The following is a 57,671-nucleotide window of genomic DNA, read 5'->3' as shown; positions in this document are numbered from 1 at the left end:
TCCAGTTCCATCAGTCTCTGATACAAGGGCCATTCTTCCAACCCATGAGCAACTTCTTCCGTTAAGGCATGGACGATCAAAAGGTTATCTTCAAGCTCAACGGTGATTGTTCCCGGAGTCAGGGTGATAGAATTAACATATAAAACTCTGACCAGGCTTCTTTCAAGATCACAACGCATGATCACGATGCCCGGTGATATTGGGAGTCGGGGGTTCAACACGATCATGGCCACGTTGATGTTTGCCAGCACAATATCAATGCCGAGTTTAATGAAGTAAACTATCAGCAGATAGAACTGTTTGATTGTAAAACTTGTTTTATATTCTCCCGGTATGTGGAGATTGCTCCAGAAAACAGCCAGGGCACCGCTGAATATGACTCCGACCAGGATATGCTGCCAGCTTACGCTTGCTGAGATGAGAAGCCAGAAAACCATCAGCAGTGAGAATATGAAGAGAGATCCCAATAGATCACTTTTTATCCGTTCAATCACTGCGTTCACCTCCCGACGATATTTATCTAAATTTAGAGCAGACGCGTAATAGTCTGGTTAATAAAATCAAGTGTACCACCCGGGAAAATTCCGAGATAAATGATACCCAGGGCTACAAGAACAATCGGCACCAACATACTCAATGGAACCTGGTCTCGCTTAAATACTTTTGCTGTGTCATGATCATCATGCCCGTCCATTGAAAAATATGCCTGACCGATGATCGGGAAATAGTATGTTGCATTTAACAAACCGCTTAAAATTATTACAACAATTACCAGCGGTAAATCTGCTTCGAGACTGCCCAGGGCAAGTCCGTATTTGCTGATAAAACCGCCGAAAAGCGGAATACCGACCATTGAGAAGGCAGCGACAGTGAAAGCTCCCATCGTGATCGGCATACTGTAACCCAGCCCTGAAAACTGGTTAACCTGCTTGCGGCCGGTCTGGTAATACACTGCACCTGTACAAAGGAAGAGACAGGTCTTCATAAAGGCGTGGACAACAATATGAAGCATTCCGGCAGCCATACCCCAGGGAGTTCCCAGGCCTATACCGAGGAAAACATAACCAATCTGGGCCACGGTAGAATAGGCAAGCCGTCTTTTAGTTTCGATCTGCACAAAGGCAAAAAATGAACCGGCAAGCATGGCAATAATCGCTAAAACCAGGATTAGATGCCGGATAAAAGTTTCGTGGAATATTTCCAGGCCGAAAGCGATAAATAAAATCTTCAGGAAAGCAATTATATAGACCTTCACAACCAGGCTGGATAAAACTGCACTTGAAGGAGAGGCAGCGGAAGAATGCGCATCAGGCAGCCAGAGGTGGAGGGGAAAGAGCGCCGATTTAACTCCGAAGCCAACGACAAAGAAGCTGAGTGCAGTCCAGATCAGGAATGGGTATGAATCCTTCACCAGAGCAAGTTCCTGTGCGATAAAAGTCAGGTTCAGGTTACCGGTTATCATATAAATAAAACCTATTCCGAAGAGGATAAAGCCCGAACCGATTGTTGCCAGAAGCAGGTACTTCAGTGCAGCTTCTGTAGAAAGTCTGGTGCCTTTACTGGCAACCAGGGCACAGGCGCTCAAGCCTGTAACCTCTATAAAGACATACATATTAAAGATATCATTTGTAATAACCAGGCCCATCATCCCTGCCAGGCAGAGCATATAAGCCGTATAGTACCATCCTGTTACCATACTTTCCAATTCATGCTTGATAGCAGCGAAACTGTAGATAAGTATTGCGAATGCCAATCCCGAGAGCAGCATAAGCATCATACTGGAGAGAGAATCAACAACTATTTCGATGCCCCATGGGGGCTGCCAGCCGGATACGGCATAATGTATAACGTTACCCTGCCTGATATGGTAGCCGATTACCAGAGTGGTAGAAAAAACAGCGCCGGTTACAACTGTTGCCAGAGGAGCACAGAATTCTCTTTTCCATCTCGCCAGAACGGGCATACAAAAAGAGGCGATCAAAGTACCGATGACGCAGAGAAAGGGTAGTTTCGAAAAGGGGTCCATAAGTGTGTTCACCTCTATTTCATTTTCATGAAGTTTGGAGCGCTGATTGTACCGTAATAAATATAGAGCTTGACAATTAATGCCAGGGCAAAAGCGGTAACGCTGAAACTAACGACAATACCTGTCAGCATCAAACATGAAGGAAGCGGGTTAATATAGATAACATCTGTAAGCTGGGGATCATAGATGGGGGGGACTCCGCCATGTATATTACCGACAACTATAAAAAATAAGAAGATTGCAGTTTGAATTATATTAATTCCAATTACTTTCTTTATCAGGTTATGCTGAGTTAAAACAATCAAGGTGCCCATTGAAAAGAGAATGATGGTAACAAAGTAAGGGAAGTTAACGATAAGCAGTTCGAAATTCACCGGTTAGGCCTCCTCGCTGATCATGTAATAAATGGCTAAGATAGTGCTGGTAACGAGGATACCGATACCGAAATTTGCAACAGAAATTATTCCAACGCTGAATAAAGTTCCCGGAACACCGATCGGTCCATGTTCATGTGGAATCAGGAATTTTGAAATTTCAAGAATGCCGCCGAAACCGACAAAAATTATTGCCAGGTCGATAATCATCTGGCGGAAGCTTTTATCCCAGAGTTGGCCAAAGATCAGGATGTAAAGGAGAAATCCCAAACCGACTATCATCCCACCGGAAAAACCGCCTCCGGGTGAAAGATGACCATGCATGATAACATAAAGACCATACAGAAGAACGAAAAGAAGCATGTAGCGAAAAACAACTCTAGTCACATAATCGTGCATCTTTTCTCTCCCCCTTCCTGAACCTTATTATAAACCAACCTGTTATTTAAATTCAAAGAAAAGACAATTAGAAAATTCAGTAAGTTAAAAAATTCACAAAAAATTGCAAAAAAAATTCCCCTCTCTGCTGAACTCACTACTTTATTCTTTATCATTTTCGCTTTTCTGTCAAGTTGTTTTTATTTAATTGTATACCCTCAATTATTATATTAATTGTCCTTTCTAAAGAAGGATATTGCAATATTAAAGAGAATAAATTGCGTGATTGTGTTACTTACCGGAAGGGATTAATTAATGGCAGATATCTTCGTAATAGAGATCAGAGAAATGATAATTGTCAGCACACTGCCCCTGATGATTTTACTTATACCGATCCTTGGTTCATTTCTAATTGGTTTCACCGGACTGAAACTGTATCGTGCCCGTAATATTTTGGCAGTACTTGTTACCGGATTAACTTTGTATTTAACCGTTGAGCTCTTTTTGTTGAGCCTTCAGGGGTACAGTATCTTATACCGGCTACCTTCACTGGCCGGTATCAGTATGAATTTGAGGGTTGATCTAACCGGAAGTGTATTCGCTCTTTTTACCGCACTTATCTGGTTTTTAGCCACACTTTCTTCTGTTCCCTATATGAAACAGGAAATTCGCCAGACACGCTATTACACGTTTTTAATCTTGTCGCTCGGCGGATGCCTGGGAGTGTTTCTTAGCGGAGATTATCTGAGTTTATTTCTTTTCTTCGAACTAATGACCCTTGCAGCTTATGCACTTGTTGTCCATAACCAGGATAGCGAAGCAATGGCAGCGGGGAAAAATTATCTTTACCTGGGAGTAATCGGCGGACTTTCTTTATTATCCGGTATCATCCTGCTCAACACTTATGCCGGTTCGGTAACCATATCACCATTGATGGAGCAGTTGGCGCCGGCTGCTGAAGTTCTCCCCTTGATTGCCCTGTTAATGATTATCGGCTTTGGAGTAAAAGCAGGTATGGTGCCCCTACATATATGGCTTCCCCAGGCTCATCCGGTAGCTCCTTCTCCGGCAAGCGCCCTGCTGTCAGGAATCATGATCAAAACAGGTGCTTATGGAATCATCAGGGTTGTAACGATGTTATTTACACCGACCAGAGAACTGGCCGAGAGCGGATTATGGCATTTCTCCGAGAATCTGGGGCATGTGATCGTCTGGATGGGCATTTTGACCATGCTTCTGGCCGCCCTGATGGCTGTGCTTCAGAACAATGCAAAAACCCTTCTGGCTTACAGCAGTATCAGTCAGATGGGTTATATACTGATGGGGATCGGTGCAGCAGGTTATCTCGGGTATGACGGGCCTATGGGCTTTGGAGGTTTTTCTTACCATATTATTAACCATGCCTTCTTCAAGTCAGGCATGTTTATACTTTTTGGCATTATCTATACCCGGTTGCATGAGAAAAGGCTTGATCACCTGGGAGGTCTATGGAAACACTTTCCTGTAACCTTTGCCGCTTTTGCTGTTTGTGCGGCCGGAATAATGGGTATACCCGGTTTTAACGGGTACGTGAGTAAGACACTGCTGCATCATGCAATTGTCGAGGCATTTGAGCACCATCATCTTTGGGATCTATGGCTGGCTGAAAAGCTCTTTATGCTTACCAGTGGTTTGACAGTATGTTATATCGGTAAACTTTTTATTTCAATTTTTCTCGGTAAAGAATCCGATCAACTAAAAGGTAAGTTGTCAGGAATTAAGTTGAAGGAAAATATAGTTGAAAGATTCGTCGGTTTGGCCTATATTGCTGCAATAGTCTTTTTAGGCTTATTTTCACCGCTAATCATAAAAAAAGTTATTGTTCCCATGGCCGGCGGTTTTACCTATTCGGACTATTACCTGAATTACCTGGCTAAAACCGGTGTCTGGACCTGGCCGGATCTGTTTGGTATAGTCATAGGGTTGGGATTGGGAGCTGCTTTTTATCTGGCCTTCAAGAAGAAGGAACTATTTAGCCTTAAACTGCCGGAATATCTAAGTGTGGAAAGATCTTTATACCAGCCGGCAACTAAATTATTGGGCGAAGCGTTTACAAGAGCCGGTAAATATATTGATGATAATGTTAACTTTGGTTTTCACGGGGCACCGGGAGTATTGGTGAGAGTTTCAACCGGAGCAGATTATCTTGACGATAAAATAGCTCGTAAGGTTGGGCTGCAAGCAGTCCGTTACAGCGCATTTCTGTGGAATAAAATTTATGATTTATGGGCCGGCAATATCAGAAGAATATTTGCTGTAATTGGAAAGAACCTGAAAAGAGTCTTTATGCTGCTATTTAAATTTGATTACAGCACACGTGGTGATAAGCGGTTCCAGACTGTAAACATTTCGAATATTGACTTTGATCTTTACATTATATTGGTTGTTGTCGGCGCTATACTTGCCACCAGTTTGTTGTTTATTCTGTAAGGAACGGATATTAACCATTGCGGAGGCGATAATTTTGAACCTGGGTTTTCCTCAGCCGATCATTGCCATCATAGTACCCATTATCGGGGCAATTATTATCCGTATCCTCGATGAAGAAAAAGCAAATGCCCGTCACCTGGTTGCATTGATTTCGGTCGGCATGGTTTTTATTGCTGTTGCATCTATGCTGCCTGCCGTTTTATCGGGACAGCTAATTGAATACAGGATGATCGATTTTCTTGACGGATTGGGCATCCTGTTCAGGATAGACCTTTTGGGCATGGTTTTTGCAGTAGTATCCTCCACCCTCTGGGTTTTCGCCACTGTTTACTCTATTGGTTATATGGCTCATGAACATGAACAACGAAATTACTTTGTATTTTTTATTCTTTCCTGCAGTGCCGCCATGGGTGTGGCTTTTGCCGGCAATCTATTTACCCTCTATATCTTTTATGAATACCTGGCCATATGTACATACCCCCTGGTTGTCCATGCCGGAACAAAGGAATCGGTAAGCGCCGGTATCAAATATATCAGTTACAGCCTTGGCGGTGGAGCGCTGGTCTTTCTATCTATATTTATGATTCACGATCTGGTGGGGACCCTGGATTTCATGCCCGGGGGAATTTTAGGCGGTGTAGCTGATGAAAAAACTACACTGCTCAAAATTATTTTTGTATTACTTATTGCCGGTTTTGGCACGAAGGCTGCATTAATGCCTCTGCATTCATGGTTGCCGGGAGCAATGGTGGCACCTACACCGGTAAGCGCCCTGCTTCATGCTGTAGCTATCGTGAAAGCCGGGGTATTTGGGATTGCACGGGTTTTTCTCTCCCTTTATGGCCGTGACCTGTTGATTGAACTGAATGTAACTCACCTGCTGGCTATCGTAGTATGCTTTACTATTATTGTCGGTTCTTTTATGGCGATAAAACAAACTGTATTAAAATTGAGATTAGCTTATTCAACAATCGGGCAGTTGGGTTATATTACCCTGGGTGTTTTAATTCTTCATCCTGTAAGTATTATTGGTGGATTGATCCACATCATCAACCACGCAGTCCTAAAAATCACTCTCTTCTTCTGCGCCGGGATGATTATTACCGTAACCGGAAAGAAAAATTTAAATGAATTAAACGGGGTTGGAAGACAGATGCCCCTGACCATGCTTGCCTTTGCTGTCGGTGCTCTCGGGCTAATGGGTGTGATGCCTATCTGCGGTTATATCAGCAAGTATTATATATTAACGGGTAGCCTTGAGGCAGGAGTTCCGGTTTATGCCTATGTAATTCTGGGCAGTACATTGTTGAATGCAATATATTATCTGCCAATTATCGTTAATGCTTTCTTTAAGGAAGGAAATTTTGAAAAACAGCCGGGTTATGAAGCGCCTCTGACCATGTTGGTACCCACATTGACGCTTGCCGTTTTTGCCATTATTTTCGGCTTATTTGCGAATTATACAACAATACCTTTTATTGAAGCAGTAATCGAAGCTATTTTATAGTTTCAAGAAGGAGGGAAAGTAGTTGTCGCAAACTGAGTTGGTAAGTTCAATTGTCCCGATCCTGATAGTCTTATCTCCGATCCTTGGCAGTCTGGGAGCAATGCTGGCTGATCGCTACCGGCCGGACTGGCGAAATTTATCTATTATCGGTGGGACTCTGGTTCCTTTCCTGCTCTTAGCATATATTTACCCCTCAATTGCGGCCGGTAACTATTATTACCTGCATCTTAATATACTTCCCCCGCAGGGTATGGAATTCCGGGTTGATCTGCTGTCTGTCTACATCGGTCTGATTTTCGGTCTGTTCAGCATAATTCTTACTGTCTATACTCTTGGTTATTATCGCAATAAGGAAGAAGGAAAGAAATTTTTCTACTTTTTCCTGCTGGCAATTGGTGGCTGTTTCGGAGTGGCCTTGAGCGGCAATATGTTCACTTTCTTTATCTTTTTTGAATTTATGTCACTCATGTTTTTCCCCATGGTTTCTTACAAGTCAACTCCCGAAGCCCAGGCGGCAGGCCTGAAATTTTTCTTTATGACCATCATTGCCGGTGTAGCTTTATTCTGGGCGGTTGTCATTGTATATAATTCAACTGGGACCCTGGCTTTCGGTTCCGGGGGGCTGGTTTCTTCAGCGACTCCCTTGTTACTTGTCGCATTTATCGGATTCATGATCAGCTTCGGGATAAAAGCGGCAATGGTTCCCTTCCATTTCTGGATACCGGATGCTTATGCCAATGCCCCGACTCCGGCGGCGGCTATTTCTTCTGCCATGATGCTGAAAACCGGGGTGTTGGGTTTAATACGGGTATTCCATGATATTTACGGGATTTCATTTATTCAGGATGTCGGTTGGAATAAAATCATCCTGGTTCTTGCCCTGGTCAGTATGCTTTACGGTTCCATCTGCGCTTTTGCCCAGGATGATTTTAACCGTCGGTTAGCCTATTCCGGTGTTGCCCAGGTCGGCTATATATTATTGGGGTTGTCCCTGTTGACCGAGTTTGCCTTCGTCGGGGCGCTTTATCACATTATGGCTCATGCATTTATGAAAGGATGTATGTTTTTGTGTGCCGGGGTTATCTATGTGAATACGGGTAAAACGAAGATCAGCGAGCTCAGGGGTGTGGGCCTGCAGATGCCGGTTACCATGTTTGCCTTTACCATCGCGTCAGTTAGTGCTGTTGGTATCCCGCCCTTTAACGTATTTGTCAGCAAATGGCATATAGGTTATGGGGCACTGCAGGCAGGCCTACCATTCGTAATTATATTGCTGCTGATCAGCAGTTTTTTAAATGCAGCGTATTACTTTCCAATTTCGATTAATGCTTTTCTGGGCTGCCGGGAGCTAAAGAATATTGAAAGGCAGAGACTCCGTCTGCAGCCACTGCGTATTATACCGGTTATAGTTTTAGCTTTGGGAGCGGCTGTTTTTACCCTGGCTCCATACAACTGGCCGCTGGAACTGGCCAGGTCAATTGCCCAAATCTATTTTTAAGTTTAAGATAGAAAACATTGGATTTGTTTATGTTTCAGGCAGTTTATGATTTACGGGGGTGAGTTAAATTGGAATATGAAGTTGTCCATACATTTTTACCGGCAATCATCATCTTTGTTCCAATTATAGCGGGGATAGCCTTGTTTTTATTTCCAAACAAGCTTTATCCCTATAAAGAATATATTTGTATTGGTGTTACCGGCTTATTTTTTGTTCTCGTTCTCAGTATGTATCCGGCAATAAAAAATGGTAACATATTGCTCGGCATATTCCAGTACTTCTCATTTCCACTTTCAATCTCATTTAAAGTCGATCCGGTGACAATATTTCTGGGGATCTTTTTCTCCTTCGTCTGGTTTATGGCTGCCTGCTTTTCTCCCGGCTACATGTCACATGAGCATAAAAAAGAACGCTACTATGCATTTTTCCTGATGGCAGAAGGTGGGTGCATGGGTACAATCTTTGCCGGAGACTTATTAGGTTTGTTTTTATTCTTTGAATTCATGGCTTTAACAACATATGTTTTGATCGCCCATGAAGAAACACCGGTTACCATGTTTGCCGGCGCCAAATATTTGTATATGACGGTTGGCGGCGGGCTTTCAGTCTTTTTCGGTCTTTTAATAACTTTTTATTTAACCGGCACGGTAACTTTTACGAGACCGGGTTTAATTACTGAAGCTTCACCTCTTGCCACTGCTGCATTTGTCGGGTTTATGATTGGTTTCGGCTTAAAAGCAGGTATGTTTCCTGTTCATGTCTGGTTGCCGGATGCTCATCCGGCAGCGCCTTCCCCGGTTAGTGCAGCTCTCTCCGGAATCATGCTTAAAACCGGTATTTACGGAATGATCCGGGTAGTATTTAACATCTATAATCCTGAATTCATTGCCAGTGTTAACTGGGATACGGTTATGCTTGTCTTTGCAGGGATCACGATCCTGTTGGGTTCTGCTATGGCCTTGCTACAGGATGATTTAAAAAGGCGGCTGGCCTATTCGAGTATTGCCCAGATCGGTTACATAGCCATGGGTATTTTCCTGTTAAATGAATCAGGAATGGCCGGAGGTCTATATCACCTATTCACCCATGCTTTCATGAAAGGCCTGCTCTTCCTGTGTGCCGGAGCAATTATTGTCCAGACCGGAATAAGGAATATCAGCCAGATGAAAGGAATCGGTTTGAAGATGCCGCTGACCATGACCTTCTTTACCATTGCTTCCGTAACCATGGTCGGGATTCCGCCATTTAATGGTTTTATCAGTAAATGGCAGCTTTCAATAGCATCACTTGAAGCCGGACAGCCAATATTTGTAGCGATATTAATTATCAGCAGCCTGCTTAACGCGGCATATTACTTTCCGATCGTCATAACCGCTTTCTTCCCGGGTGAAAAGAGCGGTCATCATGGCGACAGTCATGGAGAGGAAGATGATTCCGGGCACCTTAAATCTGATAGCGGTTCTCTTATTAAAAACGGGATACGCTGGCAGGAAGCTCCCTGGCATATGCTTGTACCGATGGGATTACTGGCTGTTGGCTGTGTAGCTTTTGCCCTGATGCCTTTCAACTGGCCATGGGATCTGGCGCTTGCTGCTGCGAAATCTTTGTTTAGCATGTAATAGGTCTTCTATCAAATAATATATTCTTCACAGCTGGTTAGACGATCCGCCTGATCCCAAAGGAGTATAAATCAGATGAGCGGAGTTGTAAATGAAAACACAATAACCAGCAGTCTCCCACTGGCAATTGTATTAATTCCGATTCTTGGAGCGGCAGCAACAACGTACGTGAGTCGCTACTCCGAGAAATATCGGGATTATCTCATGCTGGCGATAACTGCGCTGGTTTTTCTTCTTTCTGCGGCACTTTTTTATTACAGCTGGCAGGAAGTGGTTACATTCAGGGTTCCGATTGGCCTGGGTGATTTTTCTCTGCAGTTCAGGGTTGATCGGTTAGGGTCTGTATTCAATTTATTATCTGCCCTTATCTGGTTTTTGGCATCTGTATTTTCGATTTCTTACATGACTCACGAGGGTAGAAGAACCCGTTATTATGCATTTTATCTGCTAACCCTGGGTGGCTGCCTGGGAGTTTTTCTAACAGCGGATCTCTTCAGCCTTTTTTTATTCTTCGAATTAATGTCCATCGCTTCTTACCTGCTGGTTATACATAACCAGAGTGAAGAAGCTCTCAAAGCCGGACGCCTATACTTGTTTCTCGGGGTTGCAGGTGGCCTCTCTATCCTGACTGCGGCCATAATGATCTACTGGTTTACCGGCACAATGATGCTTAATCCCATGCTCGATTCACTGATTGTTTTACCTGCAAGAACTTTGATTGCCGTATTGTTAATCATTGGATTCGGCATAAAGGCCGGGATGGTCCCCCTGCACATCTGGCTGCCAAAAGCTCACCCGGTAGCGCCTTCTCCGGCGAGCGCCCTGCTCTCAGGGATCATGATCAAAACCGGAGCGTACGGGATAATCAGGGTAGTAACAGTCCTTTATACACCCGTTGATGGACATGGTTCCAGCCTGTGGTATTATACTGAAAGCTTTGGGTTTATTCTAATCTGGTTCGGCATCTTGACCATGTTTTCTGCGGCCTTCATGGCGCTTTTTCAGAGCAATGCGAAGCGAATTCTCGCCTACAGCAGCGTTAGCCAGATGGGTTATATCCTGATGGGTATCGGGGCATGTGCTTATTTGGCCTACGAAGGACCGATGGCTTTTGGAGGATTTACTCTCCATATTGTTAATCATGCCTTCTTCAAGGCCGGTATGTTTATGATGGTCGGGGCAGTCTATTTCCGGACAGGAGAAATTGAAATTAACCGTCTTGGGGGATTGTGGAAGGATTTCCCGGTAACCTCTGTTGTATTCTTGCTGGCAGCGATGGGTATTGCCGGTATACCAGGGTTAAATGGCTATACAAGTAAAGTCCTTCTGCATCATGCAATAGTGGAAGCCTTTGAACATCACCATAATTATTCTCTCTACTGGGCAGAAAAAATATTTATGCTTACCGGAGCAATGACGACCTGCTATATCGCCCGACTCTTCAGTTCTATTTTTCTGGGCCGGAAACCTGAAAATCTTGTTGCCCGGGGTAAGGAACCCTGGAATGAAAGAGCTGTTTTTATTATAATCGGTGCAGTGATTCTTTTTATTGGTTTAAATCCCTTTTATGTTCTGAAAAAACTGGTTGGACCTCTAGTAGGGGCTTTTCCATTCGATGAATATTCATTCAACTACCTGCTTAAAGTTAATTTCTGGGATATCCATGATCTGCAGGGTATGGCTGTTGTAATCGCTATGGCTGCCGTAATATTTATCTTGGGTAACAAGTTTAAACTTTTTACATTTCGCTTTCCGGACTGGCTAAGTATCGAGCAGTCGATATACAGACCTATAGTTAGTGGATTGATGTTAATTTATACCGGGTGTGGCCGTATACTGGAAACCGGAGTTGACAGTTTTTATGTTAACAGTCCAAGGTTGTTGACATATTACTGTATTGGTGGAAGATTACTGGAAGATGCGGCAGAAGGTTTAATTGTAGGAAGTCTCGGCCCGCTTAAAAAGTGGAGCTATGCAATAGGATCCCTGGAGAAGAATGGACCATTTTTCAGGTCACTCTTATCTCAGGTAACAATGGTATTATTGTTTATTTATGATACATGGCTTCATCTGATAAGGGCCTTTTTCCATAAATCGAAAGAGATAGTTCTATCGATCTTTTTCTTTACATTCAAAATGGATTACAAACCAAAGGGTAAATTATTTATGCTTGTCAACACTGCAAATTTTGAGTACTACCTGGTTATCTTTTTTATGGTATTAATTATTATTATGTCGTTGCAGCTATTCAGGTAGCAGTGTAATATTAGGAAGGAAAGGCTATTTAAAATAAAGGATACTTTTGTCGGCTACAGTCGGCTTCAGAAAAGAAAAGAGGTAGATTCAAATGATCGAAAAAGTATTGGCAAAATTTGCCAAGGAAGCAACTTATGACACTCTGCCCAAGGAAGTCCTGCACCAGGCCAGAATATGCCTGCTGGACCTGGTAGGTGTAGCCTGTGCAGGCGCTACAGCACTTCCCGGGCATGTAGTGACAGAAATAATAGAAGAGGCCGGGGGATCTCCGCAGGCTGTTTTAATTGGCAGAAAAGAGAAAGTGCCGGCCTTGAACGCCGCCCTGGGTAACGGTTTATATGCACACGGTCTGGAACTGGATGATCTGCATCGGACATCAATCTTACGACCCGGGTCTCCGATCATACCGGCTGCCCTTGCTGCGGCTGAAAAATATGGGGCATCGGGAAAGGATCTGCTAACAGCGATTGTTGTTGGCTATGAAGTAGGTATCCGCATTGCTGAAGCGATGACACCGACTCACTATAACTTCTGGCATACCACCGGAACATGCGGCACATTTGCCGCGGCTATAGCGGCCGGCAAGGTAATGGGTTTGGACGAGGAACAGCTAATCAATGCACTGGGGCATGCCGGTACCCAGGCGGCCGGTTTGATGGAGCTGCATTACAGCCCGGAAGGGATGATGAGCAAACCCTTGCATGCCAGTAAGGCTGCCCAGAATGGCCTCTTTTCGGCCATGCTAGCAGCCGGAGGATATACATCAACCAAGACAATCCTATCCGGAGAAAAAGGTTTCCTTCGTGTTTTTGCTCCAACAGCCAAAATCGAGAAGATCATTGAAGGATTGAATGAAGAATTTAAAATTATGGATATCAGTTTCCGTTTATATGCCTCGACCCGCCATACCCATGCCGGAATTGACCTTGGTCTGAGGCTGCGTGAAAAAGGCATAAAACCGGAAGATATTGAAATTTTAAGAATCCAAACTTATTCTGTGGCCAGGGACCTCGTTGGTGAACCATTCCCGGAAACTATTTATGAGGCAAAATTCAGCCTCCCGTTCTGCGTTTCCACTGCATTGGTTTATGGCCATGTCGGTATAGAAGATTTCACAGACGAGCGGATAAATGATCCTGTTCTTGAAGAACTGATGAGCCACTGCACAGTTGAAATCGATCCCCTGCTTGATGCTCATTATCCTGATAAGTGGGCGGCCAAGTTGAATGTCATACTGTGTAACGGAACAGTGATACATGAACAGACCGACTTTCCGAAGGGTGATCCGGAAAACAAGCTTTCCCTTGATGATCTGCATACAAAATTTCGCAGACTCTGCTCCCTTCTGCTGCCTCCCAGTAAAATTGAAGCCTGGCTGGAGCAGATAATGAAAGTTGACACATTTGATAATATCGCTGACATGTGGCATATCTAAATCATAAATAATGTCAGGGGGACGGGGTTGTTGACAACAATAATTAAAAAAAGTTGTCAACAACCCCGTCCCCCTGACAATAAAGAAATAAACCGGGAATATATTCCCGGTTTATTTATGGTGCGCCTGAATGGATTTGAACCAGTGGCCTCCTGCGTGTCAAGCAGGCGCTCTCCCCCTGAGCTACAGGCGCAGGTAAATGATGCTAAGTGCAAAATTATTTTAGCATCTCCTCTGCACCGGTGTCAAGAAAACAGGGCATCCAAACCTGTAAATATATTGATTTATATGCTATTATTGATTTGAAGTTCTGACGAGGAGTGTCTCTATTGCCTGCCAATCTTACTCCCCAGTATTATGCTGCTGAAGATAAGTTTCGTAGAGCCACATCTTCTGAGGCAAAGGTTGAAGCTCTACAGGAGATGCTCGCTGTAATTCCCAAGCATAAAGGCACCGAGAGGCTGCAGGGTGATATAAAAAAGAAAATCGCCCGTCTGAAAGAAGAAGGCAAAAAGAAGAAGCAGACAAAGAGCGGTTTTAATCCATTCGGTGTTGAGAAACAGGGAGCCGGGCAGGTTGTACTTGCCGGATACCCGAATAGCGGTAAATCATCTATTGTGGGACTCCTTTCCCGGGCAAAAGTAAAGATTGCCGAATACCCCTTTTCAACCTCCCTGCCGGTTACAGGAATGATGCCTTACAAAGATACATTTATTCAACTAGTTGATACACCACCGCTTTCTGTAGACAATATTCCTTCAGGTTTGATCGGGACCTTCAAAGAAGCAGATGCCCTGATGATTGTTATTGATCTTTCCACTGCAGAATGCCTGGAACAAATGGAAGGGCTGATGCAGATATTGCAGGACAGAGAAGTGATCGACCTTTCAGAAGAAGGAGTAATTATCGCACCGGTGCCTTTTATAGTAGTGGCCAATAAGTTTGATCATCCCGATGCAGCTGAAAACCTGGAAGTGCTGCAGGAACTAATGCCCGGAATCGATTATTTTAGAATCTCGAATAACGGATTGGGCCTGGAAGATTTAAAGGAAAAGCTTTATGAAATATTAAATATCATTCGTGTTTACGGAAAACCTGTTGGCAAGCCGGCAGATATGGACAGACCATTCATTTTAAGAAAAGGCAGCAACGTTATTGATTTTGCCGAACAGGTTCATAAGGATTTTCCGAAAAAACTTAAGAGCGCTTTGGTATGGGGTTCATCCAAATTTGACGGTCAGGCAGTTGCCCGTGATTATATTCTGGAAGACGGTGATGTCGTCGAACTTCAGCTATAGCCGGGATCTTTATATTTGATGGACAGTCCTTTAAAGTGCAGGATAATTAAGGGTATGATGCGAATTAGCATTCTCATATCAGTATTTAGCAAAAAAATAAATTAATTTATAAAGGGAGTGACGAATATGGGTTGGGCTATACTGGCAATAATTGTTCTACTTGTACTGTTTTTCGTTGGAACTTATAACAGGCTGGTTACCCTGCGCCAGAGAATTAAAAATGCCTGGGCGCAAATTGAGGTTCAGCTGAAGAGGCGCTATGACCTGATACCAAACCTGGTTAATACCGTAAAGGGATATGCCACTCATGAAAGAGAGACATTTGAGAAAGTCACCGAAGCCCGAAATATGGCTATACAGGCAAAAAATGTTAATGAACAGGCCGGTGCAGAGAATATGCTGTCAGGAGCTTTGAAAACACTCTTTGCCGTGGCAGAAAATTATCCCGAATTAAAGGCAGATGCCAACTTCCGCCAGTTGCAGGAAGAGTTGGCCAATACAGAAGGTAAGATTGCCTTTTCCAGGCAGTTTTACAATGATACTGTAATGAGCTATAACACAACAATCCAGAAATTCCCGACAGTGTTGATTGCCGGTATGTTTGGGTTCCATAAAGAAGAGTACTTCAACCTGGATGAAGAAGCCGCAGCCCGTGAAGCTGTAAAAGTTGAATTCTAGAGGCGTTAACAGATGAAAAAGGATCAATCTAGTTCATTAGTTATGATTTATCGTCTGATTGCCATTGTATTGATCATCGCAGCGGTTATTATACTTGTTCCGGCTTCAGCAGGTGCACAGGATGGCCGCTCTTTTTATTTCCCATCGGTAATTATCGAAGCTGAAATAAACCCTGACGGAACGATGCGGGTTGTCGAAGAGAGAACCTTCCGGTTCAGTGGTACTTACCGCGGCGCCTGGTCATATATATACCTGAAGCACAATGCGATAATCAGGGACGTTCTGGTCAGTGAGAATGGTGAACCATACCAGGAAATGCCGGTAGGAACAATTGATATTCCGGGAATTTTCTATGTGGAATATAAGCCGGACCAAGTATATATAGACTGGAGTTATTCAGCTTCAAACGAGGACCGTACTTTCACGATCAGTTATATGGTCGATAATGCAGTTCAGATCCACCAGGATGTTGCCGAACTGTACTGGCAGTTTATCGGCAGTGAATGGGGAGAGCGCACCGATTATGCTCGTGTAACCCTAAATCTGCCCGATGGTGCGGATCAAGATGATATAAGAGCCTGGGGACACGGTCCCCTGCAGGGAAATGTAACTATAGTCAGCCCGACTACCATTATATGGGATGTGGCCAGTTTACCGGCTAACACTTTTTTGGAGGCCAGGGTTGCTTTTCCCATCGATCTTGTTGCAAATTCGTCAAACTTCACAGGTAGAAACGGTCTGCCCGGAATGTTGGCCGATGAGGAGAGATGGGCTCGTGAAGCCAACCTTAAAAGAACAGTTTCACGGCTTGATTTTTTAGCCGGCCCCTTGATATTCATCGGGCTTCTCATTTCCTATATCATAACTGCAGTAAAATCGAAAAGGGATCCGGAAATGTACAGGGGAGATTACTACCGCGAACTCCCTGATGAATACAGCCCCGCTGAAGCGGGATACCTGGTACGTATGGGTCGAACGGCTCCTGAAGATTTTACGGCAACCGTTATGGATCTGGCCCGCAGAGGTCACCTCAAACTGGAAGAATATCAGGGAGAAAGTGGACTGATTCTTAAACGCAAGTTTACAGATTACAGGATTATACCTACCGAAGGAAAAGATAAGCTCAGCGGCCACGAACAGCATTTGCACAGCTTCATTTTCGGACAGGTCAGTAGTTACAATAACGCCGGGACTACTTTAAAAGAGATTGAAAGCTACGGCCGAAAGCAGCGTGTGAGTACGGCTGCGTTCTATAAGAAGTGGATAGAAATAATCAAGAAGGAAGCCGAAGAGCATAAATTTTTCAGAGGTGTATCATGGAAAGGTATACTTGCCGGTGTCATTTTCACTCTGATTGGAATCCCCATGCTTTTTTTGGGTATGTATGTGACCGGTGGGATTGCTGTTTTTACCGGGCCGTTTATTGCTGTTGCTTTCGGTCTGACTAAACGGCTTACGCCGTATGGTGCCGATCAGAATGCAAAGTGGAAAGCTTTCAAGAGATTTTTACTGCACTTCTCTCAGCTTGACCGTTCAACCATACCATCTCTTATTATTTGGGAGCATTATCTTGTTTACGCCATCGTTTTGGGTGTAGCCAAGCAGGTCATGGAACAGCTCCATCTTGTTTATCCGGAGTTGAAAACTGACACACCTATGATCTGGCCCGCTTACGGGATGCTGGCCTCAAATCCTACCCGTTTCAACAGCCTGACAACATCAATGGAACAGTCTTTTAAGACTGCTTTTCAGTCTTCCACTTCGTCAGGTTCCGGTGGTGGCGGAGGTTTTTCCGGAGGCGGCGGCGGAGGCGGCGGTGGTGGCGGGGGCGGCGCCCGCTGAACCAATAATGTGGAATAATAAAGAATTATATTGAAGCGCAAAGCATCTGCTTTACGCTTCTTTGTTTTTTAATTAATATTCTAAACGGGCCTGACCTAAACAATGGATAAACGTAAATGCTTGTTATTTTGGAGAGTAACTGTTACTATATGTATATATAGACATATAAGAAATAAGAAGCTTATTTTTAATATTTATTGATGCCCGGGGGGATAAATATGCCGAAGAATCAATATGAAATTCAGACTGAATTTTTTAAAGCGCTTGCCCACCCTACAAGACTGCAAATACTTGAACTGCTGCGGCCAGGAGAGAAATGCGTATGCGAAATATTTCCTGCGTTAAGCCTCGAACAATCTGTGGTTTCGCGTCATCTATCAATTTTAAAACGAGAAGGTTTGGTCCATTCGCGTAAAGAAGGTCTAAAAGTTATTTACGCGCTTTCTGATACACGGATATATGAAGTAATTGATCTTCTATCCGAAGTGATCAGGCAGATTTGGCATGAAAAAGCGGAACTTGTTCGATAAGAAAAAGATTTTTGGGGGTAAGTTCAGATGCCGGTATATTTTGATAATGCTGCTACATCTTATCCGAAACCGGAATCTGTATATCAGGCTATAGCTGATTATATGCGTGATATCGGGTCCAGTCCGGGAAGAGGCACATACAGCATGGCCAGAAGGGCGGAAGAGGTTCTTTTCAGCACCAGAACTGCTCTTGGCAGGCTCTTTAGTATTAGCGATGTTACCCGTATTATCTTTACCTCCAATGTAACAGAATCGATTAATCTTGTGCTTAAAGGATTCCTGAAACCTTGCGACCATGTCATAACCACCCATATGGAACATAATGCACTCTGGCGGCCGCTGAAAGTTCTGGAGCATGAAAGAGGCGTTGAAATATCAGTTCTGGATTGTCCTGATGGCCGTGCATTTGATCCCGGATTGGTTGAGAATTTAATTCGAGACAACACCCGGTTGATTGCTGTCAACCACGCATCCAATGTGACCGGAACCCTGATGCCGGTTAAAGAAGTAGGCAGAATTTGTGCGAACCATAATATTCCGCTATTGGTGGATGCTGCTCAGACAGCCGGTTCATTTCCGATTGATGTTGAGGAACTTAAAATAAGCCTGCTCGCTTTTACCGGTCATAAATGTTTACTTGGCCCGACCGGAACAGGCGGTCTTTATATTGCACCTGGGATTGATCTCAAACCTCTCAAAGAGGGAGGGACCGGTGGTGATTCTTTGCTCGAGCATCAACCTGATCATTTGCCCGACCGTTTTGAAGCGGGAACATTGAATGCAGCCGGTATAGCCGGTTTGGGAGCCGGCGTAAAATATATCCTTGATCACGATCTAGAAAAGATCAGATCCCATGATCTTGAATTAACCAGGTATGCCCTGAAGCAGTTGAATGATTTACCGGGTTTAATTATTTACGGACCGGATGCAGCAGATGATCGAACAGCTGTTATTTCTTTTAATTTCAGTGATATTGCGCCGGAAGAGGTGACCTATGTCCTGGATGAAGTGTATGACATAATGGCCCGCTCCGGCCTGCATTGTGCCCCGCAGGCCCACCGCTCGATCGGGACTGTTGATGGAGGAACTGTCAGGATCAGTTTCGGTATATTTAATAGTTTTGAAGAAATTGATCATCTGATAGTAGCTCTGAAAGAAATATCATTAGCTTGAGTAATGAGGAGGGAGTTAAAGGTGGATAAAAAGGTGTTTGTTGTGCTTGATGATCAAGATCAGGTTATGCTGCAGAGCATCTGTATGGATAAAGATCCCGAAGAAGCCCTCTACTTTGTATTGAAAAGAATAGCTCCCAAATTACATAAGCAGGTTCCCTGTATAGCCAGGGAAATCATGAAAACATGGAAGTTATAAATATGTTTCTGAATCATATTGATATATATCATATTTCACCCTGTTTTGCCGAAGCCGGAAAGATTCGGGTTAAAGCAAGGTTGTCTGATGACATAACCGAGGTAATGCCGTACCTGCACAGGGTGGTAAAAAACGCCAATTACAATGCTTATGCCCCAAATTTAACTATGTTCCTTGAGTTTCGGATGATCACTCTTGAGCCAAATAATCTTATACTGATTAAAGCTTTTAACGATACTGATGCCCGGCAGGTGTTGGCCTGGCTTAAGGATCTGATTAACAATACAGCTGAGCGAAGGGATGAAATTGAGCCGCTTTATGAAACCAGGCAGAGGCCACATCCGCTGCAGCTTTTCACATGGTTACCGCGTACAAACTGTAAAGAGTGTGGTGAAAAATCATGCCTTGCCTTTGCAGCTCTACTATTTGTTGGTCAGCAGAGTCTTGAGCGATGCAGACCATTGTTTACTGATGATAATCAGGAACAGCGCGAAGTTTTGCTGAAGCTTGTGGAAGCTTTAGGGCACGATATTTCTCATATGCGAACATAAATAGGGAGATGAGATTATTGAATTGTTTACACTGCGGCCTGCTTAAAATGGAAGACAGAGAAGGTTTTTGCTTTCGGTTTAAAAAGAATATCAACTTAAATAAACCTGAAACTGACTGCATGTATTTTATCAAGAAAATGTATGAGGATGGAGATGCATTAAGTCCACAGCAGCATTTAATATTGCAGGATCAGGATTTCAGAAGTAAGAAAATGCAGGGTCCAATGAGATAAGTAATAATGGTTAAATAATGAAGGGAGCGATTGATAATGATTATTAAAATATTGGGGACAGGATGCAGTAAATGTCAGGCTCTGGAAAGAGAAACAATAAATGCTCTGGCAGAATTAAATGTTGCAGCTGATGTGCAGAAGGTAACAAAAATGAATGAGATCATGGAGTATGATGTGATGATGACTCCTGCACTGGTCATCAACGACAAAGTTAAATCAGCAGGGAAAGTTCTGAAGCTGGATGAGATGAAAGAATTCATTATGCAGGAACTCTAATAACACTATTTGATAATGAATTTGCAGCTGTAATTTTTGCGGAGATGAAATAGTAATGAAAGAGTACCAAAAACTTTTGTTGGTTATTGCCGTTTTCCTTGCGGCATATTTCATACCATTTGAAAGTCCCCTTGTCGGCGGCGCGATCATTGAAGCATTTCACCTGCTGCAGGAATATGCTCGTGAGCATGTATTATTCTGCCTGATTCCTGCCTTCTTCATTGCCGGGGCGATAGCAAATTTTATTTCCCAGGGTGCGGTGATCAAGTATTTTGGCAGTGAAGCCAGCCGGATTGTTGCTTACTCGGTTGCCTCTGTTTCCGGTGTTATTCTTGCTGTTTGCTCCTGTACCGTGCTTCCCCTTTTCAGCGGGATTTATCGTCGGGGCGCCGGTCTCGGTCCAGCAGTGGCCTTCCTCTATTCCGGACCGGCTATCAATGTCCTGGCCATTGTTTTGACAGCCCGGGTTCTCGGATGGGAGCTTGGTTTAGCCAGGGCGATCGGAGCTGTAGTTTTTGCGGTAATTATCGGGTTGATTATGGCTATTCTTTATAGAAAAGAAGATAAGGAAAGGTTGGCATCAAGTATGGCCGGCATGGATGAGGATATGAGTGAAACACGCAGACCGTTCCAGAATATCCTGTTTTTCTTAACTTTGGTTTTGATTCTCATCTTTGCCACCTGGGGACAGCCATCGGAACCAGTAGGTCTGTATAATGCTATATTCACCATAAAATGGCCGGCTGTTATAGTTCTATTGATTGCTCTCGGTTTTATACTAGTTAAATGGTTTAAGCAGGAAGAACGAAAAGACTGGGTTAACACAACCTGGGATTTTGCCAAACAGATTTTGCCGCTGCTTTTTGCCGGTGTTTTGGTTGCCGGCCTGTTGATGGGGCGTCCGGGGACCGATGCAGGTTTGATTCCCGTCCTCTATATTGAAGTACTGGTCGGCGGTAACAGCCTGAGAGCAAATTTGGTTGCTTCCGTGGTAGGTGCTTTTATGTATTTTGCCACCCTGACAGAAATCCCTATTCTACAGGGCTTGCTCGGCGCAGGGATGGGCAAGGGCCCGGCGCTTGCTTTGCTGTTGGCTGGACCGGCTTTGAGTTTGCCTAACATGTTGGTTATCCGTTCTGTTCTGGGAACGCAAAAAACTGTTGCCTTCGTAACCCTGGTAGTAATCATGGCAACGATATCGGGCATGATCTTCGGCAGCATTTAATTCAAGTTTGGAGATGAAAAGATTGTTTGAAGTCATCCTTTACATCCTGGCCGTAACATTTTTGATCTACTCGTTTGTCCGGGACAGGAAAAAGACAAAAATAGCCCTGATGAAAGCCTGGAAAGCTTTTATAAATATATTCCCTGCCCTGGCCGGAGTACTGACATTGATCGGATTGGTGCTGACTGTGCTGTCACCAAACGTAATAACCGCTGTATTGGGTCAAAATACCGGTATCTGGGGTATGATGGTCACTTCTGTAATCGGAGCGATTACCCTGATACCGGCTTTTGTAGCCTTTCCAATGGCGGCCTCTCTGCTCTCAGGCGGTGCCGGAATCATGCAGATAGCAGTGTTTGTTTCAACCCTGATGATGGTAGGGACAGTTACTGCTCCTCTTGAAGTAAAATATTTTGGTTGGAAAGAGACATTGTTGCGAAACGGTTTTGCATATGTGTTTTCATTTGTAGCAGCAGTGATAATGGCTTACTGGACGTATGGGTGCCGCGGGAACAATTCATGCGCTTTATGGGTGAGGAGTCGGGAATTACCGGTGTGGTTTTAAGTGTTTTGCTGGGAGCAGCTGCAGCCGGACCGCTTTATGCAGCTTTTCCATTGGCTGCAATCATGATCCAAAAGGGTGTCAGGTTCAGCAATATATTAGTCTTTCTGGGAGCCTGGTCAACAATGAAAATCCCCATGTTTTTATTTGAAATCACTTCATCCGGCTGAATTATTTTCTTGAAATAGAGTAAAATATTTTATATAATAACTACGTATTTAAATATTTAGATGCGTAGTTATTAATTATTTTAGCATAATAGAGGGTTGAGATGCGATGAAAAAGCTTATTGATTATTTCAGGGCAATGGGTGAGGAGACCAGGGTAAAAATCATTTTGATGCTTTTTCGGGAGGAGATGTGTATCTGTGAGCTTATGGATCAGCTGAACCTTTCCCAGTCTGCAGTATCCCACCATGTAAAAATTCTTAAACAGGCCGGGCTGGTCAATGACAGGCGTGATGGCAAGTGGACTTTTTACTCGATCAACAAGGAAGGGTTTAATAAGCAATTTGAATCTCTAAAAGAGTTGATTATGAAGCCCGTTGAGCAATATGAATATGAAGTAAAGGAAGAGCCGAAAGTTGAATGTCCGAAGTAGCTAAAGGCAATTATTATATTAATTATTGAGGAGTGATTACCTGCATGACTGCACAAAAAGAGTATGAACTTGGATTTTTTCACAAATACCTGACGGTCTGGGTTGCTTTATGCATACTTACCGGAATTGGTCTTGGAGCGGCTTTCCCCGGGGTAGCGCAGTTCTTAAATTCTCTTTCCATCGCCCAGGTGAATATTCCGGTCGCAATATTTCTCTTTGCCATGATGTATCCGATCATGGTCCAGATTGATTTCAGTGAGGTTGTCAATGCGGTTAAAGCGCCCAAAGCTGTATTGCTCACCCTGATCATTAACTGGGGTATTAAACCATTTACGATGTTTTTTTTCGCCTGGCTCTTTATGAGGGTTATCTGGGCGCCCTTTATCGGTTATGAGATAGCCGGGGAATATATTGCCGGAATGATCTTGCTGGGTATTGCACCCTGCACGGCTATGGTGTTGGTCTGGAGTTACCTCGCCCGCGGTTTCATGGGTTTGACCCTTGTTCTGGTAGCGCTTAACTCACTAACCATGCTGGTTCTGTATGCTCCCCTCGGTAATTTCCTCCTTGGTGTGGCTGAAATGTCTGTGCCCTTTATGACAATATTCCTGAGTGTTATGCTCTACGTTGGTGTTTCCCTGGTAGCCGGCTACACTAGCCGGATCAGGTTGATTAAAACCCGTGGAATTGATTGGTACGAAAAAGTGTTCCTAAAAAACATGGGAACCATTTCAATTATTGCCTTACTGGCTACCCTGATTTTCTTATTCATGCTTCAGGGTGGTGTAATTTTGGATGATCCACTGGTAGTCGGTATGATCGCTATCCCGTTAATTATCCAAACTCTGGTTATCTTCCTGATCGGTTATATTATTGCTAAATTCATTGGATTAACCTACGAAGAAGCAGCACCGGCAGCAATGATTGGAGCCAGCAACCATTTTGAAGTGGCCATTGCAACTGCGGTGACAATTTTTGGTCTCACATCAGGTGCAGCACTATCAACCGTTGTCGGGGTATTGATTGAAGTACCGGTTATGCTCTGGCTGGTCCGGATCTGCCTGCGGAGCCGCAACTGGTTCCCTGCGATGAAAAAAATATCCTGATAATTAATGGGGGTGGTGTGATGCCTGACAGAGAAAGCAAAAAGAGTGTGCTCTTTCTTTGCACAGGAAATTCGGCACGGAGCCAGATGGCTGAAGGTTTTCTCAAGACATTGGGTAAAGGCAAATATGATGTATTCAGTGCCGGAATTGCCCCGGTGGGAGTTAACCCTCATGCAGTTAAAGTCATGGCTGAAGTGGGAATTGATATTAGCAGCCAGACTTCTGACCCAATCAGCCGGGAATTACTGGATAAAGCCGATATTTTAATTACTTTATGCGGCGACGCCCGTGAAAACTGCCCGGTTGTACCGGTAAAAGTGGAAAATAGGCACTGGTCTCTTGATGATCCGGCCCGAGCGACGGGAGCAGAGGATGTTGTCTTGAATGAATTCAGGAAAATACGGGATCAGATAAAAGAATATATAGCGGAGTTGATTACGGAATAAGTCTTAGCCTATATCATCCCTTCTTTTACGATGGAGATTATCAACGCTGAGACCTTAAGGCAAGTTCAAGCAGATCATCGGTAAAAACCTTGAAATAAGGACACTTTTCGCGGACCTTTTCAGGGTCTAAAGAGGTAAAAAGTTTATTGCCTTCGGTTACTTTTTTATAGGTTCGATTGAGGTTTCCCAGGTAAAGGTCATGGAGCAATTTGGACGGAGGCCGATTAAAATTTACTTTTTCTGGATTTGCTGAGGCTTCATCCAACGCTAAAGATATCTCAACGGGGAATAGTGAAGAGTCACTTAAGAGCCAGGCTTCAAGTTCATGAACGGCGAAATGTTGCCTGAATCGTGGTGACCCGACCTGTTCTTCCAGGTGCTGCTTCGCCCACAAGTATTTTTCATCAACCGTATGTAATTCTTCCGGATAAAAATTCGGCCCATGTAGATCGAGTAAACCGATTATAGCAATGATTTCATCGCTTTGCGGACTGTTAAGATGCATGATGGCTTTCTGGGCAACATCTTTGTACAGATTAGCATATCCTTTAAAGTTAACAGTTCTAACACTAACTTTTTCAGGCAGTTTAGTATTTAACCATTTTGTCAGGAAATCCGGAAGAATTTTATCTTCAGTAGAGCCTTCGACAAAGATAATAAAATACACTACATATCCTCCAGCTCTCCGGAGGTAAAGAGCGAACCAAGCGTATAAGTTCGCAGCCAATAATTAAGCTCTTCACCATCCAATACTTTGAAAATAGTTTCACCGTTTTGCCATCGGGCAACCGTGGTTACAGGTTTAGTGTCATGAAAAGCATCCAATAATTGAGATGAGTGGGTTGTAAAAATAACCTGGGTTTTATATGAAGCTTCTAAAGCATGCTCCGCAATCACCGGCAGCATTGAAGGGTGCAGGCCGGTTTCCGGTTCATCAATGGCTATGAGAGCAGGTGGTCGGGGGTTGTTCAAAATTGCCATCAGGAGTAAAAAGTAAAGGGTGCCGTCTGAAAGGTCGGCTGCACTCTGCTCCTGTTCGAGCGATTTCCATCTGATTCTTAGTTGAATACGCTGATCGGCGGCAGGTGGGAAAACCAACTCTTCATATTCGCTGCTGAAAGCAGCCTGCATGGCCGTATCGATATTATTTTTAAAGTCTCTGTTGCTTGTATAAAGGGTGTGAAGAACGGAGATTAAATTCTGCCCGTCGGCAGATACATTTGTTTCATAACGAGATATCGCAGGTTGCCGGATTGATGATTCCTGGTGAACCTGTAAATCGTGGTAGATGATCCATGAACTTAACCCTTTCTGAAAAGCATTAATCTGTTTACAGTCCGAGAATGGATTCGCCGCTGTTGCCAGCAGCAGTTCATCTGTCTGTACTGCATCATCCGGAGCGATCATCTCATTTCCCCTGGTGTTGTATACTGTGGCCTGCTGTTTATGTCGCTGAAATAATATTAAAGACTGGTCATCCCCTGAAGCGTCAGGCTGATCACATCTTTTTAACAGTTCGTTTTCTACCTGGTAATCACTGCCATAGCCTATTTGTCTGATAAGCGCTTCATAGGTCAGACAATCTTCCCAGTGAACAGTGCTAACAGCTGGAGAAGATGTTTCCAAACGAAAACTGAATGAATCCACTTTGCCGTCCCATAGTATAGGCTTGATTCCACCGGACTTCTGAATGTGCTTCGCGAGGCGTCCTTTTGATGCGGCGACCAGTAGTTCAAAAAAACGTAACAGGTTTGATTTACCTGTTCCGTTAGGGCCGATGATCATATTCAGATCACCAGGAACCCAGGTTATGTCCTTTAATGATCGGTAACCAGCTATATGTATTTTTTTTATTTTCACTGGCCACACCTCCGTTCAGTTGCTATGCAATTTAATAATGACGAATTTGCTTGATGTTTTAATTATAGCATAGCAGTGATGTTGGTACCCAAGTAAAGGAGATAATCATGCAGCAGTAGAATTTTTATAAAGCTTTGGAATAGATATCTTTAATATTCGGTGCACCATTTGCGCTCAGAATTAATGCGGAGGGTTGATTATGGCTCTTTTTACCTGGATTGGAATTGGTCTGTGCCTGTCTCAATCAGCAATGTTTTCAGGCTCAAACCTGGCTTTTTTTAGCATAAGCAAACTGCGTCTAGAACTGGAAGTTGGTAAGAATGACAAGCATGCACTTCGGGTTCTTGCTCTTAGAGAAGACTCCAACTTCTCACTGGTTACAATTCTTTGGGGTAATGTGGCTGTAAATGTTCTCCTTGCCCTGCTTTCAGGTTCTTTATTGGTAGGTGTTGCGGCTTTCCTTTTCTCAATCTGATATCCTCGGAAGGCTTCTACGGGGCATCGTGCAAAATGAAGCTGTTCCTTTTGAAGAAATCAAATATCCCCGGTTATAAATAATTGAAATTTCATAGTTTGAGGAAAAGTGTAGACAGCTACTTTCCCTCTCCATTTAGATGGGTAGAAATACCCAAGAAAGAGGCACCAAAATGCTAAGGCTACCGACAGTAGTGTACAGAATTGCTTAGATGGTAGCGAAATACCGCCTGGAGCCGGAGCTGGAATAATTTATCAAAAATGTCCGGATGTTAAAGATATCCGGGCATTTTTTTATGATATAATTCATGAAATAGCATACTCATCTAAGGATCGGCTGAAACTGCTATGGTTATTTAGTTTGGATTGATCAGATATATATGAAGTTTTGGAAAACCAGGCGAGGGGTGGATAAGGTGCAGGAAATAAAAGCTGCCGTGGTTGTAAACCCGGCTTCAGCAAATGGAAAGACCGGTCAAAAATGGCCGGAGATGGCAGCCGCTTTTGAAAATGAAGGGCTGTCATTTGTATATTCCCTGACTGAAGCACCTGGGCATGCCACTGAAATTACGGCCCGTTATCTGCATGAAGGATACAACCTGATAATTTCTGTTGGCGGTGATGGAACAGCGAATGAAGTGATCAATGGTTTTTTTACAGATGGAATTGACGATGCGATTAGAGAAACTAGAGCCTTTAGTTTTGTATCAACCGGGACAGGCCGGGATCTGAGCAGAACGGTAGGTATTCCCAAAGATGCCGGAGAAGCGATCAGGCATATAATTGATAGTCCGGTGAGACCGGTTGATGCCGGCAGGGTTCAATATATAAATAACCAGGGCTATGATGAGGAAAGATACTTTATAAATGTCGCCGGATTGGGCCTGGATGGTGATACCGTTGCCAGGGTTAACCGTACCAGTAAAGCTCTGGGTGGATTTATATCGTTCCTCTGGGGAACCGTGGTCAGCCTTTTTCTCTACAAGAACCAAAAAATGAAGATTGTTGTTGATGGTAAAGAGGTCTGTAATGAACCGATTACTATAGTGGTTGTGGGAAATGGTTGTTATTTTGGGGGCGGTATGTTCGTCGCTCCAGGGGCAGAAATGGATGACGGCCTTTTTGATATTATAATTTTACGTAATCTAAGCAAGATGAACTTATTGATTAATCTCCCCAGGGTATACCGCGGCAAACACCTGAGCCATCCCAGAATAATGAGTCTGCGCGGTAAGAATATCGAGATTACATCCAGCGGGAAAGCGCTGCTTAATCTCGACGGTGAGCAGCCGGGTAGGGCACCGGCTTCTGTTGAACTGATTCCCGGTGTAATAAACCTGAAAGGATAGTTTTTCAAGGTTATATGAAAAGGTTATTACGCCTTTTCCCTTGACAGGGCAAGGGGCAAGTTCTATCATACTTCTATACGACTTGATCATAAAAACTGGATAAACATTGCTGCTATAAGGAGGCAAATACTCTTGGATATAAAAATAAAAATGCAAAACGGAAAAGAAGCCCTTTATCCTGAAGGTACAACCTGCCTGGATCTTTATAAAGAGAAAACTGCTGAAAATAATGATTTGATTGCAGTGCTGGTGAACGGGAAAGAATGCGATCTGCATCAACCGCTAACAGGAAACAGCACTGTTGACTTTGTCAATTTTGATTCCCCCCAGGGAGCCAGTATTTACCGTCATAGTGCCAGCCATGTAATGGCTCACGCTGTAAAAAGACTCTACCCAACTGCCAAGATGGGTATTGGCCCGGCCATAGAAAATGGTTTCTATTATGATTTTGAATTTGAAGAACCGATTTCATCTGACGATCTTGAAAAGATCGAAAAAGAGATGAAAAAAATAATTAAAGAGAGGAAGCCGATCCGCCGGAAAGAGTTGAGCAGGGAAGAAGCACTGAAGCTATTCCGGGAAAAGGGAGAGCATTATAAGGTTGAGTTAATCAATGACCTACCTGATGATGTGGTAATCAGCTGTTATGAACAGGATGATTTTATCGATCTTTGTGCCGGCCCTCACTTGAGCCATACAGGAATGGTTAAAGCATTTAAGCTGACCGGTCTTGCCGGGGCCTACTGGCGCGGTGATGAAAAAAATACCATGCTCCAGAGAATATACGGAACAGCTTTCCCCAGTAAGGAACGCCTTGAGCATTACCTCAATATGCTTGAAGAGGCAAGGAAGCGAGACCACCGTAAACTGGGTAAAGAACTTGAACTCTTCAGCTTGCACGATGAAGGTCCCGGGTTCCCCTTCCTTCATAATAACGGCATGGTGATCTGGCAGGAGCTAACCGATTTCTGGCGTAGGGAACACCGCCTGGCAGATTACGAAGAGATCAAAACCCCGCTTATACTAGCCAGAAGTTTATGGGAACAATCGGGACACTGGGATCATTTTAGAGAAAACATGTACTTTACAAAAATCGACGATCTGGATTTTGCTGTTAAACCGATGAATTGTCCCGGCGCAATACTGATTTACCGTTCAAAGATGCATAGTTACAGGGATCTTCCACGCCGTATAGGCGAAATGGGTATTGTTCACCGCCATGAATTATCGGGAACACTACACGGTTTAATGCGGGTACGTTCATTTACCCAGGATGATGCGCATATTTTTATGCTTCCCGAACAGGTTGAATCAGAAGTAGCCGGCGTTATCGAGCTGATGGACCGTTTCTATAAGGTTTTTGGATTTGACTACCGGGTTGAGCTGAGCACCAGGCCTGAAAAAGCCATGGGGTCACTGGAAATGTGGGATAAAGCAACCGGAATACTGGAACATGTCCTCATGGAAAGAGAGATAAACTACAGGGTTAATGAAGGTGACGGTGCTTTTTACGGGCCGAAGATAGATTTCCATCTGGAAGACTGCCTGGGAAGAAGCTGGCAGTGCGGTACAATTCAGCTTGATTTCCAGATGCCTGAAAAATTCGATTTGACCTATATCGGTGAGGATGGAGATAAACATCGTCCGGCAGTAATACACCGGGTTATATACGGCTCAATGGAAAGATTGATGGCTCTGTTGATCGAACATTACGGGGGAGCTTTTCCGGTATGGCTTGCACCTGTCCAGACTGCAGTCATTCCCGTTACCGACCGCAGCCATCAATATGCTCAAGCGGTATATGATGAACTGAAGAAAGAAGGATTCAGGGTTACCCTGGATCAGCGCAATGAGAAGGTCGGTTATAAAATCAGGGAAGCCCAGGTGAAAAAAATCCCCTACATGCTGATTGTCGGTGACAGGGAGGTTGAGAGCGGACAGGTAGCGATCCGCCATCGCGAAAAGGGCGATTTGGGAGCAGGGAATCTGGCAGATTTTATAAATGCATTAAAAGAAGCTGTTGATCTGAAAAAAAATGAGTAAAAAAAGGCTTTAACAAAAGAAAAACATTTGACCGGATGTCTGAATTCTGATATATTTTAAAGGTGTTATGAGTAATGGTTTAAGTAGAAGCCACCGCTTCTCACCCTGAGGCGAAAAAGTTGCTACCAGGGTTTATCCAGAAGAAAAGGGATATTAAGAGCAGGTGGCATACGCCTGCTCTTTTTAATTATTTTTGGAGGTGAAACGATATTAGTAAGAGTTTGTTCGTGAATGAACAAATCAATGCCAGGGAAGTGCTGGTTATCGATGCTGATGGTACCCAGCTGGGTGTTATGAAAACGGAAGAAGCTCTGGCTATGGCCCGGGAAAAGAAAGTGGATCTGGTTAATGTAGCTCCGAGCGCCCGACCACCTGTATGCCGTCTGATGGATTACGGTAAGTTCAAGTATGAACAGAGTAAAAAGGATCGGGAAGCACGAAAGAAGCAGAAAGTAACTACTATCAAAGAAATTAAATTGAGGCCCAATATTGATAAACATGATTTTGATGTAAAGGTTAAAAGAGGTCAAAAATTTCTTGAAAACGGAGACAAGATTAAAGTTACAGTCATGTTCAGAGGTCGTGAAATAACTCATCCGGAAATTGCCCAAAAACTTTGCCAAAAGATGGCCAAAGACCTGGAGGAATACGGTCAGGTTGAGAAGCCTGCCAAACAGGAAGGGCGTAATATGATCATGATTTTAACGCCCAAATCATAGTAGAGGAAGGTTGTTGTAATAATGCCTAAAATGAAAACGCACCGCGGTGCGGCAAAACGTTTTAAAAAAACCGGTAGCGGAAAAATTAAACGCTACCGTGCTTTTGCCAGCCACCTGACCGGGAAAAAAAGCAGTAAGCGGATCAGAAGACTGAGAAAATCAACTTTAGTAAAACCGGCAGATACAAAACGGGTAAAACTGCTTATTCCATAAACTTTTCGAGTGAGTACTAATCGGTTTTACAATAAGTTTTTTTATTAATTTGTCAGAATATAAGTAGGAGGATGATCCAAAATGCCTCGCATAAAGAGAGGTTCAGTCGCCCGCAAAAGGCGTAAAAAAATATTAAAACTCGCCAAAGGATACTATGGCGCCAAGAGCAAGCTGTTCAGAGTTGCCAACCAGCAGGTTATGAAGTCACTTTCATATGCCTACCGTGACCGGAGACAGCGTAAACGTGATTTTCGTAAATTGTGGATTGCCAGGATCAATGCTGCAGCCAGGGCTGACGGTATGTCATACAGCCGCTTCATAAATGGATTGAAAAAAGCTGATGTACAGATCAATCGCAAGGTGTTAGCCGACCTGGCTGTAAATGATAAGCCTGCTTTTACCAGGCTGGTTGAAGTGGCTAAAGAAAATGCTTAAATTGTCGAATACAATATTAATAACAGGGCCAGAGTAATTTCTTGGCCCTTATTTTTATCTATTGATGTGCTTGATACATCGGGAGGTGTATTAATGGCTAAACAGTTTTTAGTAATAGGGGCAGGTCGTTTTGGATCAAGTGTTGCAAAGACCTTGTATGAGCTTGGACATGATGTGATGGTTGTTGATAAAAATGAAAAGCTGATCCAGGAGATCAGCAGCGAGGTTACCGATGCGGCTGTAACGGATGCAGCGTCTGAATCCAGCCTGCGCGCCCTGGGGATCAATAATTTCGATGCGGTTATTCTCGCTATCGGTTATGATATCCAGGCCAGTATCATGTGCGCCCTTCTAATGGTTGAGATGGGTGCAAAATATACTGTTGCCAAGGCACAAACCGATCTTCATGGAAAAGTCCTCAACAAGATCGGAATCAACAGGGTTATCCATCCTGAAAGGGATATGGGTTCGAAACTGGCCCACAGCTTAATATCCCCTACCATCATCGATATGATCGAACTTTCAGATGAATACAGCGTGGTGGAAGTCACTGCACCGGAAGAAATGATCGGCAGGTCGCTGAAAGAAATTGATTTTAGAGCTCACTACGGAATCAGTATAATTGCCCTGCGCAGGACAAACGGGGAGCAGACCAATATTTTTCCTGTTGCCGAAGATGTTATAAAAGAAGAAGATATTATTGTCGCGGTTGGTGATAACAAAGCGCTTAAGAAGTTGGAGTGGATATAGATGGATCTCCTGCGTATTGAAAGTCCACAGAATACGCTTATTAAAGATTTTATGCGGCTGCAGAAAAGCAAAAAGTTCAGGCATGAAACCGGACGAATAGCTCTGGAAGGACCTAACCTGGTAAGAGAAGCAAGAAATGCGGGGATCCCTTTACAGGTAGTATTGACTACCGATGAGTACCTTACAGAGAATCAAAACTGGTTTGATGATTTACCATCATCGGTAAAACTGGTTATCGCAAGCGCGAAACTTTTTAAATTAATAACAGATACTGAATCACCCCGGGAAGTAGCAGCGATTGCCGCTTTAACAAACAGTGATCATTTACTGAAAGGCGATAGTCCTAATAAACTGATCTTAATTCTGGACAGAATTCAGGATCCGGGCAACATGGGGACGATAATCCGAAGCTCAGCCGGAGCAGGAGTGGATTACCTCTATTATTCTACGGGGACTGTGGATCCCTACGGCCCGAAAGTCATGCGTTCTTCGGCCGGAGCTTTGTTTAAAATATACATGAAGCAGGTAAAATTAATAAATGAACTGGTCCATAAAATCAAAAATGAGGGAATACAGCTTATAGCCACTTCTGCACATTCCGGTAAATTATACTGGGAAGCTGATTTCAGTAAACCGTCAGCCATAATAATCGGCAATGAAGCTTCCGGGATAAATCGCCAGATGATTAATGAAGCTGATATAACTGTCAGGATTCCATTAAGCGAAAAAATCGAGTCTTTAAATGCTGCAGTAGCGGCTTCTCTACTTTTGTTTGAGGCGGTACGCCAGCGTTCCGCCTGATTACCTTGAAGAGTGTAGTTTTAAATGCTATAATTCCTTTATAAATTGGATATAAAAAAATGATGATGGAGATAAGTAGGTTGTGTCAACGCTGTTCAGGGAGGTTCGGTCGTGACTGCAAGCCGGCCCGGCGTCTTCAACTGAAATTCACTCCGGAGTATCCTGCTGAAAGGGAATTTTACTGATTAAGCAGAGACGGTGAACCCGTTATGGTAATTAAGTGAGCCGCTAAGCGGCTAAATTGGGTGGTACCGCGGAAAAACCCCTTTCGTCCCTCGTCGAAGGGTTTTTTTATTTTGGAGGTGTGATAGATGCAGCACGACATGCAAATACTCGAAGATGAATCAAAAGAAATGATCAAGAAAGCAAAAACCCTGGAGGAGCTCAGGGAGATCAGGGTTCGTCTGCTGGGTAAAAAAGGCAGACTAACCTTGTTACTGCGCAGCCTGGGCAGTATTCCTCCTGAGGAGAGACCGGTTATTGGTCAAAAAGCAAATGAATTAAGGAAAGATCTGGAATTTGCAATTGAACTCAGGGAACAGGTACTTAAGGATGCACAGAAGGGTGACCTATGGGAAAGTGAAAGAATCGATGTTACTCTTCCCGGATTACCGGTTTCTATAGCTCAGAGACATCCCCTGACCCTGATTTTAGATGAGATAAAAGAGATTTTTCTCGGTCTTGGATTCCAGGTGGCCTACGGGCCGGACATTGAAAGTGATTATTATAATTATGAATCGCTAAATTTTCCGGCAGATCATCCCGCCCGTGATATGCAGGATTCATTTTACATTACCACTGACTTGCTTTTACGCACTCATACATCTCCCGTACAGATCAGGGCGATGGAAAAGCAGGCACCACAGCTCCCGGTTAAAATAATAGCACCGGGTAAAGTATTCCGCAGAGATGACGATGCCACGCACTCACCAATGTTTCATCAGGTTGAAGGGTTGGCAGTTGATAAGGACATTACATTTGCAGATCTGAAAGGTACTCTCCTGTTATTTGTGCGAGAGATGTTCGGACCGAAACAGAAAATCAGGCTGCGTCCGAGTTTTTTCCCCTTTACGGAACCGAGTGCGGAGGTTGATATACTCTGCGTTATGTGTGAAGGTGAGGGTTGTCGGGTCTGCAGTGATACTGGCTGGCTGGAAATTCTTGGTGCGGGTATGGTTCACCCCAATGTGCTCTCTGTATCCGGTTATAACCACCAGGAAGTAACCGGTTTTGCATTTGGAATGGGAGTTGAACGGATTGCCATGCTTAAGTACGGCATAGGAGATCTCAGGCTCTTTTTTACCAACGATTTAAGATTTTTAAGGCAGTTTGCCTGATAATGAATTAACTATCCGGAATGGAGGATTTATAGATGCGAGTTTCATATAACTGGTTAAAAGATTACATCGAACCCGGCATTGGCGCTGAAGAACTGGCAGAAAGATTTACCCTGGCCGGCATAGAAGTTGGTGCGGTTGAATCCTTCGGTCCTCCCCTGCCTGATGTCGTCGTCGGTGAAGTTAAGGGGTTGGAGCCACATCCGGGCAAGAGTAATCTGACCCTGGTGGAAACCGATATCGGAAATGAGGTCCTGCATATAGTTTGTGGCGCGAAAAATATGAAAGTTGGCGATAAAGTGGTTGTCGCCAAGCCGGGATCCCAACTTCCGGGCAACCGATTGATTGATGAAACAAAAATTTATGGTGTAATATCTTCTGGAATGCTTTGTTCAGCCCATGAATTGGGTCTGGAACTGGGCTCGGAGGACGAAATTCTGATTCTCGATGGTGATGCCAGGTTAGGAGATTTAGTAGAGAAAGTTCTGGAATTTGACGATAAAATACTCTGCCTGGAGTTGACTCCTAACCGGGCAGATTGTTTTAGCCTCCTTGGAGTAGCCCATGAAGTGGCAGCCCTGACCGGACAGAATATCAATATCCCTCCAATGGTAACACCGGAAACTGCAGAAGAAGCAGCGGAAGAGGTAGAGATAGTTATCGAAGATACCGATCTCTGTCCCCGTTATACAGCACGTGTGATCAGCGAAATTACTATCGGGCGCTCTCCCCTGTGGATGCAGCTCAGGTTGTTAAAGTCAGGTATAAGGCCGATCAGTAATGTGGTTGATATAACCAATTACGTGATGTGGGAGACAGGCCAACCGCTTCATGCCTTTGATTTGGACCTAATAGATGAAAAGAAAATTATTGTCAGGAGGGCTAGAAAAGGTGAACTGCTGGTTACTCTTGATGGAGTTGAACGTAAATTGGACGAGGATGTGCTGGTTATAGCAGATAGCACTAAACCTGTTGGCCTGGCCGGAGTGATGGGTGGGGAGAACACAGAGATCAATTCTTCAACCAGAAGTATTCTTATCGAGGCCGCTTCGTTTAATCCGGTAAACAACAGGCGAACTTCACGGCGCTTTAATTTGCCTTCAGAGGCTTCACAGCGTTTTGAACGGGGTGTTAACCCGGAAGCTGTAATATGGGCTCAAAACAGGACTGCTCTCCTGGTTAGTGAGCTGACGGGTGGAAAAGTTATGAAGGGCATAATAGATTGTAATATTCTGAAATTAAGCGAAGATATTATTTATGTAGATCCACGGAGAGTCAATAATGTACTTGGTACATCGATCCCGGACAACGATCTTGTAAAAATACTGAAGAAGCTGGGTTTAAAAATTGAAGGTACAGAGAATGATAAAATGAAAATAACTGTTCCCCTGCGAAGGGCCGATCTGAAAATAGAAGAAGACATTATTGAAGAGGTTGCCAGATTATACGGTTACGACAATATACCAACCACTTTACCCCGGGGTGAACTGATCAACAATCGTGAAACCAGGCAGGAATTGATTTTAACCCTGACCAGGGATGTTATGACTGCCGGAGGTTACTTCGAATGTATAACTTATTCTTTTATCAACCCTTCCAACCTTTTGAAACTGAGGCTTCCCGAAGATGATTGGCGAATGCAGGTTATTCCTGTCCAGAATCCTTTTTCGGAGGAGCAGGCAGCTATGCGGACCACCCTGATACCGGGACTGCTCAAAACTATCCAGCATAACCTGAGTTTTCGGGAATTAAACCAAATGTTGTTTGAGATCGGAACTATATATATACCGAAAACTCTCCCCCTGGCCGAACTGCCCGAAGAAAGAAAGCTGCTGGCTCTGGCCGTAACTGGACAGGTGCCCGTGGATAACTGGATCACCGAGGCTAAAAATGCGGATTTTTTTACGATTAAAGGTATCCTGGATACACTATTTAAGCGAATGCAAATCAGCAATGTCGAATATCAGCCGGAATCGATGCATTTTACCCATCCGACAAGAAGTGCCCGGATTTTGATAAATGGTCTGAAGGTTGGCTATATCGGTCAGCTGCATCCTGATGTTGCGGTTAGTTGGGATCTAGATCAGCCTGTTACGGTTGCCGAGATTGATCTTGAGCATGTATGCGAAAAAGCGAACCTGGTTCCACGGTTTGATCCGCTGCCGCGTTATCCTTCTGCAAACCGGGATATTGCGGTCGTTGTTCCCCGGGAAATTCCTGCCCGTCAACTGGAAGAGGTAATCCGGGAGGCCGGCGGTGAACTTATCAGCAGTGTCAGGTTGTTTGACCTTTACGAGGGCAGGCAAATTCCGCCCGGGAAGAGAAGCCTGGCGTTTTCAATCAGCTACAGGTGTGAAGAGAGGACTTTAACTGATCTTGAAGTGAACCGGTCTCAGGAAAAGATCGAGAAGGCGCTACAGAAAATCGGGGCGGAACTGAGAGGTTAAAGAGGCAGGATATCTGAGTTATAATCTCGAAGTTACCTGCCATGATGCTCTTTATCTGATCGAAAGAGTGGCGGTGGTTTGGGATGGAGGGAAAGGAAAAGAACAGGGTAACGGTCAGTATTATGGGTGAGGAATTTATACTTCGCAGTACTTCATCCATAGAAGAGATTCAACGGGTAAGTAGCTATGTGGATCGGTTGATGCGCAGTATTGCCGAAAAAAACATGCAGATGAACAGGCATAAAGTAGCAATATTGGCAGCCTTGAACCTTGCAGACGAACTGCTCAGACTCAAGGAAGAGAAGAATCATCTGATCAGTGAAGAGGCTAAGAGTGGTGAAGATCTTGATTAACTGGCTTGATATATTTCTCCTGATCATCCTTGCTTTACACCTGGTTAACGGATTATTACGCGGCCTGGTTAAAGTGCTCTTTGATATTATCGGTTTCCTGGTTGTGATTTTACTCTCATTATGGGGCAGCCGTTTATTTAGCGATAAACTTGCAGTTTACATAAACCCGGAAGATATAATTCCTCATCACGAGTTAATCCAGACCTTAGGACTTGAAGTTGCCCTGGAGAGAGTGCCGCAGCTGGTGGCCGGAATAATTGCCTTTCTTCTGTTATTTTTGCTCTTAAGCCTTGTGTTCCGCCTTTTTTCAGGAGGCTTCAGATGGGTTAACCGGGTTCCGGTAATCGGTTTTTTTAACCGGATCGGAGGAGGGCTGGTTGGTATTGCAATCGGGTTGGCCTTTGTTTACATAATTATAGCCGCATTATCGTTTATTCCCATACAGTTTTTTATGGATGCACTCGATAATTCTGAAGTAGTATTTATTGCCAACCATTATATATCGCCACTTGCGCATGAAATTAAAGAATTGGTAGTGGATTTCTATTTAAGTCTAAATACCTAATATAAAGGGGTTTCATTCGGCGAAACTGTTATTGAATAATAGACAGGTTGCTAAAAAGCCGGTTGAAATCTTTTTTTGTCTTGATCTAAAACATACCAGGAGTTATTTTAATTTCTTATGCAGGAAAATATCGATATTTCCAGATTATCTACAGTTGATACAGCCAGGATTTTACTCGGACAACAGCTCTGTCATGAAACCGGGGAAAGTATAATGTCCGGTATTATCGTTGAGACGGAGGCTTATTTAAGCAGGTATGATCCGGCCAGTCATGCTGCAAAGGGTTTGACTAAACGCAATGCCATGATGTTCGGACCGCCAGGGCGAGCTTATGTCTATTTTATATATGGTAATCACTACTGTCTTAACGTGGTAACCGGACCGGAAGGAACCGGAGAGGCGGTATTGATCAGAGCATTGGAACCCCTGGAAGGGTTAGATCTTATGTATAAAAATCGTTATTCTTCATGTCGGAAAACTGAATTGACCAACGGCCCCGGGAAATTGTGCCGGGCATTTGGCATAGATAAGTCATTTAATGGCCACGATTTAAGCAGGAAACCGCTCTATATCAAATGGATCGAGCCGCCTGAAAACTTCGGACCTATTATTGAAACGCCACGAATTGGCATTTCATCTGCACAGGATAAATTATTGCGATTTGTAATCCGGGGTAATAAGTATTTATCGAGGAGAGAAAACCTTGGCTGATCTGATTACCGAACGTGAAATTAAGATCTTGGAGTTTGATGAGATCCGCAGACAGCTTGCAGATTATACGGCAAGCCCGATGGGCCGGGAATGCATGCTTAACCTATCGCCAAATGCGGATTATAAAGTTATTGAAAATTTACAGAAAGAATCAAGTGAGGCAAAACTGCTCAGTGTTAAAAATGCATTTACCCCTTCCACGGTTGAAGATATCCTTCCCCTAATATCCAGAGCAGATAAAGGATCCATATTAACAGGTGCCGAACTGGCAGTTATTTCTACCTTTATGAAGGCGGTACATCGCTGGCAGCATTTTTTTAAGGATATTGATAATTCCCTGCTCTATCCCAGGATGGCTGAGCTTGCCAAAAGATTCAAGGCCTGTGAGCAGTTATACCGCGAACTGGTCAAATCACTTGATCAGGATGGAAATATTCTCGACAGCGCATCATCTGCCCTTTCATCGATCAGGAGAAAAACTCATGCTCTTCAGTTTAAAATCCGTGATAAGCTCGATGAGTATATCAGAAGCCCCCTTTACAGGCGCTACCTCCAGGAATCTCTGGTTACAATTCGCAGCAACCGGTTTGTAATACCGGTAAAGCAGGAATACCGCCAGCAGGTCGACGGAGTAGTTCATGATCAATCGGCAAGTGGGGCAACTCTCTTTATCGAGCCGCTTCCGGTTGTCAGGATGCAGAATGAACTGGTAGCCCTTCACAAGGAAGAAGAAAAAGAAATTGAACGTATATTAATAGATCTATCATTAAAAATATCAGGTGAAAAAGAGCTACTCATCAGCAACAGAGAGCTTTATACCTCTCTCGATATAATTACTGCCCGTGGCCGTTTAAGCTTCAAAATGGGCGGCAGTGAACCGGTTTTGATTAGAGATGGTTTTCGGGTTGCGATCAAAAATGGGATACACCCGCTGTTGACAGGCGAAAGAGTACCCTTAAACCTTGAACTTGAAGAGGATGTCAGAACCCTGGTTATAACCGGTCCGAATACCGGAGGAAAAACTGTTGCCCTGAAAACCATTGGGCTGCTGGCCGTCATGACCCAGTGCGGATTGCATCTGCCGGCAGAAAAAGAAACAGGATTGCCGGTATTCAGGAAAATCCGGGCTGATATCGGTGATGAGCAGAGCATTGTTCAGTCACTCAGCACCTTTTCAGGGCACATGAAAAATATTATTGAAATCGTTGATACGGCGGAGAGCGGCACCCTGGTTCTCTTTGATGAACTCGGAGCGGGAACCGATCCTTCGGAGGGTTCGGCTTTGGCGATGGCCATTCTGGAGGAGTTGACCGGGAAAGGTGCTTTAACGGTTGCCACAACTCATATTAATGAACTTAAGCTGTTTGCCCAGATGCAGAAAAGAATGCAGAATGCAGCGATGGAGTTTGACCTGGAGACTTTGGAACCCACATACAGGCTCTTACAGGGCATTCCGGGTCAGAGCAATGCTTTTCACATTGCCCGTCGACTGGGATTATCAGAACAGATCCTGGAGAAGGCAAAAAGTTTTCTACACAGGGCGCATGATCAGGTTGAATCAGTTATTGCGCAGCTTGTTGAAGACCAGCAGCGCTATTCACGCGACAGTGAGCAGGCTGCACTGGATAGAAGCCGGGCTGAACTCTTAATACAGGATCTGGAAAGAGAGCAATCTCTGATCAAGTCCAGGCGTGATGATATCCTCAAGGAAGCCCGCGAGGAAGCACGGCAGCTGGTCAGAAAAACAAAAACCACAGTTGATGATATGATTAAAGAGATTCGAATCCTGAAGACAGAAGGTGGAAGTCAATCATTAGCCGGCGCAGAACGATTGCGTCAGGATATTATTAAACTGCGCCAGGAAATGAATCAGGTTGATGAGGATGATCTAGGCGACTCTCCAGATCCTGCGGAACTGTTAGTGGGGATGGAGGTTTATATCCAGAGCCTCAGGCAAAAGGGGGAGATTATTTCTTTTACCGAACAGGAGGCTCTTGTCCAAGTTGGCGTGCTCAGAGTAAACCTTCCCCTGACCGAATTTAAAACAGTGAAAAATCAGGTAAGCAAGAAGAGCAAAGAAAGAAGTGTCTCATCCGGTGGAGGTTACAGCGTCCGTAAAGAAGAAGTTACCGGCAGTTCAATTGATATCAGGGGTTTAACCCTTGAGGAATCAATTCCTCTTGTGGATAAATTAATCGACAATGCTCTCTGGGCTGGTTTAAACCGGGTTGAACTGATCCATGGAAAAGGGACCGGTAAATTGAAAACGGGTCTTCGTGATTACCTGAAAACCCACAAACTTGTTTCCCGATTTCGCGGAGGCAGTTCGGCTGAAGGCGGTGAAGGAGTAACCGTAGTTGAAATTAAAAGTTAGAAACAGGTGATCATAATTAAAGATGATAAAATTCTGGAACAGTTGGTCATTAAACTTCTGGAGCCCGGAATAAGCAAAACGACTACTCAGGTAGTGGAAGAATTCAGAATAGAATATCCCGCTCAATGGAGAGAGCTGGAAAAGGAAGGGGAGATGCTCTTTGGGGTCAGCTGCACCTCTCTGCAGCAGCCGTCAACACGCATCTCCCGTATTCTTCTATCCCTGCCGGAAGAGAAGTGCCTATGTCGGAGAAAGAATAATCAATATTACTGGAGCAAGCCTTTTTAACATATTTATTGCCTTGATTCGACACCCCTCGAAATTATCAAACCTACTTCACTACCCCTGACCAGGGTAGAACCAGCCTCGGGAACCTGCCGCATAACATGACCCCTCGGAACCGAGTCGCTGAACTGTTCACTAACCATGCCTACCCTGAGTCCAGCTCTCGATAACCGCATTTCAGCAATTGCCTGGAATGAACCAACTACATCGGGGACAATAACCAATGAACCCTCTGTAGGTTGTTGGGGTAATATTCCACCAGCGGGTTCAACCATGGTGCTAACTGTAACTGTGGCAGGATCGGATACGGAGCCGTCAGGCATGATTGCGGCAACTGTGTAGGTATAAAAAGTATTTGCTTCGGTTGCTGTATCTGAATATTGCCGGGTATTGCTATCCAGTTCAACGGCAAATCCATCGTCAGACAGGCCGTGTGCACTTCTGCGTAGTTCGAAAGCCCTTACTTCCGGCCCGTTATACTGCCACTGTAAGGTAACTCCGTCTGCAACGACATAAGCTCTGAAGAATGAAAATTCAGTGGTTGTTGAACCCGGTTGTTCGCCCATATCTCCAAAAGGACTTCCCGGTTGCATTTCAAGAGCATCTTCAGGTCCTCTTCCCAGGCCTCCTCTCGAAGACCAGCGGTCATCGGTGATTATGTAGGGAGGACGGTTATAGAAGCCGCCTAGATGCATATCGCATGTGCCAACCGGAACCTGGCCCTCAATGAAGTAGTCAGATATAACAGTTCCAACAGCCTGACACCACTCGTTTGGGCGCAAACCTGATTTATTGCAGACAGATACCGATACTATACCATCTGGTCTCTCAAATTCTGTAACCTCGAGATCTTCAAAAACTTCTAAAAAAACTTCACGTAAAAATGCTGTTGAATAGCGCCACCCCTGCTGGATGCTGCCCATTTTCGGTTCATCATAGCCCATCCAGAATGAGGCTACGATATTTGGAGTATAGGCAACCAGGTATACATCTTTCCAGTTTTCTGTCGTCCCTGTCTTAGCTGCCACAGGGCGGTCAATCTGAAGCGCCCGCCCAAGGTACTTGGTCACAAAATCCTGAAGAATATCACTGACAAGAAAAGCGGATTGCGGGCTGATAATTTGCCTGGGATCAGAGATATATTCATAAAGAATATTACCCTCCCGGTCGACAATTTTCTCCACTGCATGAAGATCAATCTTTACTCCGTTGTTAGCCAGAACACTGTATGCCTGGGCCATATCAATGGCGCTGACCCCGTAGGTCAGGCCGCCCAGTGTCAAGCTTAAATTATCCACCTCATCGGGGTGGAGAGTAGAAATGCCCATACGTTGGGCATAACCGGCGCCAACCCGGGGGCCCAGCGCCTCAAAAGCGCGTATGGCCGGTATATTATAAGAAAAGTAGAGTGCTTGCCTGGCAGTAATCATTCCCCTGAAACGGAAATCGAAGTTTTCAGGGAACCAGTTGCCCCGTGGGTTGATATAAGGCGAATCATCCAATGTTGAACCAGCGCCGGCGAGAACACCTTCCTCGAAAGCCGGGGCATAGGTGATAATTGGCTTAATTGCCGACCCCGGTTGGCGGAGGGTATTGAACCTGAGTACTTCGTTTACGTTTTTCAGATAATCCCGGCCACCGCCGAGTGCAAGCAGCTTGCCGTTGGTCGGGTCAGCCAGTACTATCGCACCCTGTGGTTGGGCGACGCCGCCTTCTTCTATAACCAGTTCCTGAAGCTGTGCCCGTGTTAAGTCGCGATTGGCGGGTATTTCAGCGACTGCTTCTCTTACCAGGGGCATATCGTAATATGCTGTTGACGGATAAAGATCTTCCCTGGAGAGAACATCTTCAACATGTAACTGCATTTCAGGATCGAGAGCAGTATAGACCCTTAGCCCACCTGTATAAATTGCCCTGTAGGCTTCCGAGCGGGATCCGATTTCAGGGATAGCGCTCAGAATCCTGATCAACTCATGGTGTACGACGTAATCCACATAATGGGGGTAAGGATAATCTAGGCTTGGTGGTTCTGAATAGATCATCTGACGATTTATCGCCTGTTCATATTCAGCTTCTGATATCATCTCCAACCTGAGCATGTTTGAGAGGACTAACCTCATTCTACCGATTGCTTCAGGTTCATTGTCAATTGGATTATAAAAATTTGGCGAGCGGACTGCTCCGGCAATCATTGCACCTTCTGCCAGGTTAAGCTCATTTATACTCTTACCAAAATAGGTTTGAGCGGCTGCTTCAACTCCGTAAGCGCCGTTACCGAAATAGACCCTGTTCAGGTAAAGTTCAAGAATCTCATCCTTGGTAAAATTTCTTTCCAGCTGAATGGAAAGCCAGATTTCCTGGATCTTTCTTTTATAACTTGTTTCAGTAGTAAGGAAGGCATTTTGTGCCAGCTGTTGTGAAATTGTACTCGCACCCTGAACAATGCCGCCGGCCCGTAAATTGGTGTAAGCTGCCCTTATACTGCCGATAATATCGAAACCGAAGTGTTTGTCAAAACGTTCATCTTCAATGGCGATAAAGGCGTTCTGGACGTGCATCGGGATCTCATCCAGGCTAACTGCAATCCTGTTCTGTTCTTCATGCAAAGCGGTTACTTCTTCGCCATTGCTGTCATAGAGATAAGATGTTTCAACTGTTTCCAGCTTTGAAGGATCAAAAGGTGGAGCTTCATTCACATAATCGGATACAATCTTAGCGGTTACGGCCCCGCCAGCCAGAAAAAGTAATAGTAAAACCAGCAGCGTAATTTTTAATATACTGCGTCTTTTACTTGTTTTTTTATTTTTTGTTTTAATATTTTTTTGTTCAATCGGAACCTTTTTTTCTGCCAATTATTCTGAAACCTCCTCGACTTTATAAGCACCATAACAATCTATTCAATTATAACATAAGAGATCAAAGGAGATCTTATAACAGAAGCAGCCATTGTTATTAATGTATCTTAAAAAAGTATACCCATTTAGTAATTGATCATGTAAAATATTGATAGGTAAAAATAGATTTAGATATTTCAGCCGACTATGCGAAGGAGGAATTATTGTTGGGTAAGCAACAGCTGCAGAAATTGGGAATAGATAGTCCAAGCGATCTGGAAGCATTCTTTTATCCAGAGTCAATCGCAGTTCTTGGAGCCAGTCAAAATCCGCTGAAACCTAACGGAATTCCTCTCTATCTGTTAAGTATGTTCGGCTACCTCGGGGATGTTTATCCGGTAAATCCCAAATATGATCGGGTTGGCGGTTTAAAATGCTACCCGTCTGTAAGGAAGATAAAAGAACCTGTAGATTTGGCGATCATCGGAGTTCCAGCCGTCCGGACAATGGAAGTTTTGGAAGAGTGTGCTGAAAAAAAAGTAAAGGCTGCCATAGTATTTACATCCGGATTTGCTGAAATCGGCAGTGAAGGTCGGGAGCAGCAAACTGAGATGCGAAAACTTGCCAAAAGAAGTGGAATGCGTATCCTGGGGCCGAATTGCCTGGGTATATTAAATTATTATAACGGCAATATGGCCAGCTTCTTTTACAACCAGGAGCGTAATGATTTAATTCACCCGGAAATGCTGTCCTTTATTACCCAGAGTGGTGGGCTGGGGGGCATAATATACCAAATGATTGTCCAGTTATCGATCGGTTTCAATTATTTTGTCAGCACGGGCAATGAAGCTGATGTATCGTTCGCTGAGATATTAAATTACCTTGTAGATCGCGATGAAGTATCCATAATTGCCGGTTACCTGGAAGGGCTCCAGGGAGATGGAAAGCTTTTCGTCGAAGCCTGCCGAAAAGCACTTGAAAGGAAAAAAATGGTAACGATGTTGAAAGTCGGCAAGACGCCCACCGGTGCTGCAGCAGCCGCATCTCACACAGGAGCATTAGTCGGAGAGGACCTTATCTATGAAGGAGTTTTCAGGCAGTACGGAGTTCCGAGGGCTGAAGATGTTGAACAGATGAATGCCCTGATTGCCCTGAAAGCTTCCGGCCGCATGCCAGCCGGAAAAAGAATGGCTGTAATTACCATTTCAGGTGGCGGAGGGGTTGTAGTGGCGGACAAGTGTCCCGAATATGGCCTTGAAGTGGTCAGGTTATCGGGTGAAACACAACTTAAGCTCCGTGAATTTTTCCCTTCTTTTGGTTCTGTGGTCAACCCGGTGGATTTGACCTCACAGCTTTTTATCGACACCGGGTTATTCCAGAAAGCTTTACGTCTGGTTATGCAGGATCCAGGCGTTGATGTCGGCGGTTTCTTTTATAATCTTGAAATGCCCGATCCTGAAGCGGGGAAGAAGATAATTGAAGTCTACAATGAAATTGACAAACCGCTGGTTGTATTTACCTGGCCAACCGGGCAGGATTATGCACTGGAGGCCAAAAACAGCCTTGTCATGGCCGGTATACCGGTTATAGAGCATATCCCGAGCGGTCTATGGGCCATCAGTGCCCTGGCTGACTGGGTCAGAAAAACTGAAGAAACTATGATATTTCCTGCGACTGAAACAACTATTAGTAAAGCAAAGGCAAAAAAGATTATCGGAGATAATTTATCGCATCACAGCCAATCGATTGCTGAGTGGCAGGCCAAAAAAATCCTCAAGGCTTATGATATTCCGGTTACAAGGGAAATACTGGCCGCTGACCCGCAAGAAGCTGTTAAAGCTGCAAAATCGATCGGTTATCCACTTGTATTGAAGGTTATATCACCACAGATACTCCATAAAAGTGATATCGGTTGTGTGGTATTAAATATTAGCAACGAGGAAGAACTGGTCAGCAACTATAACCGGGTAATGGAAAATGCACGAAAACATAATCCTGATGCTTCCATTGAGGGAATTCTTGTTCAGGAAATGCTTAATCCTGGGCAGGAGATGATCGTCGGCATAAAAAATGATCCGGTTTTCGGTCCGGCTGTCCTGCTCGGTCTCGGTGGTGTCTTTGTAGAAGTTCTGAAAGATGTTTCCACGCGTTTAGCCCCGTTAAGTGAAAAAGATGCGAGAGAAATGATTAATGAATTAAAAGGCAGTGCCATCTTATATGGAACGAGAGGCAGGGCAGAAGCTGACCTGGATGCTATTGTTTCAGTACTGGTTACCGTTTCCCGTTTGGCTGTTGATCTGGAGGATGAAATCGCGGAAATGGATATCAATCCGCTGATGGTGTATGAAAAAGGATCTGGAGTCGTTGTTGCTGATGCCCTCCTGGTGCTGAAAAATTGACTTCCAATAAGTTTACGTAATGTGGTATAATCATTTTTAGGTGAAAAATATGATTAAGATGAAAATAAAAATTGCTGACTATTTTATTATCGGCGTTATATTGATAACCGGCCTGGCTGGATTCTGGTTTAACCTCCAGAATGTCAGCGCTGCCGAGCGAAAGTATGCGGCAATCTATGTTGAAAATAACAAGGTGGCAGAGCTATCGCTTGCCCCGGGTGACTCTTTTACCTATACCCTGAATTTTGGTGAAAACAACCAAAATGTTGGTCTGATCGAAATTGAAGATGGAAGAGTTAGAATGCTCCCGATGGATAAAGATATCTGCCCCAAAGGTATTTGTTCCCACACCGGTTGGATAGAGCATTCTTATGAGAGCATCGTCTGTTTGCCCAACCAGATTATGATTATTTTCTCCGAGACGACAGGACCCAATGAACACGAAGATGTCGATAGTGTAACCTTTTAACCTCTTCGGCTGCATCATTTCCTAGAAGAAGCAAAAGATGTTTATCTGTTTATCTTTGTTGACAAAGATAAGCCTGGTCTATATAATAACTTTAGTTTTTTTGAGGTGTGAGACATGCACATTTATTTGCCTGAGGTCAAGTCAAAAAATGGGGAAGCTGTCGATTACCTTTTTAGGGAGGATTTATCACGCCGTTTCAAGGATTTATCAGAAGGCGGCAGCCTCCTGCTCAAGGCCAGTGCTGTCTGCAGTGGAGAAAAGATTTTAATCAGCGGCAGCATGGAAGTATCAACGAAGACTAATTGTTCGAGATGTCTCGAACCCTTTGACTATGCTTTTAAAACAGATTTTTCCGAGGCTTTTACAATTATTAAAGGTTCGGCAATTGATAAATCTATTGATGACCAGGCCGAACAGGCTGCCAACCAGTTAACTGTAAGCGGAGATTATCTATATCTTGATGAATATATCCGGCAAATGATAATTCTGGCTCAGGAATACAACCCGCTATGCAGAATTGATTGCAAAGGGATTTGTCCCGGTTGTGGGGTAGATCGAAACCGGACAACCTGCCAGTGTAGTGATAATGATAATTCAATTGACGTCAGGCTGCTAAAATTAAAGGAATTGAGTTCAGGCAGCTGAGCTAAAGAAGGAGGAGTCAGAATGGCTGTCCCCAAGCGAAGAACTTCAAAATCGAAAAAGAACATGAGAAGAGCTCAGGATAAACTGGTTGTGCCCAGATTAATTCCCTGTCCCAACTGTGGCGAACTTAAACCGACACACCGGGTATGTTTGAATTGTGGACATTATAAAGGCCGGGAAGCTGTAAAGGTTAAGTAACCTGGCTTATACAGTACGCCCCTTTTGATCAAAAAGGGGCGTACTGTATCTATATATAAATGTGAATCCTGATAGAAATGCAGGGGAAGTGAACAATATATGGTAAAAGTAGCAGTAGATGCAATGGGTGGAGATCATGCCCCCGATGAGATTGTTGCCGGCACTGTAAAGGCTCTTTCCATACTGGAAGATCTTGAAATAATCCTCGTAGGGCACAAAGAGATAATCGAAAAAACCCTGACTAAATTTGAATATCAGAAAAATCGGGTAGAAATACTACATGCTGAAGAAGTTATTAACGGTAATGACGATCCGGGTCTGTCAATACGTAAAAAACGTGAATCTTCAATGGTTAAGGCTTTGCAGTTGGTAAGATCGAGTGAAGCAGATGCGGTGCTAAGCGCAGGAAATACCGGAGCCCTTATGGCGGGCGGCCTACTTTTTTTGGGACGTTTGAAAGGCATAAGCAGGCCGGCGCTGCTTACAGCCATGCCCAGTTTCAGCGATACACCGATTCTCTTTCTCGATGTGGGCGCCAATATGGATGCCCGTCCTGAACAACTTTTACAATATGCCTTTATGGGGCGTATTTACGCCCAGCAGATCCTCAATTGTCAGGAACCAAAAGTTGCCCTTTTTAATGTTGGAACGGAAGCGAACAAGGGAAATAACCAGGTCAGAAAAGCCTACGCATTATTTAATGAATATCTACCAAATTTTTACGGGAACATAGAAGGGACAGATGTATTTTTCAGTGATGCAGATGTAGTGATTTGTGATGGTTTTGTCGGAAATATTTTTTTGAAGACTTCAGAAGGGCTATCCCGGGCAATTCTGGGCTTTTTCAAGCAGGAAATACCTAAGAATTTACGATCTAAGATTGGTGCGTTTTTGCTCAAACCGGTTTTTCTGAGGCTGCGCAACAAAATAGATGATTCCGGTTATGGTGGAGCGCCACTTATGGGAGTTAAAGGGTTATGCATAAAATGTCACGGTTCGGCCAGGGCAAGATCCATAGAACAGGCGCTGATCAAGCAGGCATATCCCTTTGTCAAAAAAAATGTAACCAAACAGCTTCAGGCTGCATTGGAAGAATTATCGACACAGGTTGGGATTGGTGATCAGTGTGAAGAGAAATAAAAATGCTATAATCACAGGAACCGGAGCAGCGTTGCCGGAACAGGTAATTACCAATGCTGACCTGGAAAAAATAGTTGATACAAGTGATGAATGGATTGTATCGAGAACGGGAATCAGGGAGAGAAGAAAGCTGGAAGAGGGTTTATCCAGTGTGGATCTTTCGGAAAAAGCTGCAAAAGAAGCTCTGAAAAATGCTTGTCTCACAGCAGAAGAGATCGATTTAATTCTGGTTGCCACGGTGACGCCCGACTATCCTACACCGTCAAGCTCCTGCATGCTTCAGGACAGGCTGCAGGCATATCAGGCGGCCGCGATGGATATATCCGCCGGATGTACAGGTTTTGTATACGCCCTTGCTGTTGCCCAGCAGTTTATTCGCAATGAAGTTTATAAAAATGCACTTGTAATCGGAGTGGAAGTTTTAACCCGTGTAACAAACTGGGATGACCGCAGCACCTGTGTGCTTTTTGGCGATGGTGCCGGAGCTGTTGTTTTACAGGCGTCGGAAGAAGATCGGGGAATCCTGAATATTTCGCTCAAAGCAGATGGAAGAGGTGCCGATCTATTAATCGTTCCTGCCGGGGGCAGCGCTTTGCCGGCCAGCCGGGAGACTGTAGAAAGTAATTTACATACGATAAAAATGAACGGTAATGAAGTTTTCAAGTTTGCCACAAGGGCTGTTGAGGATGTCTTGATGGAACTCTTTGAGCAGGAGAATTTACAGCCCGATGCATTGGATTATCTTTTTCTGCATCAGGCAAACCTTAGAATTATCGAACATATCCGCAAGCGATTGAAGCTGCCCAGGGAGAAGGTACCGGTAAACATCGATCTCTATGGAAATATGTCATCAGCAACTATTCCGATTGCGATGCATGAGGAGGTAATTTCCGGGAGGTTAAAAGAAGGAGATCTGATAGCTATGGTTGCTTTCGGAGCAGGATTAACCTGGGGCGGTATTCTGTTGAAGTGGTAAAATAAACAACCAGGGAGAGTTTTTTAATGACTGATAAAATAGGATTTCTTTTTCCCGGACAGGGAGCACAGTTTCCCGGAATGGGCTGCGATTTTTATGAAAGCTATCCTGAAGCAAAGGAAATATTCGATACAGCCGGAAAGGTATTCGGTGCCGGATTTATAGATATAATATTTAACGGACCTGAAGAAAAACTGCAGCTGACAGAGTATACACAGCCGGCAATCCTGACTGTAAGCACCGCTATTTATCGAGTGCTTCAAAAACTTGGTTATAAGGCAGAAGGCATGGCTGGTCTGAGTTTGGGCGAATACAGCGCGCTCGTAGCTGCTGAAGCAATGTTGTTTGAAGAGGCACTGCCCCTTGTTCAGAAACGGGGGCTGTTCATGCAGGAAGCTGTTCCCGTCGGGCAGGGTAAAATGATGGCCCTTATGGGGCTTTCCCATAATGAAGTAGAAAAAATTTGCTGTGAAGCAAGCTCAAAAGGGCTGGTCACGGCTGCAAACTATAACTGTCCGGGACAGATTGTTATATCCGGAACTGTTGAAGCAGTAGATTATGCAGCTGAAATAGCCCGTGAAACAGGGGCAAAGAAGCTATCAGAACTGAAAGTGAGCGCTCCTTTTCACTGTAAACTTCTTGAACCGGTTGAATCAAAATTATCTGCTGAAATTGACAGAATAAAAATAAATGAACCTGCTGTTCCGGTTGTTTTTAACATAACTGCCGGATTTGAGGAAGATCCGGGCCGGATCAAAGAAAATCTTATCAGGCAGGTCAGCAGTCCGATTCTGTGGGAACAATCAGTCCGAAAAATGATCGACTTCGGGATTAATAATTTTATCTGCGTCGGCCCCGGCAGCTCCCTTAGCAGGCTGATGAAAAGAATCGCTCCCCATCTCAACACATATTCGGTTGAAACAGTGGAGGCTGTCAGCAAAGAAAGTACTCTGCGAACTAGCTTATTAACTTATTGAGTTTTTGAAGGCTTGGAATCTGGATTTGAAGAGGTGAGTTTTATGAATTTGGTTGGAAAAGTTGCGGTTGTCACCGGTGCCTCCAGTGGTATCGGAAAGGCAACAGCCATCGCCCTGGCCAGGGCAGGGGCTTCCGTTGTCATTAATTATTCACGGAGCGAAAATAGAGCGAATGAGGTAAAAAAACAAATTGATGATTTTGGTGGAAGTGCAGTAATCTGCAAAGCGGATGTTGCCGATTATGGACAGTGTGAGGCCTTGATCCAGAGTGCTATTGATCATTTTAAGAGAATTGATATACTAATTAATAATGCCGGAATTACCCGTGATAATCTTTTAGTCCGGATGAAAGACGAAGATTGGCAGGAAGTGATCGAAACTAACCTGACCGGAGTTTTTAATTGCTGCCGGGCTGTTGTAAAACCTATGCTTAAACAGAAAAGCGGAGGTAGAATTATTAATGTAGCTTCGGTAGCAGGTATACACGGTAACAGCGGACAGGCCAATTATGCGGCATCGAAAGGTGGAGTAATTGCCCTGACCAAAACAATAGCAAAGGAGCTCGGCTCCCGTCAGATAACCGTTAATGCAGTAGCTCCGGGATTTATCGAAACAGAAATGACAGAGGTTCTCGGTGAACAGGTTAAAGAACAGATTTTATCGAGAATTGCCCTGGGGCGGTTTGGAAAGCCTGAAGATGTAGCCGATGTTATTCTCTTTCTTGCATCTTCTGCCGCTTATGTAACAGGACAGGTTATTGCAGTAGACGGCAATTTGTCAATGTGACATCTTACTGTCTCTATGATAAATTAGTAACAGTGAGAGGAGGTGTTTCGGTGAGCGTAGAAGCAAAAGTGAAAGATATTGTTGCCGATCAGCTTGAAGTTGCTGCTGATAAACTTTCGATGGAAACAACTTTTGAAGATATCGATGCGGACTCATTGGATATTGTAGAATTAGTTATGGCTTTGGAAGAAGAATTCGATATGGAAATCTCCGATCAGGAAATTGAGAATATAAAGACCATCGGTGATATTGTTAAATATATCGAATCGAAAGTATAAGCTTTTGAGGTGAAGTCGTGCGCAGAGTTGTAATTACCGGGGTTGGAGTTATTTCACCGATTGGTTCCGACAAAGAAATATTCTGGGACAATCTTGCTAATGCAAAAAGTGGGATTTCTGCAGTGGAAAGCTTCGATGTAAGCCTGTACCCCTGCCGAATTGCCGGTGAAATCAAGAACTTTGACCCTACTGTATACATGGAAAAACGTGATACCAAAAAGGTAGATCGTTTTACCCAGCTTGGTGTCGCAGCTGCTTTAAATGCCTGGAAAGATGCCGGTTTAGACCTTTTGGATTTAAATAAAGATGAAATTGGCGTACTGGTCGGCTCCGGCATCGGCGGTATCCAGACGATAGAGGAACAGTTAAGGATACTTGATCAGAAAGGGCCCCGCAGGGTCAGCCCTTACCTGGTACCCGACCTGATAGCCAATATGGCTTCGGGTTTTATATCAATTATGTTGGGTCTTCGTGGACCCAATTCAACGGTTGTTACTGCTTGTGCAACTTCAACCCATGCAGTCGGTGACGCCTGGCATATTGTTAAGCGAGGCGATGCCGAAATAATGCTGGCAGGAGGAGCAGAAGCAGCGATTAGCCATCTGGCATTTTCCGGGTTTTCTGCAGCCCGGGCCCTCTCCACACGAAATGAAGAACCTGAAAAAGCTTCCCGCCCCTTTGATCTTAAAAGGGATGGTTTTGTTATGGGCGAAGGAGCCGGTGTAGTTGTTATTGAAACCCTGGATCATGCTCTGGCAAGAGGAGCTGAAATATACGGAGAGATAGTCGGTTACGGCATGTCAGGTGATGCTTATCATATGACTGCCCCTGATCCGGATGGTAGGGGTGCATTTTTATGTATGCAGCGAGCATTGAAATCGGCAGCTGCAGAGCCTTCAGAAGTAGATTATATTAATGCTCACGGCACCTCGACCGAGTTTAACGATAAGATTGAAACGATGGCTATCAAGAAAGTTTTTGGTGAACACGCCTATAAGCTGGCTATCAGTTCAACCAAGTCAATGACCGGTCATCTGCTTGGCGCTGCCGGCGGTATAGAGCTAATAGCTACCCTGCTGATCATGAAAAACCAGATCATCCATCCAACAATTAATTACGAATTTCCCGATCCAGAATGCGACCTTGATTATGTGCCAAACGAAGCCAGAAAAAGTAAAGTTGATCTGGCCATTTCAAATTCTTTCGGCTTTGGTGGAACTAATGCAACATTAGCAGTCAAGCGTTATCAACAATGATTTAAACGGGAAGGGAGCCAGTCATGCCTTGGTCTGATAAAGTGCAGCAATTAATCGAAAACCTGGGGTGGGGTGTAGATGATATCAGATTATATGAACAGGCTCTGACTCACAGCTCTTTTGCACACGAACGAGGACACAGGAGAGTACACAATGAACGGCTCGAATTTCTTGGAGATGCTGTTCTGGAACTGGTAATCAGCGATCATCTATTTTTTACTCATCCGAAATTACCCGAAGGGAAGCTCACCAAGCTTCGTGCAGACCTGGTTTGCGAAGCATCCTTGGCCAGACTGGCTTTCAAACTTGGCCTGGCGAAATATGTCCGTCTTGGTAAAGGTGAAGTAATGGGGGGAGGTTTAACCCGGCCTTCCATGCTTGCAGACACGGTGGAAGCTCTTTTTGGAGCCCTTTATCTTGATTTGGGATTGGAAAAATGCAAAAAATATATCCTGGAGTTGTATGAACCTGTTATGCTTGAACTTCGTGAGGGTATTCTCCGGAGAGACTATAAAACATTGCTGCAGGAGTATTCACAAGCCCGTTATTCTGTAACTCCTGCATATCATATCGTAAATGAAAGCGGACCCGACCACGACAAGATGTTCGAAGCGGAAGTGGCACTTGATTCAGAGGCTATAGGCAGCGGGTGGGGACGCAGCAAAAAGGAGGCTGAGCAGGCAGCTGCAAAAGAAGCCTGGAACAAGCTTTCACCTTAGATGGAGCAAACCCTGGTTCGTATTTGATTACGGGAGGAGCATAAAGGTCAATGGAAACTTTAAAAGTTTCGGCTCATTCCAAAACCAAGGCTCTGGCTGGAGCCCTGGCGGCGGTTATAAGAACCGAAGGGGTTGTTGAACTGCAGGCAATCGGAGCAGGGGCGGTAAACCAAGCAATTAAAGCCATTGCCGTTGCCAGGGGTTATGTAGCGCCTAATGGAATCAACCTGATTTTCATACCATCATTTGTTGAAATTTTAGTTAACGAACAAGAGAGAACTGCTATAAAATTCACCGTCGAATCCAGGTGAAGTTGGATGTAAAATTTCGGGGCAGGGGATTTATCCTTTGCCCCATGAATCTTTAATTAGGAGCCCTGCCGGTGTATTTAAAGAAGCTCGAATTATTTGGTTTTAAATCGTTTGCAGAGAAATCGGAGCTTGACTTGAGCCCCGGTATTGCAGCGGTGATCGGACCCAATGGGTGCGGCAAAAGTAACCTGGTCGATGCGGTTCGCTGGGCACTGGGAGAACAGAGTGTTAAATCTCTTCGAGGCTCAAAAATGGAAGAAGTGATTTTTTCAGGCAGTGAAAAAAGAAAAGCCCTGAACTTTGCTGAAGTATCTTTAACCTTTGCCGATGCAGCTTCCTTCCTGAACATCGAATATGACGAAGTGACAATTACAAGACGCCTTTTTCGCAGCGGAGATAGCGAATATTATATAAATAAATCTCCCTGCAGGCTAAAAGATATAACAGAAATGTTCATGGATACCGGACTCGGTAAAGATATCTATTCTGTTATTGGACAGGGACGGGTAGAGGAGATTATCAACAGCCGCCCTGAGGAGAGAAGAGAGATCTTTGAAGAGGCTGCCGGTATTTTTAAATATAAGCTGAGGAAAAAAGAGGCGGGCAGACGTCTCGATGAAACCCGTGAAAATCTGGTCAGGGTGCAGGATTTAATTTTTGAGTTGGAAACCCAGATTGAACCGCTTCAGGAACAGGCAGAGGTAACACGCCGTTATAGAGCTATCAAGGAACAGATCGATACTGAAGAAAAAAAGCTGCTATCCTATCATCTGTATAATTCCCGTGAACAGCTCGGCAAAGTTAACCGCCAGCTGCAGGCTGTCAACGATGCACTACTTACTGCTGCCGCCCGGGGCGGTTTATACGAAAAAGAAGTTCAGGATCTGAAATTTAAACTGCAGGAAGAACAGAGATTAAAAAGAGAACTGGAACAAAATATGTCCAAAAAGTCCAGTACCCTTGAGTACCAGGAAGGTGAATTACGTCTGCAGTTGGAGCGTAAAAGCCGCTTTGAAGAACAGATAGAACAGAATAATCAACGGATCGGGCAGCTGGATATCCTGATGGATGAACTGTCGTCACAGAAAGTTAAAGCCGGAGAGGACCTGGAGGAGAAGAAAGAACTTCTGGCAGATCTTGATATTGAGCTTGAAAAGCTGCGTGCAGAAATGAAAGATCTGGAAAGCAGCGCTTTACCGGGAGAAGTGGATAGGTTAAGAGAAAAAATTTATCTTTCCGGTGCCAGCAAAGAAGCGGCAAAGTCGACAATTGAAGAGTTGAAACGGCGCCTGGGCAAGATCAATATTCAGAAAGAAACCCTGAAGAAAGATCAGGCAGAATTAAACAGCATTTTAGAGAAGCTTGAAAATACGAAGAAGGAAGTAATTTTAAACATCGCAAAACTGAATGAAGAACGTACAGCTGCCGAAAAGTACGAACTTGAACAACTTAAAGAAGAAGAACAAATTAAGCTCAAGCTGGAGAAACTTGGTGAAACAGCTTCCGGGAAAAAAGAAGAACTGCATGGATTGAAAAGCAGGTTAAATCTTCTTGAAGAACAGGAATCGGCATTATCCGGATATTACAGGGGCGTTAAAGAAATTATGCAAGCCGGGTCAACGCTATCCGGCATAGTCGGTCCAGTAGCCGATCTGATTTCTGTCGAAGACGAGCATGTTCAGGCGATTGAAACAGCGTTGGGCGGCAGTCTCCAGTATCTGGTCGCCCGGAATGAAAAAGCGGTACACGAGGCAATTCGTTACCTAAAAGAAGGGAATCGGGGCTGGGCAACCTTTTTACCTCTGGATATAATTCACAGGGCCGCCAATCCTTTGGAACGTTTTCCCGGGTGGAACAAGCTTGAAGGAGTAATCGGTCGGGCGTCCGATCTGGTCAAATTTGATCAAAACTACAGGAAGGCAATTGATTACCTGATGTCAACGGTAATAGTTTGCCGGGATCTCAAGTCTGCCTCTGCAGCAGCGCGTTTTGTTGAACACAGCTGCCGGGTTGTTACCCTTGATGGAGAGATGATCAACCCCGGAGGAATCATGCGAGGGGGCAGTTTACCCAGGCGTAATGCCGGTATGCCTCTGGGCCGCCGTAAAGAGATCGAATCACTCCAACGGGAACAACGGGCAAAAGAAAAAGAATTAGAGACAGTTCTGACTGACCTTGAACAGCTGAAAAAGCGGTTGGATGAGTGCCGTCAGCGGCTGACCGGAGCAGCAGAAAACAAAAAAAGATTGTCTGATTTATACGCAGGTGTGGAGAAAGAATTAAACCAGCTGCAAAGTGAGATTGGACTGACCGAAAGCCGCCTGAAAGCCTCTGAGAGAGCTAATGCGGATCTGATTGCGGAGGAAAAAGAAATTACCGGTCGCCTGGATGAACTACGTAAGGAGATCGAAAAGTCCACTGTTGATATTACAGAACTGGAAAACAGGTTATCAGGAACCAGGGAGCAATATAAGGCTTATCAGGAAGAGAAGAAAATCCTCGAACAGAAAATAACTGAAGTGTTGGTAAAAATAAGTTCATACCGGGAACAGCGGGATTCCCTTTTGGAGCGGCTGGAAAATATTGATAATAGTATTCAAAAACCGGCTATTGAAAAAACTGAGAGAGAAAAAGAGCTTGAAAGATATAAAGCAGAACTGGAAAAGAACAGGGAAATACAATTAAATTTAAAAGCAGAATTGGAAACGATTACTTCAGAGAAAGCCCGCTTGATAGGCAAATATGAAGAAAAAAACCGCCTGGTAACAGAGCTTGAGGCTGCACTTGTTGATCTGGAAGAACAGGGCCGCAGAAAACAAAGTCAGGTTGGACGACAGGAAAAACGAGAAAAACAGCTGACCGTAGAGCAGACTCGGTTGCAAACGGAGATAAGCTACCAGGAGATGCGATTTCGAGAGCTGTTTAATACTCTGGATCTGGTCCGGACAGATGAAAATTATGATCCCGAGGAAAGCCAGTTTACCGTGGAGAATCTGAAAGAAGATATTGAGGCACTCGGAGAAGTTAATCTCGGAGCTATCGAGGAACTGGCCAGGTTGGAAGATAGAATAAACTTCTTAACCGAGCAGAAAGATGATCTACATCGGGGAGAAGCTTCTCTACAGAAAGTTTTGGCAGAAATAGACCAGCGGATGGAATTCTATTTTAAAAAATCTTTTGAGCAGATTAATGAAAACTTTGAACAAACCTTTGTGGAACTTTTTGAAGGGGGGCAGGTTTTACTAAGATTAACCGATCAGGACCATATTCTTGATTCGGGTATTGATATTATCGCCCAGCCACCCGGCAAGAAACTACAGAATATTAATTTATTATCTGCCGGGGAAAAAGTTCTTACGGCCATTGCCCTGGTTTTTGCCATACTACGCTTTAAACCGGCTCCTTTTTACCTGCTGGACGAAGTAGAATCGATGCTTGATGATGCTAACCTGACAAGGTTCACAAAGTTTTTGAAGCAATCATCAGAGGATGCGCAGTTTATCCTGATAACTCACCGCAAAAGAACCATGGAAGAAGCTGAAGTGCTCTATGGTGTTACAATGCCTGAGCCTGGTGTATCCAAGTTAATCTCGTTAAAGCTCGATCATCAGGTCAGGGCAGAAGGGACTAGATAATTTTATGCTCTTAGGTGATCAGTTCAAAAAAGGTTTATCCCGAAGTAAAACA

General features: G+C 44.2%; 54 protein-coding genes, 1 tRNA gene, 2 pseudogenes and 2 other annotated features (2 of these 59 only partly in view). Of the genes and pseudogenes, 49 read left to right on the top strand and 8 right to left on the bottom strand.

Annotation, left to right across the window (positions count from 1 at the left end; translation table 11 throughout):
• The 4 genes in view from SCJ97_07875 to SCJ97_07860 are tightly spaced (at most 32 nt apart) and all read right to left on the bottom strand, a layout consistent with a single transcriptional unit that may run on beyond the window.
• Positions 1-494, bottom strand: partial view of a Na+/H+ antiporter subunit E gene (locus SCJ97_07875; protein ID MDW7739955.1) — the 5' portion only. 19 nt of this gene lie to the left of the window's left edge; the window shows 494 of its 513 coding nt (coding positions 1-494); the start codon lies at positions 492-494; the stop codon falls past the left edge of the window.
• A 32-nt stretch (positions 495-526) separates the two neighbouring features.
• Positions 527-2,026 carry a monovalent cation/H+ antiporter subunit D family protein gene (locus SCJ97_07870; protein ID MDW7739954.1) on the bottom strand — a complete coding sequence of 500 codons (1,500 nt, stop codon included), beginning with the start codon at positions 2,024-2,026 and terminating at the stop codon, positions 527-529.
• Positions 2,027-2,040: 14 nt separating this feature from the next.
• Entirely contained in the window at positions 2,041-2,400 is a 360-nt protein-coding gene (locus SCJ97_07865) for a cation:proton antiporter subunit C (protein MDW7739953.1), read from the bottom strand.
• Positions 2,401-2,403: 3 nt separating this feature from the next.
• Positions 2,404-2,799 carry an MnhB domain-containing protein gene (locus SCJ97_07860; GenBank protein ID MDW7739952.1) on the bottom strand — a complete coding sequence of 132 codons (396 nt, stop codon included), beginning with the start codon at positions 2,797-2,799 and terminating at the stop codon, positions 2,404-2,406.
• A gap of 294 nt (positions 2,800-3,093) precedes the next feature.
• On the opposite strand from SCJ97_07860, the gene SCJ97_07855 reads away from it, so the two are divergent.
• The 6 genes from SCJ97_07855 to SCJ97_07830 all read left to right on the top strand — a co-directional run bounded on the left by SCJ97_07855 (position 3,094) and on the right by SCJ97_07830 (position 13,562).
• On the top strand, positions 3,094-5,247 hold the full coding sequence (locus SCJ97_07855) for a proton-conducting transporter membrane subunit (protein MDW7739951.1): 2,154 nt from the start codon (positions 3,094-3,096) through the stop codon (positions 5,245-5,247).
• A gap of 34 nt (positions 5,248-5,281) precedes the next feature.
• A complete protein-coding gene (locus SCJ97_07850; protein ID MDW7739950.1) occupies positions 5,282-6,754 on the top strand; it encodes a monovalent cation/H+ antiporter subunit D family protein in 1,473 nt (490 codons plus the stop codon).
• A gap of 22 nt (positions 6,755-6,776) precedes the next feature.
• A complete protein-coding gene (locus SCJ97_07845; protein ID MDW7739949.1) occupies positions 6,777-8,252 on the top strand; it encodes a proton-conducting transporter membrane subunit in 1,476 nt (491 codons plus the stop codon).
• A gap of 68 nt (positions 8,253-8,320) precedes the next feature.
• On the top strand, positions 8,321-9,871 hold the full coding sequence (locus SCJ97_07840; protein MDW7739948.1) for a proton-conducting transporter membrane subunit: 1,551 nt from the start codon (positions 8,321-8,323) through the stop codon (positions 9,869-9,871).
• 75 nt (positions 9,872-9,946) lie between these two features.
• Positions 9,947-12,127: a proton-conducting transporter membrane subunit gene (locus SCJ97_07835; GenBank protein ID MDW7739947.1), complete on the top strand. Its 2,181-nt coding sequence runs from the start codon at positions 9,947-9,949 to the stop codon at positions 12,125-12,127.
• A 91-nt stretch (positions 12,128-12,218) separates the two neighbouring features.
• Positions 12,219-13,562, top strand: coding sequence for an MmgE/PrpD family protein (locus tag SCJ97_07830; GenBank protein ID MDW7739946.1), 1,344 nt, complete (start codon positions 12,219-12,221; stop codon positions 13,560-13,562).
• Between the two features lie 118 nt (positions 13,563-13,680).
• On the opposite strand, the gene SCJ97_07825 is transcribed toward SCJ97_07830, so the two are convergent.
• Positions 13,681-13,755, bottom strand: a tRNA-Val gene (locus SCJ97_07825).
• A 127-nt stretch (positions 13,756-13,882) separates the two neighbouring features.
• Here SCJ97_07825 and SCJ97_07820 point away from each other — a divergent pair.
• The 14 genes and pseudogenes from SCJ97_07820 (at position 13,883) to arsC (ending at position 24,280) form a co-directional block, all read left to right on the top strand.
• Positions 13,883-14,860: a GTPase gene (locus tag SCJ97_07820; protein MDW7739945.1), complete on the top strand. Its 978-nt coding sequence runs from the start codon at positions 13,883-13,885 to the stop codon at positions 14,858-14,860.
• Between the two features lie 126 nt (positions 14,861-14,986).
• On the top strand, positions 14,987-15,538 hold the full coding sequence (locus tag SCJ97_07815; protein ID MDW7739944.1) for a LemA family protein: 552 nt from the start codon (positions 14,987-14,989) through the stop codon (positions 15,536-15,538).
• A 12-nt stretch (positions 15,539-15,550) separates the two neighbouring features.
• Complete coding sequence (locus SCJ97_07810) at positions 15,551-17,380, top strand: DUF2207 domain-containing protein (GenBank protein MDW7739943.1); 1,830 nt, start codon at positions 15,551-15,553, stop codon at positions 17,378-17,380.
• A 218-nt stretch (positions 17,381-17,598) separates the two neighbouring features.
• Complete coding sequence (locus SCJ97_07805) at positions 17,599-17,910, top strand: metalloregulator ArsR/SmtB family transcription factor (GenBank protein MDW7739942.1); 312 nt, start codon at positions 17,599-17,601, stop codon at positions 17,908-17,910.
• Between the two features lie 27 nt (positions 17,911-17,937).
• Entirely contained in the window at positions 17,938-19,083 is a 1,146-nt protein-coding gene (locus SCJ97_07800) for an aminotransferase class V-fold PLP-dependent enzyme (GenBank protein MDW7739941.1), read from the top strand.
• A 21-nt stretch (positions 19,084-19,104) separates the two neighbouring features.
• A complete protein-coding gene (locus tag SCJ97_07795) occupies positions 19,105-19,281 on the top strand; it encodes a hypothetical protein (protein ID MDW7739940.1) in 177 nt (58 codons plus the stop codon).
• A gap of 2 nt (positions 19,282-19,283) precedes the next feature.
• Positions 19,284-19,832, top strand: a complete 549-nt coding sequence (locus tag SCJ97_07790) for a (Fe-S)-binding protein (protein MDW7739939.1) — start codon at positions 19,284-19,286, stop codon at positions 19,830-19,832.
• Positions 19,833-20,101: 269 nt separating this feature from the next.
• Complete coding sequence (locus SCJ97_07785; protein MDW7739938.1) at positions 20,102-20,341, top strand: thioredoxin family protein; 240 nt, start codon at positions 20,102-20,104, stop codon at positions 20,339-20,341.
• 55 nt (positions 20,342-20,396) lie between these two features.
• The gene (locus SCJ97_07780) at positions 20,397-21,566 is read left to right on the top strand and encodes a permease (protein ID MDW7739937.1); all 1,170 of its coding nucleotides are present in this window, start codon (positions 20,397-20,399) and stop codon (positions 21,564-21,566) included.
• Between the two features lie 13 nt (positions 21,567-21,579).
• Entirely contained in the window at positions 21,580-22,131 is a 552-nt protein-coding gene (locus tag SCJ97_07775; GenBank protein MDW7739936.1) for a permease, read from the top strand.
• Positions 22,050-22,289, top strand: a pseudogene (locus SCJ97_07770) (permease). Before SCJ97_07775 ends, SCJ97_07770 begins: the two are co-directional and overlap by 82 nt.
• Positions 22,290-22,404: 115 nt before the next feature.
• The gene (locus SCJ97_07765) at positions 22,405-22,728 is read left to right on the top strand and encodes a metalloregulator ArsR/SmtB family transcription factor (protein MDW7739935.1); all 324 of its coding nucleotides are present in this window, start codon (positions 22,405-22,407) and stop codon (positions 22,726-22,728) included.
• Positions 22,729-22,772: 44 nt separating this feature from the next.
• Positions 22,773-23,834 carry an ACR3 family arsenite efflux transporter gene (arsB, locus tag SCJ97_07760; protein ID MDW7739934.1) on the top strand — a complete coding sequence of 354 codons (1,062 nt, stop codon included), beginning with the start codon at positions 22,773-22,775 and terminating at the stop codon, positions 23,832-23,834.
• A gap of 20 nt (positions 23,835-23,854) precedes the next feature.
• Complete coding sequence (arsC, locus tag SCJ97_07755; GenBank protein ID MDW7739933.1) at positions 23,855-24,280, top strand: arsenate reductase (thioredoxin); 426 nt, start codon at positions 23,855-23,857, stop codon at positions 24,278-24,280.
• A 40-nt stretch (positions 24,281-24,320) separates the two neighbouring features.
• Here the strand turns inward: arsC and SCJ97_07750 are convergent, their stop codons facing one another.
• Together SCJ97_07750 and SCJ97_07745 are read right to left on the bottom strand one after the other, a co-directional pair.
• The gene (locus tag SCJ97_07750) at positions 24,321-24,947 is read right to left on the bottom strand and encodes a DUF4276 family protein (protein ID MDW7739932.1); all 627 of its coding nucleotides are present in this window, start codon (positions 24,945-24,947) and stop codon (positions 24,321-24,323) included.
• Positions 24,947-26,140, bottom strand: a complete 1,194-nt coding sequence (locus tag SCJ97_07745; GenBank protein MDW7739931.1) for an AAA family ATPase — start codon at positions 26,138-26,140, stop codon at positions 24,947-24,949. The genes SCJ97_07750 and SCJ97_07745 overlap by 1 nt, the downstream gene beginning before the upstream one ends.
• Positions 26,141-26,339: 199 nt before the next feature.
• Here SCJ97_07745 and SCJ97_07740 point away from each other — a divergent pair.
• From SCJ97_07740 to SCJ97_07670, 15 genes and pseudogenes are all read left to right on the top strand, one after another.
• Positions 26,340-26,609, top strand: a pseudogene (locus tag SCJ97_07740) (CNNM domain-containing protein).
• 421 nt (positions 26,610-27,030) lie between these two features.
• Positions 27,031-27,963: a diacylglycerol kinase family lipid kinase gene (locus SCJ97_07735; GenBank protein MDW7739930.1), complete on the top strand. Its 933-nt coding sequence runs from the start codon at positions 27,031-27,033 to the stop codon at positions 27,961-27,963.
• Positions 27,964-28,113: 150 nt separating this feature from the next.
• Positions 28,114-30,006: a threonine--tRNA ligase gene (gene thrS, locus SCJ97_07730; protein MDW7739929.1), complete on the top strand. Its 1,893-nt coding sequence runs from the start codon at positions 28,114-28,116 to the stop codon at positions 30,004-30,006.
• Positions 30,007-30,081: 75 nt separating this feature from the next.
• Positions 30,082-30,198 (top strand) — a sequence feature (ribosomal protein L20 leader region).
• A 29-nt stretch (positions 30,199-30,227) separates the two neighbouring features.
• The gene (gene infC / locus SCJ97_07725) at positions 30,228-30,725 is read left to right on the top strand and encodes a translation initiation factor IF-3 (protein ID MDW7739928.1); all 498 of its coding nucleotides are present in this window, start codon (positions 30,228-30,230) and stop codon (positions 30,723-30,725) included.
• Between the two features lie 21 nt (positions 30,726-30,746).
• A complete protein-coding gene (gene rpmI / locus SCJ97_07720) occupies positions 30,747-30,938 on the top strand; it encodes a 50S ribosomal protein L35 (protein MDW7739927.1) in 192 nt (63 codons plus the stop codon).
• Between the two features lie 81 nt (positions 30,939-31,019).
• Positions 31,020-31,373: a 50S ribosomal protein L20 gene (gene rplT / locus SCJ97_07715; protein ID MDW7739926.1), complete on the top strand. Its 354-nt coding sequence runs from the start codon at positions 31,020-31,022 to the stop codon at positions 31,371-31,373.
• A 93-nt stretch (positions 31,374-31,466) separates the two neighbouring features.
• The gene (locus SCJ97_07710; protein MDW7739925.1) at positions 31,467-32,123 is read left to right on the top strand and encodes a TrkA family potassium uptake protein; all 657 of its coding nucleotides are present in this window, start codon (positions 31,467-31,469) and stop codon (positions 32,121-32,123) included.
• Positions 32,124-32,924: an RNA methyltransferase gene (locus tag SCJ97_07705; GenBank protein MDW7739924.1), complete on the top strand. Its 801-nt coding sequence runs from the start codon at positions 32,124-32,126 to the stop codon at positions 32,922-32,924.
• A gap of 53 nt (positions 32,925-32,977) precedes the next feature.
• Positions 32,978-33,203 (top strand) — a binding site (T-box leader).
• A gap of 32 nt (positions 33,204-33,235) precedes the next feature.
• Complete coding sequence (pheS, locus tag SCJ97_07700; protein ID MDW7739923.1) at positions 33,236-34,261, top strand: phenylalanine--tRNA ligase subunit alpha; 1,026 nt, start codon at positions 33,236-33,238, stop codon at positions 34,259-34,261.
• Between the two features lie 35 nt (positions 34,262-34,296).
• Positions 34,297-36,708 carry a phenylalanine--tRNA ligase subunit beta gene (gene pheT / locus SCJ97_07695; protein ID MDW7739922.1) on the top strand — a complete coding sequence of 804 codons (2,412 nt, stop codon included), beginning with the start codon at positions 34,297-34,299 and terminating at the stop codon, positions 36,706-36,708.
• 83 nt (positions 36,709-36,791) lie between these two features.
• Positions 36,792-37,061, top strand: coding sequence for a cell division protein ZapA (zapA, locus tag SCJ97_07690; protein ID MDW7739921.1), 270 nt, complete (start codon positions 36,792-36,794; stop codon positions 37,059-37,061).
• Entirely contained in the window at positions 37,045-37,626 is a 582-nt protein-coding gene (locus SCJ97_07685) for a CvpA family protein (protein ID MDW7739920.1), read from the top strand. The genes zapA and SCJ97_07685 overlap by 17 nt, the downstream gene beginning before the upstream one ends.
• Before the next feature lie 117 nt (positions 37,627-37,743).
• On the top strand, positions 37,744-38,337 hold the full coding sequence (locus SCJ97_07680) for a DNA-3-methyladenine glycosylase (GenBank protein MDW7739919.1): 594 nt from the start codon (positions 37,744-37,746) through the stop codon (positions 38,335-38,337).
• On the top strand, positions 38,330-40,711 hold the full coding sequence (locus tag SCJ97_07675) for an endonuclease MutS2 (protein ID MDW7739918.1): 2,382 nt from the start codon (positions 38,330-38,332) through the stop codon (positions 40,709-40,711). The genes SCJ97_07680 and SCJ97_07675 overlap by 8 nt, the downstream gene beginning before the upstream one ends.
• Positions 40,712-40,717: 6 nt before the next feature.
• Positions 40,718-40,999 (top strand): hypothetical protein, encoded by a 282-nt coding sequence (locus tag SCJ97_07670; protein ID MDW7739917.1) that lies wholly within the window; start codon positions 40,718-40,720, stop codon positions 40,997-40,999.
• Positions 41,000-41,004: 5 nt separating this feature from the next.
• Here SCJ97_07670 and SCJ97_07665 read toward each other — a convergent pair whose 3' ends face one another.
• The gene (locus tag SCJ97_07665; GenBank protein MDW7739916.1) at positions 41,005-43,848 is read right to left on the bottom strand and encodes a PBP1A family penicillin-binding protein; all 2,844 of its coding nucleotides are present in this window, start codon (positions 43,846-43,848) and stop codon (positions 41,005-41,007) included.
• Positions 43,849-44,057: 209 nt separating this feature from the next.
• Between SCJ97_07665 and SCJ97_07660 the strand changes: the two genes are divergently transcribed.
• The 14 genes from SCJ97_07660 to ftsY all read left to right on the top strand — a co-directional run.
• Positions 44,058-46,229 carry an acetate--CoA ligase family protein gene (locus SCJ97_07660; protein MDW7739915.1) on the top strand — a complete coding sequence of 724 codons (2,172 nt, stop codon included), beginning with the start codon at positions 44,058-44,060 and terminating at the stop codon, positions 46,227-46,229.
• Between the two features lie 49 nt (positions 46,230-46,278).
• Positions 46,279-46,698 (top strand): NusG domain II-containing protein, encoded by a 420-nt coding sequence (locus tag SCJ97_07655; GenBank protein ID MDW7739914.1) that lies wholly within the window; start codon positions 46,279-46,281, stop codon positions 46,696-46,698.
• Positions 46,699-46,812: 114 nt separating this feature from the next.
• Positions 46,813-47,343: a DUF177 domain-containing protein gene (locus tag SCJ97_07650; protein ID MDW7739913.1), complete on the top strand. Its 531-nt coding sequence runs from the start codon at positions 46,813-46,815 to the stop codon at positions 47,341-47,343.
• A gap of 21 nt (positions 47,344-47,364) precedes the next feature.
• A complete protein-coding gene (gene rpmF / locus SCJ97_07645) occupies positions 47,365-47,541 on the top strand; it encodes a 50S ribosomal protein L32 (protein MDW7739912.1) in 177 nt (58 codons plus the stop codon).
• Between the two features lie 99 nt (positions 47,542-47,640).
• Positions 47,641-48,681 carry a phosphate acyltransferase PlsX gene (gene plsX, locus SCJ97_07640; GenBank protein ID MDW7739911.1) on the top strand — a complete coding sequence of 347 codons (1,041 nt, stop codon included), beginning with the start codon at positions 47,641-47,643 and terminating at the stop codon, positions 48,679-48,681.
• Positions 48,659-49,657 (top strand): beta-ketoacyl-ACP synthase III, encoded by a 999-nt coding sequence (locus SCJ97_07635; GenBank protein MDW7739910.1) that lies wholly within the window; start codon positions 48,659-48,661, stop codon positions 49,655-49,657. Before plsX ends, SCJ97_07635 begins: the two co-directional genes overlap by 23 nt.
• A gap of 26 nt (positions 49,658-49,683) precedes the next feature.
• Entirely contained in the window at positions 49,684-50,634 is a 951-nt protein-coding gene (fabD, locus tag SCJ97_07630; protein ID MDW7739909.1) for an ACP S-malonyltransferase, read from the top strand.
• Between the two features lie 42 nt (positions 50,635-50,676).
• The gene (gene fabG, locus SCJ97_07625; protein MDW7739908.1) at positions 50,677-51,420 is read left to right on the top strand and encodes a 3-oxoacyl-[acyl-carrier-protein] reductase; all 744 of its coding nucleotides are present in this window, start codon (positions 50,677-50,679) and stop codon (positions 51,418-51,420) included.
• A gap of 50 nt (positions 51,421-51,470) precedes the next feature.
• Positions 51,471-51,698 carry an acyl carrier protein gene (gene acpP / locus SCJ97_07620; GenBank protein MDW7739907.1) on the top strand — a complete coding sequence of 76 codons (228 nt, stop codon included), beginning with the start codon at positions 51,471-51,473 and terminating at the stop codon, positions 51,696-51,698.
• 17 nt (positions 51,699-51,715) lie between these two features.
• A complete protein-coding gene (gene fabF / locus SCJ97_07615) occupies positions 51,716-52,954 on the top strand; it encodes a beta-ketoacyl-ACP synthase II (GenBank protein ID MDW7739906.1) in 1,239 nt (412 codons plus the stop codon).
• 23 nt (positions 52,955-52,977) lie between these two features.
• On the top strand, positions 52,978-53,673 hold the full coding sequence (rnc, locus tag SCJ97_07610) for a ribonuclease III (protein MDW7739905.1): 696 nt from the start codon (positions 52,978-52,980) through the stop codon (positions 53,671-53,673).
• A gap of 50 nt (positions 53,674-53,723) precedes the next feature.
• Positions 53,724-53,984: a stage V sporulation protein S gene (locus SCJ97_07605; protein MDW7739904.1), complete on the top strand. Its 261-nt coding sequence runs from the start codon at positions 53,724-53,726 to the stop codon at positions 53,982-53,984.
• Positions 53,985-54,055: 71 nt separating this feature from the next.
• Complete coding sequence (smc, locus tag SCJ97_07600; protein ID MDW7739903.1) at positions 54,056-57,619, top strand: chromosome segregation protein SMC; 3,564 nt, start codon at positions 54,056-54,058, stop codon at positions 57,617-57,619.
• A 4-nt stretch (positions 57,620-57,623) separates the two neighbouring features.
• Positions 57,624-57,671: the start of a signal recognition particle-docking protein FtsY gene (gene ftsY / locus SCJ97_07595; protein MDW7739902.1), read on the top strand. The gene runs 855 nt beyond the window's last position; 48 of the gene's 903 nt are visible here — the first part of the coding sequence; it begins with the start codon at positions 57,624-57,626; its stop codon lies beyond the right edge, outside the window.

It is taken from the genome of Bacillota bacterium (assembly GCA_033549065.1).
Classification (GTDB): domain Bacteria; phylum Bacillota; class Dethiobacteria; order DTU022; family DTU022; genus JAWSUE01.
Note: the sequence above shows the minus strand (reverse complement) of the source record. Positions and strands in the feature narration are given on the sequence as shown.

What these genes read in the sequence shown, in the direction of transcription:
- pheT (MDW7739922.1), top strand. Translation starts at nt 34,297, where the DNA reads ATGCGAGTTTCATATAACTGGTTAAAAGATTACATCGAACCCGGCATT.
- plsX (MDW7739911.1), top strand. Translation starts at nt 47,641, where the DNA reads ATGGTAAAAGTAGCAGTAGATGCAATGGGTGGAGATCATGCCCCCGAT.
- SCJ97_07780 (MDW7739937.1), top strand. Translation starts at nt 20,397, where the DNA reads ATGAAAGAGTACCAAAAACTTTTGTTGGTTATTGCCGTTTTCCTTGCG.
- pheS (MDW7739923.1), top strand. Translation starts at nt 33,236, where the DNA reads ATGCAGCACGACATGCAAATACTCGAAGATGAATCAAAAGAAATGATC.
- rplT (MDW7739926.1), top strand. Translation starts at nt 31,020, where the DNA reads ATGCCTCGCATAAAGAGAGGTTCAGTCGCCCGCAAAAGGCGTAAAAAA.
- SCJ97_07650 (MDW7739913.1), top strand. Translation starts at nt 46,813, where the DNA reads ATGCACATTTATTTGCCTGAGGTCAAGTCAAAAAATGGGGAAGCTGTC.
- SCJ97_07810 (MDW7739943.1), top strand. Translation starts at nt 15,551, where the DNA reads ATGAAAAAGGATCAATCTAGTTCATTAGTTATGATTTATCGTCTGATT.
- SCJ97_07680 (MDW7739919.1), top strand. Translation starts at nt 37,744, where the DNA reads ATGCAGGAAAATATCGATATTTCCAGATTATCTACAGTTGATACAGCC.
- SCJ97_07765 (MDW7739935.1), top strand. Translation starts at nt 22,405, where the DNA reads ATGAAAAAGCTTATTGATTATTTCAGGGCAATGGGTGAGGAGACCAGG.
- arsB (MDW7739934.1), top strand. Translation starts at nt 22,773, where the DNA reads ATGACTGCACAAAAAGAGTATGAACTTGGATTTTTTCACAAATACCTG.
- rnc (MDW7739905.1), top strand. Translation starts at nt 52,978, where the DNA reads ATGCCTTGGTCTGATAAAGTGCAGCAATTAATCGAAAACCTGGGGTGG.
- fabD (MDW7739909.1), top strand. Translation starts at nt 49,684, where the DNA reads ATGACTGATAAAATAGGATTTCTTTTTCCCGGACAGGGAGCACAGTTT.
- thrS (MDW7739929.1), top strand. Translation starts at nt 28,114, where the DNA reads ATGCAAAACGGAAAAGAAGCCCTTTATCCTGAAGGTACAACCTGCCTG.
- rpmF (MDW7739912.1), top strand. Translation starts at nt 47,365, where the DNA reads ATGGCTGTCCCCAAGCGAAGAACTTCAAAATCGAAAAAGAACATGAGA.
- SCJ97_07835 (MDW7739947.1), top strand. Translation starts at nt 9,947, where the DNA reads ATGAGCGGAGTTGTAAATGAAAACACAATAACCAGCAGTCTCCCACTG.
- SCJ97_07805 (MDW7739942.1), top strand. Translation starts at nt 17,599, where the DNA reads ATGCCGAAGAATCAATATGAAATTCAGACTGAATTTTTTAAAGCGCTT.
- SCJ97_07870 (MDW7739954.1), bottom strand. Translation starts at nt 2,026, where the DNA reads ATGGACCCCTTTTCGAAACTACCCTTTCTCTGCGTCATCGGTACTTTG.
- SCJ97_07830 (MDW7739946.1), top strand. Translation starts at nt 12,219, where the DNA reads ATGATCGAAAAAGTATTGGCAAAATTTGCCAAGGAAGCAACTTATGAC.
- SCJ97_07775 (MDW7739936.1), top strand. Translation starts at nt 21,580, where the DNA reads ATGAAAAGATTGTTTGAAGTCATCCTTTACATCCTGGCCGTAACATTT.
- SCJ97_07710 (MDW7739925.1), top strand. Translation starts at nt 31,467, where the DNA reads ATGGCTAAACAGTTTTTAGTAATAGGGGCAGGTCGTTTTGGATCAAGT.
- rpmI (MDW7739927.1), top strand. Translation starts at nt 30,747, where the DNA reads ATGCCTAAAATGAAAACGCACCGCGGTGCGGCAAAACGTTTTAAAAAA.
- SCJ97_07855 (MDW7739951.1), top strand. Translation starts at nt 3,094, where the DNA reads ATGGCAGATATCTTCGTAATAGAGATCAGAGAAATGATAATTGTCAGC.
- fabG (MDW7739908.1), top strand. Translation starts at nt 50,677, where the DNA reads ATGAATTTGGTTGGAAAAGTTGCGGTTGTCACCGGTGCCTCCAGTGGT.
- SCJ97_07605 (MDW7739904.1), top strand. Translation starts at nt 53,724, where the DNA reads ATGGAAACTTTAAAAGTTTCGGCTCATTCCAAAACCAAGGCTCTGGCT.
- SCJ97_07815 (MDW7739944.1), top strand. Translation starts at nt 14,987, where the DNA reads ATGGGTTGGGCTATACTGGCAATAATTGTTCTACTTGTACTGTTTTTC.
- SCJ97_07790 (MDW7739939.1), top strand. Translation starts at nt 19,284, where the DNA reads ATGTTTCTGAATCATATTGATATATATCATATTTCACCCTGTTTTGCC.
- SCJ97_07860 (MDW7739952.1), bottom strand. Translation starts at nt 2,799, where the DNA reads ATGCACGATTATGTGACTAGAGTTGTTTTTCGCTACATGCTTCTTTTC.
- SCJ97_07785 (MDW7739938.1), top strand. Translation starts at nt 20,102, where the DNA reads ATGATTATTAAAATATTGGGGACAGGATGCAGTAAATGTCAGGCTCTG.
- SCJ97_07800 (MDW7739941.1), top strand. Translation starts at nt 17,938, where the DNA reads ATGCCGGTATATTTTGATAATGCTGCTACATCTTATCCGAAACCGGAA.
- zapA (MDW7739921.1), top strand. Translation starts at nt 36,792, where the DNA reads ATGGAGGGAAAGGAAAAGAACAGGGTAACGGTCAGTATTATGGGTGAG.
- arsC (MDW7739933.1), top strand. Translation starts at nt 23,855, where the DNA reads ATGCCTGACAGAGAAAGCAAAAAGAGTGTGCTCTTTCTTTGCACAGGA.
- SCJ97_07655 (MDW7739914.1), top strand. Translation starts at nt 46,279, where the DNA reads ATGATTAAGATGAAAATAAAAATTGCTGACTATTTTATTATCGGCGTT.
- SCJ97_07705 (MDW7739924.1), top strand. Translation starts at nt 32,124, where the DNA reads ATGGATCTCCTGCGTATTGAAAGTCCACAGAATACGCTTATTAAAGAT.